Annotated in this window: 35 protein-coding genes (1 of these 35 only partly in view); 17 read left to right on the forward strand and 18 right to left on the reverse strand. The window is 45.2% G+C overall.

Annotation, left to right across the window (positions count from 1 at the left end; all coding sequences use genetic code 11):
• Positions 1 to 1,133: the 5' portion of a M14 family metallopeptidase gene (locus B0E43_RS31025; RefSeq protein ID WP_077350003.1), read on the reverse strand. 454 nt of this gene lie to the left of the window's left edge; only the first 1,133 of its 1,587 coding nucleotides appear in the window; its start codon is at positions 1,131 to 1,133; its stop codon lies off the left edge, out of view.
• A gap of 378 nt (positions 1,134 to 1,511) precedes the next feature.
• On the opposite strand from B0E43_RS31025, the gene B0E43_RS31030 reads away from it, so the two are divergent.
• From B0E43_RS31030 to B0E43_RS31045, 4 genes are all read left to right on the forward strand, one after another.
• The gene (locus B0E43_RS31030) at positions 1,512 to 2,339 is read left to right on the forward strand and encodes a universal stress protein (RefSeq protein ID WP_077350083.1); all 828 of its coding nucleotides are present in this window, start codon (positions 1,512 to 1,514) and stop codon (positions 2,337 to 2,339) included.
• 6 nt (positions 2,340 to 2,345) lie between these two features.
• Entirely contained in the window at positions 2,346 to 3,593 is a 1,248-nt protein-coding gene (locus B0E43_RS31035) for a cation:proton antiporter (RefSeq protein WP_077350005.1), read from the forward strand.
• 136 nt (positions 3,594 to 3,729) lie between these two features.
• Positions 3,730 to 4,761: a ferrochelatase gene (hemH, locus tag B0E43_RS31040; RefSeq protein ID WP_077350007.1), complete on the forward strand. Its 1,032-nt coding sequence runs from the start codon at positions 3,730 to 3,732 to the stop codon at positions 4,759 to 4,761.
• Between the two features lie 181 nt (positions 4,762 to 4,942).
• Positions 4,943 to 6,109 (forward strand): MFS transporter, encoded by a 1,167-nt coding sequence (locus B0E43_RS31045; RefSeq protein WP_077350009.1) that lies wholly within the window; start codon positions 4,943 to 4,945, stop codon positions 6,107 to 6,109.
• Positions 6,110 to 6,197: 88 nt separating this feature from the next.
• Here the strand turns inward: B0E43_RS31045 and B0E43_RS31050 are convergent, their stop codons facing one another.
• Entirely contained in the window at positions 6,198 to 10,349 is a 4,152-nt protein-coding gene (locus B0E43_RS31050) for a hypothetical protein (RefSeq protein WP_077350011.1), read from the reverse strand.
• Between the two features lie 430 nt (positions 10,350 to 10,779).
• On the opposite strand from B0E43_RS31050, the gene B0E43_RS31055 reads away from it, so the two are divergent.
• The 5 genes from B0E43_RS31055 to B0E43_RS31075 all read left to right on the forward strand — a co-directional run bounded on the left by B0E43_RS31055 (position 10,780) and on the right by B0E43_RS31075 (position 17,118).
• A complete protein-coding gene (locus tag B0E43_RS31055) occupies positions 10,780 to 11,382 on the forward strand; it encodes a DUF2179 domain-containing protein (RefSeq protein WP_077350013.1) in 603 nt (200 codons plus the stop codon).
• A complete protein-coding gene (locus tag B0E43_RS31060; protein WP_077350015.1) occupies positions 11,382 to 12,089 on the forward strand; it encodes a tRNA1(Val) (adenine(37)-N6)-methyltransferase in 708 nt (235 codons plus the stop codon). The genes B0E43_RS31055 and B0E43_RS31060 overlap by 1 nt, the downstream gene beginning before the upstream one ends.
• A 110-nt stretch (positions 12,090 to 12,199) precedes the next feature.
• Positions 12,200 to 13,657: an IPT/TIG domain-containing protein gene (locus B0E43_RS31065; RefSeq protein ID WP_077350017.1), complete on the forward strand. Its 1,458-nt coding sequence runs from the start codon at positions 12,200 to 12,202 to the stop codon at positions 13,655 to 13,657.
• Positions 13,658 to 13,667: 10 nt separating this feature from the next.
• Positions 13,668 to 16,067: a TonB-dependent receptor gene (locus B0E43_RS31070; RefSeq protein ID WP_077350019.1), complete on the forward strand. Its 2,400-nt coding sequence runs from the start codon at positions 13,668 to 13,670 to the stop codon at positions 16,065 to 16,067.
• Between the two features lie 4 nt (positions 16,068 to 16,071).
• Positions 16,072 to 17,118, forward strand: a complete 1,047-nt coding sequence (locus B0E43_RS31075; protein WP_077350085.1) for a DUF4249 domain-containing protein — start codon at positions 16,072 to 16,074, stop codon at positions 17,116 to 17,118.
• A 34-nt stretch (positions 17,119 to 17,152) separates the two neighbouring features.
• On the opposite strand, the gene B0E43_RS31080 is transcribed toward B0E43_RS31075, so the two are convergent.
• Complete coding sequence (locus tag B0E43_RS31080; RefSeq protein WP_371454686.1) at positions 17,153 to 18,487, reverse strand: saccharopine dehydrogenase C-terminal domain-containing protein; 1,335 nt, start codon at positions 18,485 to 18,487, stop codon at positions 17,153 to 17,155.
• Positions 18,488 to 18,602: 115 nt separating this feature from the next.
• Between B0E43_RS31080 and B0E43_RS31085 the strand changes: the two genes are divergently transcribed.
• The 5 genes from B0E43_RS31085 to B0E43_RS31105 all read left to right on the forward strand — a co-directional run bounded on the left by B0E43_RS31085 (position 18,603) and on the right by B0E43_RS31105 (position 22,401).
• Entirely contained in the window at positions 18,603 to 19,082 is a 480-nt protein-coding gene (locus B0E43_RS31085) for a cytidine deaminase (RefSeq protein WP_077350023.1), read from the forward strand.
• A gap of 3 nt (positions 19,083 to 19,085) precedes the next feature.
• Complete coding sequence (locus tag B0E43_RS31090; RefSeq protein WP_077350025.1) at positions 19,086 to 19,733, forward strand: alpha/beta hydrolase; 648 nt, start codon at positions 19,086 to 19,088, stop codon at positions 19,731 to 19,733.
• A 90-nt stretch (positions 19,734 to 19,823) separates the two neighbouring features.
• Positions 19,824 to 20,261 carry a UPF0158 family protein gene (locus B0E43_RS31095; RefSeq protein WP_077350027.1) on the forward strand — a complete coding sequence of 146 codons (438 nt, stop codon included), beginning with the start codon at positions 19,824 to 19,826 and terminating at the stop codon, positions 20,259 to 20,261.
• A 64-nt stretch (positions 20,262 to 20,325) separates the two neighbouring features.
• Entirely contained in the window at positions 20,326 to 20,808 is a 483-nt protein-coding gene (locus B0E43_RS31100; RefSeq protein ID WP_077350029.1) for a GNAT family N-acetyltransferase, read from the forward strand.
• 18 nt (positions 20,809 to 20,826) lie between these two features.
• The gene (locus tag B0E43_RS31105; protein ID WP_077350031.1) at positions 20,827 to 22,401 is read left to right on the forward strand and encodes a M1 family metallopeptidase; all 1,575 of its coding nucleotides are present in this window, start codon (positions 20,827 to 20,829) and stop codon (positions 22,399 to 22,401) included.
• Positions 22,402 to 22,484: 83 nt separating this feature from the next.
• Here the strand turns inward: B0E43_RS31105 and metK are convergent, their stop codons facing one another.
• The 3 genes from metK to B0E43_RS31120 all read right to left on the reverse strand — a co-directional run bounded on the left by metK (position 22,485) and on the right by B0E43_RS31120 (position 26,765).
• Complete coding sequence (gene metK, locus B0E43_RS31110) at positions 22,485 to 23,738, reverse strand: methionine adenosyltransferase (RefSeq protein ID WP_077350033.1); 1,254 nt, start codon at positions 23,736 to 23,738, stop codon at positions 22,485 to 22,487.
• Positions 23,739 to 23,872: 134 nt separating this feature from the next.
• Entirely contained in the window at positions 23,873 to 24,523 is a 651-nt protein-coding gene (locus tag B0E43_RS31115; protein WP_077350035.1) for a CPBP family intramembrane glutamic endopeptidase, read from the reverse strand.
• Positions 24,524 to 24,695: 172 nt separating this feature from the next.
• Entirely contained in the window at positions 24,696 to 26,765 is a 2,070-nt protein-coding gene (locus B0E43_RS31120) for a helix-turn-helix domain-containing protein (protein ID WP_077350037.1), read from the reverse strand.
• A gap of 445 nt (positions 26,766 to 27,210) precedes the next feature.
• On the opposite strand from B0E43_RS31120, the gene B0E43_RS31125 reads away from it, so the two are divergent.
• Complete coding sequence (locus B0E43_RS31125; RefSeq protein WP_077350039.1) at positions 27,211 to 27,768, forward strand: ankyrin repeat domain-containing protein; 558 nt, start codon at positions 27,211 to 27,213, stop codon at positions 27,766 to 27,768.
• A 69-nt stretch (positions 27,769 to 27,837) separates the two neighbouring features.
• The gene (locus B0E43_RS31130; RefSeq protein ID WP_077350041.1) at positions 27,838 to 28,953 is read left to right on the forward strand and encodes an acyltransferase family protein; all 1,116 of its coding nucleotides are present in this window, start codon (positions 27,838 to 27,840) and stop codon (positions 28,951 to 28,953) included.
• 200 nt (positions 28,954 to 29,153) lie between these two features.
• Here the strand turns inward: B0E43_RS31130 and B0E43_RS31135 are convergent, their stop codons facing one another.
• The 11 genes from B0E43_RS31135 to pheS all read right to left on the reverse strand — a co-directional run bounded on the left by B0E43_RS31135 (position 29,154) and on the right by pheS (position 41,376).
• Positions 29,154 to 30,056 carry a LamG-like jellyroll fold domain-containing protein gene (locus B0E43_RS31135; RefSeq protein WP_077350044.1) on the reverse strand — a complete coding sequence of 301 codons (903 nt, stop codon included), beginning with the start codon at positions 30,054 to 30,056 and terminating at the stop codon, positions 29,154 to 29,156.
• Positions 30,057 to 30,177: 121 nt separating this feature from the next.
• Positions 30,178 to 30,789, reverse strand: coding sequence for a bifunctional precorrin-2 dehydrogenase/sirohydrochlorin ferrochelatase (locus B0E43_RS31140; protein WP_077350046.1), 612 nt, complete (start codon positions 30,787 to 30,789; stop codon positions 30,178 to 30,180).
• 226 nt (positions 30,790 to 31,015) lie between these two features.
• Entirely contained in the window at positions 31,016 to 31,798 is a 783-nt protein-coding gene (gene cobA, locus B0E43_RS31145; protein ID WP_077350048.1) for a uroporphyrinogen-III C-methyltransferase, read from the reverse strand.
• Entirely contained in the window at positions 31,795 to 33,894 is a 2,100-nt protein-coding gene (locus tag B0E43_RS31150; protein WP_077350050.1) for a HEPN domain-containing protein, read from the reverse strand. Before B0E43_RS31150 ends, cobA begins: the two co-directional genes overlap by 4 nt.
• A 233-nt stretch (positions 33,895 to 34,127) precedes the next feature.
• Entirely contained in the window at positions 34,128 to 35,387 is a 1,260-nt protein-coding gene (locus tag B0E43_RS31155; protein WP_077350087.1) for a sulfate adenylyltransferase subunit 1, read from the reverse strand.
• A gap of 70 nt (positions 35,388 to 35,457) precedes the next feature.
• Entirely contained in the window at positions 35,458 to 36,357 is a 900-nt protein-coding gene (gene cysD, locus B0E43_RS31160; RefSeq protein ID WP_077350052.1) for a sulfate adenylyltransferase subunit CysD, read from the reverse strand.
• Positions 36,358 to 36,512: 155 nt separating this feature from the next.
• Entirely contained in the window at positions 36,513 to 37,217 is a 705-nt protein-coding gene (locus B0E43_RS31165; protein WP_254423420.1) for a phosphoadenylyl-sulfate reductase, read from the reverse strand.
• On the reverse strand, positions 37,186 to 37,464 hold the full coding sequence (locus tag B0E43_RS31170) for a DUF2061 domain-containing protein (RefSeq protein ID WP_077350056.1): 279 nt from the start codon (positions 37,462 to 37,464) through the stop codon (positions 37,186 to 37,188). The genes B0E43_RS31165 and B0E43_RS31170 overlap by 32 nt, the downstream gene beginning before the upstream one ends.
• 74 nt (positions 37,465 to 37,538) lie before the next feature.
• The gene (locus tag B0E43_RS31175) at positions 37,539 to 37,955 is read right to left on the reverse strand and encodes an Rrf2 family transcriptional regulator (protein ID WP_077350058.1); all 417 of its coding nucleotides are present in this window, start codon (positions 37,953 to 37,955) and stop codon (positions 37,539 to 37,541) included.
• A 163-nt stretch (positions 37,956 to 38,118) separates the two neighbouring features.
• Entirely contained in the window at positions 38,119 to 40,005 is a 1,887-nt protein-coding gene (htpG, locus tag B0E43_RS31180; RefSeq protein ID WP_077350060.1) for a molecular chaperone HtpG, read from the reverse strand.
• 342 nt (positions 40,006 to 40,347) lie between these two features.
• Positions 40,348 to 41,376 carry a phenylalanine--tRNA ligase subunit alpha gene (pheS, locus tag B0E43_RS31185; RefSeq protein ID WP_077350062.1) on the reverse strand — a complete coding sequence of 343 codons (1,029 nt, stop codon included), beginning with the start codon at positions 41,374 to 41,376 and terminating at the stop codon, positions 40,348 to 40,350.
• A 177-nt stretch (positions 41,377 to 41,553) separates the two neighbouring features.
• Between pheS and B0E43_RS31190 the strand changes: the two genes are divergently transcribed.
• Positions 41,554 to 42,114: a fasciclin domain-containing protein gene (locus B0E43_RS31190; RefSeq protein ID WP_174567131.1), complete on the forward strand. Its 561-nt coding sequence runs from the start codon at positions 41,554 to 41,556 to the stop codon at positions 42,112 to 42,114.
• Positions 42,115 to 42,207: 93 nt separating this feature from the next.
• Here the strand turns inward: B0E43_RS31190 and B0E43_RS31195 are convergent.
• Positions 42,208 to 44,137 (reverse strand): outer membrane beta-barrel protein (locus tag B0E43_RS31195; protein WP_077350064.1); only part of this gene is annotated, 1,930 nt, incomplete at its 5' end.

The following is a 44,137-nucleotide window of genomic DNA, read 5'->3' on the forward strand; positions in this document are numbered from 1 at the left end:
TTCACCTCAGTCCAAGGGACGAAAGAATCCCAGCCCAAGGAATCTGCCCAAGCGAGGTAATTGGCTTCAGCATTGGTTTTTTCTTTGAATTCAGGAGTCCAATAGCCTGGAGTGGAGAAGCTCAGTCTCGCAAAATGGAAATAGGCCCACTGGAAGAAATCCCCGTCAGTTCCCTGATTGGTTTGCTGGAAAGCTTTCTGAGTAATTGTCTCATTGTAAATTCCCGAAACCATGGCATTAATGGCCTGATCTTTTTCCAAAATGGATGTCACCACGCGCTTTTTGGCATCTCCCGCATTGTATTTCAATGGACTGGAGAGATTATTGGAAGGGGAAAAAGTCACGAACGCGAAAATATTCCATTGCTCAAACAGGTAATCGAGCAATGCCCTGCTTTCCTTTTGTGAAACTGCAATATCTCCTGCCAAGGGCTCAAAAACCGGGAATTTGTAAGTCAGGGATTTATTGAAAGCAATGCCTTCCTGCAGGTCCTCGGCAAATTTTCCGTCCTTGTCATCGTCTTTGCTTTCCTTGTAGAGGCTGTATTTTCCGGCTTCCCCTTTTGATCTGTCAGCTTTCACCAAGACTCTGTCGTCTTCTTTGGAAAGCATCCATTCGCCCATGGAGTCCTCCACCCGCATCCAGGTGATCAGACCGTCTCCGTTGAGATCGGAATAACCGCTTTCGCCGGCTTTTCCGTCACGGTCATGGTCCATGGGTACAGCATTGCCTCTGCGCTCATATTTCAGAGCAGCATGGTATTGTTCATAGGCATCCGGAGATAGGTTTGGAAAAATGTAAAAGGTGGTTTTTTCAAGCGCTGAGTCATTTTCAGTCACCAGTTTTTCAGCAAACTGCAAAGCCAGCTCGACGCTCAGGACATGGAATCCCTCTACGCCTCCGACTATGGCGATGGCAGGTTTTTCATCTTTGGCTCCGGTGCCAATTTTGAGGACATAGATGTCTTTTCCGCCATCTGTTTTGGTGAGGGATTTCAGCTCCACGGAGGCGTTACCTCCAAGTTTTTGGAGCCGTTGGGTAACCTGGCTGAGCGTCGGATAATCTGATTGGGCAAAAACATTGCTGCAAATCAGACTCCCAAGCATCAGCCCGGTGAGTAAGAATTTTTTCATAGGGTAATGGTTTCGGGTTTTTTCTGATGAAAAGGATTAAACCTGGAATACACATTAGAAAATCTACTACGCCCAAAAAATGCTTTAAAATCAGCCGTTACACTTCACTTTTCGATCTCACCGTAGCGGTGCTACGCCTCGATCTCCAAAGTGACTGATTTTCTTGCATTTTTTAGTCTCGCTACGAATTCTAATGCCTAATCCAGGTTAAAAATTCAAGGGAAGTTTAGGAAAAAAAGGCAAGATTCTAAGACTGGATTTTTTTTGGAAAAGAAATCAGCCTCAAGTGGATATGGCACAGGATAAGTGGCGGGCAATCAGATTGGGGTTTGTCCTTTGGCAAAAAATGCCGTATTTCAGAAAAATAAGCAGGTTCCCATGTACCAAAAAATTGCACTAGCCATCGCTTTTTCTCCAAGGATGGAGGCTTTGATAGCTGAAGCCAAAAGATTGACCGAAATTTTTGAATCCGACCTTGTTTTGATCCATGTTGGATTAAAAACCACCGAACTGGAAGATAAACTTGCTGAAATTTTATTGAAGCAAGGCCTGGAAATCAATTCTGTCAACACAATTTGGAAAGAAGGAAAGCCTACAAAGATGATCCTTCAAGCCTGTGAGGAAGAAAAAGTAGACCTGTTGATGCTGGGTGCTTTGAAAAAAGAAGGCATTCTAACCTATTATCTCGGGTCAGTGGCAAGAAAAGTGATCCGGAAATCCAAATGTTCGGTTCTTACTTTGATCGACCCAATGATCCCACCTACAAAATTTTCAAAAGTGGTCATCAATGGGACTCAGTTGGAAGTGACTCCAAAAGTAATTGCTCAAGGATTGAAGTTTTGTCAGGCAGAAGGAGCTGCCCAAGTCCACATTCTAAATGAAATCAAGCTTTACGGACTTCAGATGGCCACGGCTGGTGAAGGCTCAGAGGACGAGGTTTCCAGTACACGTAGAAAATTGGTTCAGGAAGAAATCCGATATGTCCAGGAGATTCTCGATGGATTGGACCAAACGGGATTGAAAATAAATATCAAGGTTACTGCCGGTAAATGGGCGGTGGAATTGGTAAGATACTGTGAGACTATTAGTGCTGATCTTTTGATCATGGGTGACGAACACGGATACACTTTTATCGACCGATTATTCCCACATGACTTGGAGGAGATCCTTTCGGAGCTTCCTTGCAATCTTTTAATTATCAAATAAAAACAGATGGAAAAACTAGCACATGGCGAAGTAGTCAATCTGTTGATTCAGCTTGCAGTTATGCTAATTGCAGCGAGGGTTTTTGCAGAAGTAGCTCAAAAATTTAAACAACCCGCAGTTGTAGGTGAGATTTTGGCGGGGATTTTATTAGGCCCCACAATTTTGGGAGGAGTTTTTCCTGATCTTTTTGATTCCCTCTTCAAGTCCAATGCGATGACAAATATTGCATTGGATGGATATATTCAAATTTCGGTGGTTTTGCTTTTATTCATTGCGGGCTTGGAAGTCGATCTTAATCTGGTTCTTTCTCAAGGCAAAAAAGCACTCAACATCAGCTTCTTTGGTCTGGTAATTCCATTTGCCTTCGGTTTTACTGCGCCTTTTTTCTTTGCTGAGTTTTTTGGTTTTGCAGAAGGAAGCAAGCTTTTATTTTCGCTCTTTATGGGCACTGCGATGGCAATCAGTGCCTTGCCGGTAATCGTTCGGACCTTGATGGATTTGAACTTGTTCAAAAGTCGGATGGGAATGATGATCGTATCCGCGGCCATGGTGGATGACATCATTGGATGGATGATTTTTTCGATTATCCTGAGCTTCATGGGAAAGGAAGCAAATTCGATGGGATTGGGGTATACCATTCTGCTTACTGTGGGTTTTGCAGGTTTCATGGTTACACTCGGCAAATCCCTGATCAATAGAATTCTACCCTGGATCAACAAGAGGCTGGCCTGGCCGGGTGGTTTGATGTCCTTGTCTCTGGCAGCGTGCTTTTTGGCAGCGGCTTTCACCGAGTACATCGGAATCCATGCCATTTTCGGAGCCTTCATATTGGGAGTTGCCATTGGAGACTCTGACCATATGCCTGAGCGAGCTAAGGAGATTATTCACCAATTCGTCAACAATATTTTTGCTCCCGTTTTCTTTGTGTCAATTGGACTGAAGGTAAATTTCTTTACCAATTTTGACCCATTGCTAGTTATAGTCGTCATCCTGGTGGCCTATGCGGGCAAAGTAATCGGTTGTGGTTTTGGATCTATGCGGGGCGGATTGGGAAAATGGGAATCTGTCGCCATTGGATTTGGAATGAATGCCCGAGGAGCTATGGAAATCATTCTGGGACTAATTGCACTTGAGAATGGGCTAATCAATGAAAAGCTCTTTGTTGCATTGGTGGTGATGGCTTTGGTCACTTCCATGACATCGGGACCGCTGATGAAATGGGCTATGAAAAAGAAAGCCGCCAGTTCCGAATAAAGTCAAAATCCCGGTCTGTCCGGGATTTTTGTTTAACCCAAATTCCATTGCCTATTCCACTTAGAAAACTTCAATCGGAAGAATTAGAACAAAGCGGCTATTTTTGGGCTTTCCAAAGGAAATCTGAATTCAATCCATGGCTAATATTAAAGCAAAAACCGGCGTTCTGCTGGTCAATTTGGGCACTCCAGACAGTACGAATACCGGAGATGTGAGAAAATACCTCAGGGAGTTCCTGATGGATCCCCGGGTTATCGACATTCCTTTTCTGTCCAGATGGATGCTGATCAACTTCATCATTGCGCCTTTTCGGGCTCCAAAGTCTGCCCATGAATACCGCAAACTTTGGACGGATCGGGGTTCCCCATTGCTTTTTCATACAGTCGACCTGCAGGAAAAATTGATTCAAAAGCTCGATCCCAAAAAGTATGTCGTCAGCATCGGGATGCGCTACCAAAGCCCCTCGATTGAATCGGGCTTGGAAGAATTGCGAAAAGAAAAAGTCAGTAAAATCATTGTTTTGCCGCTTTTCCCCCAATATGCCTCGGCATCCACAGGTTCGGTGATCGACAAAGTGATGGAAATCGCACAGGGATGGCAAATCATACCTGAGTTTTCTTTTGTCAGCAATTTTCTGGATCATCCAAAGTTTATTGAAGCCTGGGCTGAGCGGGGAAATGCACTCATCAATGAGAAGGATTACGACAAAATCCTCTTTTCCTACCATGGCCTTCCCGAAAGGCAAATTCTCAAAGGCTCTGTTGGTGGCTATTGTCAGCTTGGCGCTTGCTGCAACAAATACGGCCCTTCCAATACCTATTGCTACCGAGCGCAGTGCTTCCAAACTACCCGGTTGATTGCTGAGAAAATGGGTATCCCAGAAGAAAAAACCGTCAATTGCTTCCAATCCAGACTGGGCAAAGACCCTTGGGTAAAGCCCTATACGGATGAAGTCATCACAGAATTGGCGGCTCAGGGCGTCAAAAAGGTGCTGGCATTTTCCCCTGCATTTGTGGCAGATTGTCTGGAAACCACGGTAGAGGTGGCTGGTGAATACCGGGACAAATTTCTGGAAGCAGGAGGAGAAGAATGGGATTTGGTGCCAAGCTTGAACTCCGAAGATACCTGGGTGGAATGTGTGAAGGATCTGGTGGAAAGCAGGAGTTGAGATTCGAAATTTGGGGTTTGAGATTTGAAATTTTCCGTTTCCGTTATCCTGCTTTTCCGAAAGCAGGATTGTTTGTATTTAATTAAATCAATGCAGCTTCTGGAGAAGCAGCATAACCCAATAGAAGCAGCATAACCCAAACCCCTTGAGGACGCCGTAAATCGTAAATCAAAATTCGTAAATGTCCAAGTCCTCTAGCCAAACCCTTCTCATTTTAGGTATCATCCTGATTTCAATCAATCTCAGGACATCGATTGCTTCAGTAGGACCGCTGATCCCTTTTATCCGAGAAGATTTGGATATCTCCAATGGCTTGGCAGGTTTTCTTACCACCCTTTCTCTGTTGACTTTTGCGGTGTTTTCACTTTTTGCTCCTTCTATAGGAAAAAGGCTGGGACATGGAAAAGCCATTTTTTTGGGAATTCTACTTTTGGCAATTGGCGTAATAATCCGAGTCCTGGGTGGAATTGAACTTCTTTACTTTGGGACGGCACTGACGGGAATTGGAATTGTAATCGCCAATGTGTTGATGATCCCCTTTTTCAAGGCGAGGATTCCCGAAAAAATCGGACTGATGACCGCCATTCTTTCTACCGGAATGTCCCTTTTCGCGGCAATAGCATCTGGATTCAGTGTTCCACTTGCTGTGGATTTGGGACTGGGATGGAGAGGCTCTCTTGCTTCTTGGTTTATCCTGATGATTCTGGCTTTGGTGGTTTGGATCCCTCAGTTGAAAACCCACCAAACCGGTCGTCAGGGAGAATTGCTTCAGGCCAAGAACGTCTGGAAATCCCGATTGGCCTGGCAGGTTACCCTTTTTATGGGGGCCCAGTCAGTCATGTATTTTACCATGATCACCTGGCTGCCGGATATGCTGATCGCTCGGGGAATGAGTCCTGTAAAAGCAGGAATCGCACTATCTTATATGCAGCTGATCTCCCTGATCGGCACATTCTTCGTTCCAAATCTCCTGATGCGGCTCAAGGAACAGTCAAATGTGATTCTGACCGTAGGAATCAGCTATCTAGTCGGCTACGGGGCACTTTTCATCCAAAATGAGGGGGTTACTTTTGCGGCTTTGACCATAATCGGGATTGGCAGCGGTGCGAGCTTGAGTATTGCCTACACTTTGATTTCACTTCGCTCAGCCGAGGATCTGACCACAGCCAAACTTTCCGGAATGGTGCAATCAGCGGGATATATTTTAGCCGCATTAGGGCCATTGGTTTTTGGGATTTCCCTGGATCTTTTCGACAACTGGAACATCCTGATTTGGTTCCTGCTGATCATGACGATACAGTTTATCGGATTTGGATTGCCTGCAGGAAGGGATAAAAAAATTCAATAACAGCTTTTACAATCCCCCTTCTCTTTCAAAAAAGGGCAAAAAAAGACTGTCCCTATATGGAAACAGTCTTTCATAATTATAATTCAAATTAGAAATCCAGCGTCGAAAGATTCATTTGAGCATTGTTCCAATTGGCAACTGTCACAATTAAATCATGATTCGAAGGAAGCTGAATCGAAGAGCTTGTTGTAATCGGGTTGTTGGTTACACGATCCACTGAGAAGGCTTTTACCTGCACATTTTTAAGTGTGGACCTGTTGCCCAATCGAAGGATACTCAGATCAGGACTGACGGTGATGTCAGTTTCCGCAGCAGGACCTCCGCCGATTCCGCTGAAAGAAAGTGATCTGACCTGATTGTCAACCAATCTGGAGAAAGTCATGGTGAACTGTTTTTCAATCTGCGGGGTAAACCGGATCAAGCTCGCATCTGAATTGACAATCAGTGTATCAACCTGCCCAGCTCCTGTATCTACATCTTCGACTCGAATCGTAGTGCCATCAGGCATAATACTGTTGAAAGTGTATTTTCCGGCACCATTTCCAACGATTCTTCTGGTATAGTTTCTATTGACAGGAAGTAGGTAGGCTCCTTTCACCAAATAGCAGGGATGGGAATCCGGTATTTCACTGAAGATTTTGTCATTGAATTTACCCACCCGCAATCCATTTTCATCTGTAATTTCAAGATCTGCAGGACTAAGAAGGAAATCAATAATAAAACTTGTCAAGCCAAAAGGTCCCCCAAACGGCAGATCATGATCGGCGAGTAGATAGTCTCCATTGGTCATAATTCCAAGGGAAACATTGTCCTCGCTGCGGAATTGGGCGGTATCATCTCCGTTGAAATAATCGTAGTGAAGCATGCTACCAATCTGCTTAAATCTCAACCTACAGTTTGGATTATCCGCTCTATTACAATCCCAGCAGTAAAGCTCCACGCCGTCCAAACTTGAGATCGTAGTCGTGCCGAGTGGATTCAATTGTGGGCCTGAATGGCCTGCCGGATAAACAAATCTGTAAGGCATCAAGCAATGCGAAGAGCTAAGTCCATCCATATACCCTGCATCCCAAATCGCCCCCGAAGGAATGAAAAAGAGAAGTGGTGCATTGTGTCGGTCACAGCCTGTCATGAAAGTCCGCTCAATGGCTCTGGCTGTTTTTTCAACTCTTGGAATTCCTTCCCGGCTTTGGTCATGAAAATGAATAAGACTTTCTCGGCTTAGGAGTTTCCCATGGACAGCGGTCAGCATTTGATGAATGCTGGCTTTGGAGGTAGTGATCGCATTGGTTTCCCCTTTCCAAAGTTTATCAGCAACCACACTTGCCAAAGAAGTGCAAAACCCGGTAGCGAGACCGCCATTATCTTGACCTTTCAGAAAATGCTCATAAAAGATATAGAAAGCTCCTGTCAGTATCGGGTGACCAAATACCGGATCCAGCAACTCATGCCAAACCTCTGCTGTCCCAAATGTGTCTTCAAAAGTTCCCCAGGAAGGAATCCCATCGGTAAAATTGTTGAATGGCAGATTATGAACGCCATAGGTAAAGGGAATCTCGAGAATTCTCGGTTTCGTAGCGGTTCTTGAATTGCTCACCATACCATCGGGATTTCTCACCTGAATGGATACGCTTCCTCCGGTGGAACCCGATCCGTTAGTCCCCGGCATTACAAAACTGATCTTCGTCTGGGAAATAAAAGTCCCAGGAGCCGCCATTCCATCCACTATTGCAGAGGCACCGTTGAGAAATGCTTTCCCGGTAATTTCCACAGTTGCTGTGGGAGGAAGAACTGCCGGTAGATTATCCAGCTGGGGCTTTACCCGGATCAGAAGTCTATTGCTTTCGGTATTGTCAAAAGCCCTTCGGACAAAAATGGATTTTTGACCACCCGAAATGTTGTTGGGAATGGTTACGGAGATGCTTTCGTCGGCGTTAATGGTTGGTACAAGCGTGATTCCCCCTTCAATTATTACCCTATCGTTGTTTGCAAATCTGTTCCCTCGGATGGTAATAGAATTTCCGGGAAAAACCTCCACTGGGTTGAGTTCGGTGATAAATGGACGTGTCAGTAAATCATTCCAAGCATCTTCGCTAAACTGAAAAAACTCATTCAGTGCGTCGATACCGCCTCGTGTACCGTCAGAACCTACGGCACCCGGCTGGCCCTGTGCGCCATTGGACCCGTTTCTCGCATCGTGACAAACCTCCCCATTTCCGCTTCTCCCTCCCTGGCCACCGAATCCGCCATTTCCACCGGGCCCACCTTTTCCGGCTCGACCCCCTGCATTTTTTAATTGAAATGCATTGGCAGTGACCGTTTGTGCCAGAGTTCCGTCCAAAACCCCAATTGTGATACTCCCTCCATTTCCACCATTTCCGCCTTTTCCTCCGTTTCCTCCCCTTCCACCATTGCCACCGTCACCGCCGTCGCCTGGGTCAGAAACACAATGCTTCCCAAAAAACCAGGCCCATTTTCCTCCTTCTCCATTAGCACCATTTCCTCCTCTGCCTCCATTTTGGCCTTTTCCACCTATAATTCCATCCTCTCCCGTAAGTTCGATTTTCGGAATGTTAGTCAGGTTTTTCACCCAGATTTCCAACTGAGGGGAATTCAGTCCATTTGCCCCGCCTATTCCCCCGGAACCGGATCTTGCATCGTCCCCGTCAAGTCCATGCCTATTGTTGCCATTAGTCTGGATCCCTGACCACCCTCTACCATCCAAAGCCGGATCATTAAGACGTGCCGGAGTGGAACCGCCGGGTCTTTTCCAGACAATTTCTGCATTGGGGCCACAGATAATCTGCTCAGCGATGATGATCAGCTTTTCCACATTTGCCTCTATGCTCAGTCTGATATTGGTAAGATCAAGCACTCCTGCGATGATGACCGATTGATTTACGGGCAATGTTGTCAGAGACATTACCTGGGCCTGGTCCGACAATGTGGGCCAACTTTGAGGCTTATTGCTCATCATTCGATTTGCAATCTCGGGATCCTTCACCACAAGCTTTTTGGAATCCAGCAGTATCGAAGCACTGATTGGCTGAGAAACACGTGCTGCCGCCACAGTAGGACTTGAAGCAATAACTTCTCTGGGAATCCTGACTCCAGTTCTTAAATCAGGGGTTAGAGTATCCACCCTTGTCCCCAAAGGTCTTGTCAGGAGGATGCTGCCTGTTGGTCTTGGTATCGCCAAAGTTGGGATAGGAGTTACTGAAGTTGCAGTTGTTACAAGAGTTGGAGATGTGCCAGCTGTTGCACCGGTAGCAGCTGTCGTTGCAGTTGCTGTTTGAATTGTGGAAATAATCAGCTGGCTGCTGTTTCTGTTTGGAAGAAATTTTGCCAGTTGGACTTTTTTTTCAGCCCCATTCATAGTGACAAAATCTTTGGCTACCACACCCCAATTCACACCTAGATTGTCAATTTTTCTCGAAGCCACCATCACCTTTCCTCTGGTGATATTGGTTGGAGTTGAGATTTTTAACTGGGATAAGTCATTTAGTTTTTCTACCCCAACCGCATTCATGATGTCTTTGATTGGGAGTAGTCTTGCATGGCTTTCATCCATACTTGGAACGACTCTTACCTTTACTTTGACTCCGACTTTTGACTGAATCGCTTTTTGGAGAGTGATTGCATCTTTAGCCCTTTTTTGGATTTCCTTGCCCAAAATTGAACCGGTTTTGATTTGGATCTCTGAAATTTTCCCTTCGAACTGGAACGCCTTTCCATCCATTCCAGTGGCAGCTTTGAAACCCAAATTTCCAACAGAAACCAATGGGCCAGGAATCATCTTAGAGGCCACTTCTTTGTTATCAATTTCGAGCGTGTTTGTCCCGTTTGAGGAGCGGGAAAATCTCACCTGAACTGCCTTATCCTGAGGCAAGGGATTTGTAGAAGTGATGGTTTGCCATCCGCTGGAGGTATGGACGCTTCCATTTAATTTTCCGAGGTTATCCAGGAAAACCGCGACAGGAGGCGATTGGGATTCCAGGATATTTTGTCTGGTTCCGATTACCTTAACTGGCTGAACGACGGCTTCCAACGTGAAAGAATCCGATTTATCGAGGACTGGAATTTTCCCGATATCAATAAATCCCTTCTTAACCTGAAACTCGTTTTCATTGGAAGTTTGTTGAATACTTCCCAATAGCTTGACTGGATTTCCAGTCTCCGCTCCATCAAACAATTCGTTGTTTTCAGAACGTAAATAGAAAACTGTTTTGGACTTTAACATGGTATTTTGGTTTAAATGGGTAAAAAATCAATTGATACTGAAAACCGAAATCCGGAGAATCTCCTGAAATTGAATGGATTGTATCTTAGAATAAATTCTTAAGCAATAAATTAAAAGAGGATATTTTGTTTTTGACCAAGCACTCAGCCGAAATATGAAAAACCTACCCTACACATTTTTAATAGCCAACTACAGGGAATAAAAAGTCAAAAAACATACTACCTACCGAAAACATCTAGAATATAGATATATTATTTTATGAAATCAAATAAAACCAAAATCAATAATTATCAATTGGAATAATTATATTTTTTAATACTTAAAATATATTTTTTCAAATCCTTTCGGTGGAATCTTCCTATTGGATTGCCCATTTTCGCCCCCTATACCGAAGAAAAGCAGTACTTTTGCGCAAGCTTTTTACAACCTTATGCAAGACCTGTTTAACTCCCTGGGAATCTCCGACAACCTCCTGAATTACGTGCTGATGCCCCTGCTGATCTTTGTTGCCCGGATCGGCGACGTGTCAATCAATACGCTTCGGATCATGTTTATGATGAACGGAAAGAAGAGCATTGTTCCGGTTTTGGGATTTTTTGAGGCGCTGATTTGGCTCCTCGCGATCGGGCAAATTTTTCAGAATGTAGACAATCCCATTTCTTACCTCGCCTATGCCGGCGGATTTGCCACTGGAACTTTTGTAGGGATGACATTAGAAGAAAAACTAGCCATCGGCCGGGTTTTGGTGAGGGTAATTACTCCTGAGCCACATCCAGAATTGCTTGAATTTATGAAAGACAAGAATTACCGATTTACCAATGTCGGCGGCGAAGGCAGATTTGGTAAAGTGAATTTGCTTTTTACAGTCATGAAGCGTGATACGCTTCCGGAGTTTATCTCCAAGGTGAAAGAAGTGGATGAAAAGGCCTTCTACACCATCGAAAGCGTGAAAAGAGTGTCTGAAGACGATCTGAACACGATGGAAGACCGATCCGGCTTTAGAAGCAAATTCTTCAGCAAGGCCCGAAATTAATGGGCAATTCCTGGTTTCAGTTTCAGCAGTTCCGCATCCATCAGGACCGCTGTGCGATGAAAATCAGCACCGATGCTGTGCTTTTAGGTTCTCTGGCAAACGCTGAAAACCCAAATCAGATTCTGGATATTGGAACCGGCACAGGAGTGATTGCATTGATGCTGGCGCAAAGATTTCCGGAATCGAAGGTGACGGCTGTTGAAATTGATCCTGATGCTGCGGAACAAGCTAAGGAGAATTTTCAGGAAAGTAAGTTTTCCCAAAGGCTCGAGATCTTCCATGGTAGAATTCAGGATTTACCTGAAAAGGAAAAATTTGACCTGATTGTCAGTAATCCGCCCTTTTTCCCCGAACATCTCAAATCCAAGGACTCCAAGCGGAATAAAGCGCTTCATACTGATGAATTATCTTTTGAAGAACTGATCAACAAGACGATTCAGTTACTGTCCTCAACAGGCGTTTTTTGGGTTATCCTTCCTCCAAGGCAGATGCAGGATCTGGAATTGTTAGCTCAAAAATCCGGGCTGTATCTTTTTCAAAAAGTCAGGGTAAAAGATCAAGAAGATAAGCCTGTCCACCGGGAGATCGGTGGATTCGAATTTCAGGTGAGGGATAAAAAAGAGGAAATTCTTATCCTAAAAGATCAAAAATTAGCCTACTCCAGTTCCTATTCAAGCTTACTTTCGGGTTTTTTGTTGGGTTATTGAAAAAATCGGTTTTTTCGAATTTGACATTTGTGAAAAAAAGCCTCCCCATTTTTAAGATAAGTTGACTTAAGTCTCCTTTTTTATATTTTTGGTTTCAACAACTCCCCTTCATGCGTAAATTTTACTTTCTGGGTATTTTTTTAATGGTATTGTTAGCTAGTTCCTGTACCCGGGAGGATGAATCCACTACAGTAGTGGAGACGGAGGAGGTAATCTATGTAAGTGGAGAGAAAATCCGGGTTTTGGGCAGATTGATTACCAATCAACCAATCACGGCTTTGGATCACGGTTTTCAATTGTCGACAAGCGAAAGTTTTTCCAATCCTATATTGATCTCTTTGGGTGAAAAAAATGGACCGGGACGATTTATCGGAGAAACCTCAGGCCTGCAAATAAACCAGAAATACTTTGTAAGAGCTTTTATTAATGCTGACGGTGCCGACTTTTTTGGAGAGGCACTGGAGGTGAAAACCCTCCTGCCTGCCATTGAGTCTTTCAGCCCGTCTTTTTCATTTCCGGGAGAAGAAATGATGATCGTGGGGCGAAATTTCACCCCTGATACTCGTGTATTTTTCGGAGAGCAGGAGGCAACTGTCTTAGAAATTGCTTTCGACTCTAGGCTGAAAGTTCGGATCCCGGAACCGGCTGGTAAGGCTAAAGTTCCTCTGATCGTCCAGTCTCAGGACGAAAAGTTGGAAGCCAGCCAACCGTTTGAATATCGAACTGGAAAATATACGTTGGTAGGTCTTTTCCCAGGAAACGAGCGGATCTACGACAATGTCTTTTTTCAACATCAAAATGGCTTATTTGCTGGCCTCGGCACGGACAAATTTGGCTCTTACCTCGGGAGCCTTCAGCGCTTTGATCTGCAATCCACAACCTGGAGCAAGGTAGATTTTCCCGGGGAAACAAGAAGAGGTGCTTTTGCCACCGCAGGCTATATCGGAGGTGGAGCGAGAGTTGATAGGGATAATTATTATTACAAAAGAGACTTATGGAAGATCAGCGGAGAGCACTTCGAGCGCCTTCCTGATTTGCCGGTCGACAGCTATCATTCTCCCGCATTTGAGCTAAACGGACAGTTGCATGTCGTCGGCGGAACTGGCTCTGGACTGCGGACTCTATTGAGGTATAACCCTGCAACAAAAATCTGGAGTAGCCTGTCATCAGCCCCCTTTGATCTTGCTTCCACGCAGGTTTCGTTTGTCTACCAAAACAAAGCCTATCTCCTAGCCACTGACAACAGGATCTGGGAATATGAACCCACCGCTGATTCCTGGAAGATCTTCACCAAATTCCCGGTTTCAAGCGAAGGCGGACTAGGCATAGCACAGGTTATAGGAGACAGGGTCTACATTGGATTCTTCTTTCGTTCGATGCAACTGATGGAATTGGATCTGCAAACATTGATCTGGAAATCAAAGACCCCAATTCCCGGAAATCCGGAAAGTTTGAATGCTGGACATTTCACCTACAACGATCAGCTTTACCTCCTTCGCTGCCCTGACAGAACTATTCCCGGAGCTCTTCCAATGGAACTTTACCGATTTGACCCTAATGGAATTTAATCCCTAGCTGATGAAAAAAATTCTACTCCTTTTTATCTTTTTGTTAGGACATGGAGCCTGGGCTCAAACCACCACTCCCTCTAAAAGGGAAGTGATTGGCAGAGACATCGGTCAGCTCAAAGGGATAAAAATCTCCGGACGGATCATTGACGAAATTACCGGAGAAGCACTTGTGGGGGCCACAGTAAGTGTACCGGAACTGGATCTCACCAGAATCACTGATAACAACGGGGCCTTTGAACTATCCCTTGACCGGTCAGAATACAACCTTCAATTTCGGTATGTGGGTTATGAAACAATCGACTATCCCATCACTGCAGTAGGTGACGGAAGAATGTCCATCCGGATGATTCAGGAAGATTTCCAGTTGGACGATGTGGTGATTTTTGGCAGGGATCCGGAAAAAAATATCCGATCCACCGACATGGGTGCCATCACACTCAGCATGAATACCATGCGGGAATTGCCTCCCTTTATGGGCGAAATCGACATTGTGAGATCTCTGGCAACCTTGCCAGGAGTGAGCCAAGTCGGCGAAGCATCCTCAGGACTAAACGTCCGTGGTGGTGGAGTAGACCAAAACCTGATCCAGTTTGGCGGAGCTCCGATCTATAACCCTTCGCATATGTTTGGCTTGTTCACGGCTTTCAATGCCGATGTGGTCAATGATGTGACACTTTACAAAGCGGTCGTTCCTGCCAAATATGGAGGAAGGAGCTCAGCAATCCTCGACATTTTACCCAAAACCGGAGGCGTAAGCAAATGGGGAGGCGACCTGATGGTCAGTAACTATTCTGGAAAACTTTCCCTGAACGGACCACTCATCAAGGACAAAGTTTCGATTTTGGGAGGATTCAGGATTTCCTATATCAATTGGTTCCTCCAGACACTCAGCAATCCAACTGTCAAAAATTCCAATGCCAATTTTTACGACGGAAATCTGATCATCAGTGCACCGCTCTCTGATAAAAACGAGTTTACCTACAGCTACTATACCAGCTACGATGATTTTGCTTTTGCATCTGATACCACTATTTCATGGAAAAATACCGCCCATTCGCTTCAATGGAAAAGTAAGCTCAGTTCCAAACTGAGTCTTGAAGCTTTGGGATACTATTCACTCTATGATTATGGCATTTTCAACCTAAGCGGAATCAATGACTTTGAAATCAAATCTGATATTGCGGATTTGGGAGGGAAAGTATTCCTGGGCTACCAGTTGAGCAGCACAGGTAAAGTTGTTTTTGGAGGAGAATTTAAGCAGGTAAATATCCAACCGGGGGAGCTCATTCCCTCGGGGACAGAGGATATTTTACCCAAAAAAGTCCAGGATGAAGCCGGAAGAGAAGCTGCCGTTCACTTTCAGCATGAGTTTGAAGTTGGAGAAAAATTCGGCTTTTCTTATGGTTTGAGGTATGACACCTACCAATACCTGGGCCCTAGGGTGGTTAGGCAATACGAAGAAAACGAACCGGTCTCTGACGGAAGTGCAATCGGCGAAACCAACTATGAAGACGGTGAGGTAATCCAGACCTACGGCGGACTCGGGCCGAGAGCTTCGATTCGTTATTCCCTGAGCAAAGCAAGCTCCATCAAACTTGGGTACAACAAAATGTACCAGTTTATCCACCTGATATCCAACACCGCTACCATCGCTCCCTCTGATGTATGGAAGCTGAGCGATACCTTTATCGAACCTCAAATCGCGGATCAATATTCCCTGGGTTTTTACAACAACTTCAAAGGCAACATCTTCGAGACCTCTATCGAGGTGTATTACAAAGACCTCCAAAATGTAGTGGAATACAAGGACGGCGCAACTTTGATCATGCAAAACCACATCGAGACAGAGCTGATACCAGCTGAAGGACAAGCTTATGGTGTGGAACTGTATGTCAAAAAGAATTTGGGAAGACTAACGGGATGGGTTTCTTATACCTACTCCAGGTCGCTCCGAAGAGTGATCACTGCCTATGAGGAAGAAAACATCAACGACGGAGAGTGGTATGCGTCCAACTTTGACAAGCCTCATGACCTGACCTTGATTGGAAATTACAAAGTGAGCACCAACACCTCTATTTCGGCCACTTTCGCTTACAGCACCGGACGACCAGTAACTTTCCCGGAAGCCAAATTCGAATACTCAGGAAATAATCTCGCCTACTTTGACTCCAGAAATCAACAAAGATTACCTGATTTCCACCGATTGGACTTTGCCGTTAATTTCAAATTCAAGGGTGAGGGAAGGTTTTTTGACGGCAACTGGACCTTTTCACTGCTGAATGTGTACGGCCGAAAAAATCCTTTCTCCATTTATTTTGACGATGCAGCAGGAGCCCCGCCACAGGCATTGCGATTGGCAATTTTAGGAGTGCCACTTCCAAGTTTGAGCTATGCCATTAAATTTTAAACCGATGCTGAGACGACTGATCCATATTCTGCTTCTGATCCCTATCGCCTGCATCGATCCTTATGAAGTCGAAGTGCCGGAAGGGAAAGAGCTGCTCTCGGTGGATGGCCTTATCCACACAGGACAGGGGCCTCATGCGATTACCATCTCACGTAGCACCACCTATGGAAGTCAATTTGAAGGATTGATCCGACCCGTCTCAGGAGCAACAGTGGTCGTGAGGGACAATGAAGGCATGGTGACTTTTTTGGAAGAGGGCCAGGAGGCTAGAGGAAGCTACTTTACTCCGACTGGCTTCAGGGCACAAGTTGGCAAATCTTATACGCTGCAGATCCAAACAACAGAAGGGAGGGTTTACACTTCGCTGCCAGAGAGAGTAAATGCCGTTCCTGAAATCGAGGCAATTACCATGAAAACAGTCACTGTCCCTGTCGAAGGTGAGACCAACCCACGGTCAGGTATCCAATTAATCAGTGAAATCAATGATCCCGCAGATCAAAACAACTTCTACTTTTGGAGAAGTGGTCGGGCAACCTATTTGCAGGAAACCTACCCTGAATTATATATCATCCGCCCCGCAAAAATCCCGGCTCCAAAGGCATGCTGTAACTTTTGCTATATCACCGAACCCGGATCGAACCAGAGTTTATTTATCGCCCAGGATGACAGTTTCAACGGCTTGAGTACCCGAATTCCCGCAGCATTTATAAAGGATGATGGCAGACGATTTATCTTTAAATATCGGATGGAACTCAGGCAATATTCAATTTCCCAAGAGGCCTATCGATTCCTAAGATTGATCAAACAGCAGGCAGAGATTAGCGGTTCGATCTTTGACCCTCCTCCCGCCACTATCCGAGGCAATATAATCAGCCTTGACAATCCCGACGAGGAGGTTCTGGGCTATTTTATAGCCGCCGGGGAGACCACCAAGGAGATATACATTGACAGAGCCGAGCTTTCCTTTCGGCAAAACAAAGTGACCATTCCAGATGATTGCCTGACCTTACCAGGGGCTAGTCTGATTCCTCCTGTAGATTGGAAACCTTGATCTGGCCGATCGCCCTTCGGGCGAAGTCTTTCAGTTACTCTGCATTGAAAGTCTCCTCAAACCGAATCCCGAACTTTTCGAGCTCCTCCAAAATCGGTTCGTAAATCTCCGGCAAAACCGGAAGGTGAAGTCCTCTCATTTGGATTTTCGCATCCAAAAACAGATCTACCGCAATCGCCAAAGGAAGACCGACGGTTTTGGCCATAGCTGTATACACCGAATCTTCACCAAAGCTGACCAAACTTGAGCTTACATTCTTTACACCATCTTTGGTTTTGATTTCAAAAAGATGCTTCATCACGATCATGTCCCTATCCTCAGGCTGGAGCTCCCAGTCAATTTCCAGGATAGATTGAAGAATCTGGGCAGGCGTTCCTTTGGTTTTTGGCAAAAGCCGTTTTTCAAAAAATCCCAGCCATTGGAGCTTTTCGAAGGTTGGAAAATCCAGATCTGGGATGGCCTCTGCCAGCTTTTCCTCCACAGTCAAAAGCTCTTGGGATGGGAGAAAAGCATTCAAAAACTGCTTCAGGGTAGTTTCTTGTGGCAATTCCATCTGAAAAGAATCATCAGTCATTCCCAATTGCACAAAAACATCCCAGGCTTTGCAAAATCCTGCCCGACGTAAAGTACCTCTGAGCATCGTTGGGATATTCTCCAATCCATAAACCTGACGATAGCTCAATGAATCCCGGTTGGGATATCCGTCAAAATCACCCAATCCTTGAAAACTGATCCTCTCCAGTCGCTTGAAAAGCTGGTGGTAAGGCACATATTTCAAATCACCTTTTTCGATGTAGCGGGAAGTCCCCTGCCCGGCCAAAATCACATTTCGGGGATTCCAGGTGAATTTGTATGCCCAGGGATTATCTTCGCTCTCCGGAGCTAAAAGCCCTCCACAATACGATTTGAATGATAGAATCTCCTCCCCTTTGGCTTTTGCTTCATGGATTATTTTCATGGCCGACATGTGGTCAATTCCCGGATCCAAACCGCATTCATTGAGGAAAAAAAGGCCTTTTTCTTCAATTTCAGGCTTCATTTCCCGAAATGTATCTGATTCATAAGATGCGGAAAAGAAGTGTTTGCACAGCTCCAGACAATCGGCAGCGATCACAGGATGCATCGATGCCGGAAGTATGGAAATGACCACATCTGCACTTTTTATTAGATTTCTTCTTTTGATTCCATCCTCCGAATCCAGCTGTTCAGCCTTTGTTCCCGGTCGGTTTTTGAGTTTGGCTTTGGCTCCATTTAAGTCAAGGTCTGCAAGGATCAAGGTCCTGCCTTTCTTTTCACAATTTTCCGCCAAATAATCAATCAAAAAAGCAGAAGATTTGCCCGCACCAAGGATCAAAATTGTATTCATCATTCAGGATTTACCCGACTAAATTGGGAATAATTTTGGCTGAAAAAGCCAGTCTGGCAGTATTTAAAGAACAATTCATTACTTTGATCGTTAGGTTTTGCCCAAACCGATTTTAAACGTGAAAAAAATAAATCTGAATTCAGAACTAGAGGAATTAAGTCCTGAGGAATTGGACTACATCGAGCAGGCGCTACTTTCCAGAGCACAGACGATCGCAAAAATCGCCTATGCTCCCTATTCAGGTTTCCTGGTCGGGGCGGCAGTTTTGTTGGAAAACGGTGAAGTCCTCCAATCCTCCAATCAGGAAAATGTCAGCTACCCAGTTGGTACCTGCGCAGAAAGACTTGTCTTGGGCTATGCCGGAGCCAATTATCCAACTTCAGCCCCGGTGATGATGGCCATCGTAGCACAGCGGGCTGGTGAAGAAGGCTGGGCTGAAGTCTCGCCCTGCGGCATGTGCCGGCAAGCAATCAACGAATCCGAAAACAGATTTGGAAAACCTATTACGCTGCTCATCCTCCGAGCCAATGGAAATGTCCTTCGAATCAAAGGAATTTCGGAACTTTTGCCGTTGAAGTTTGACAAGTTGACCAACTAAGCAGTGAAGCATTCCATCCGGTTTGAGTACGAATCCCATTATTTCCTATCCCATGAAGCCACTTTCGAGGAAAAGGAAATCTGGCTGGTCATGCACGGATACGGGCAACTGGCGGAGTTTTTTGTCCGAAAATTCAAGTCTTTTTTCTCCCCGGAGGTACTCTTTATCGCTCCTGAAGGCACTAATTACAATTACCTTGAGGGATTTCAGGGTAGAGTCGGGGCCAATTGGATGACCAAACACGAGAGGGAAACGGCCATTGCCAACAATCACAGACTTTTGGACAAACTGGTCGGGACCTATCTGGAAAAATACCCTGTAAAACCAAAAATCCATGTTTTGGGATTTTCTCAAGGAGCGGCAACTGCCACACGCTGGGCCAGCCAATGGGACAGGAAAATAGACAGTTTGGTCCTTTGGGCTGGTGGATTTGCTTTAGACCTGGATTTGGAGCAAGCAAGGGGTAAATTCGCTGACACTGAGCTGATTTTAGCATTGGGAGATCGGGATGAAATGATCACTTCGGAACACATCCAAAAGCAAGAAGAGTTGATTTCCTGCCTTCGAAAGGATGTGCTGCGGTACACTTATCCCGGTGGACATGATTTGGATCCCGAACTTTTGGAAAAAATCATAAATCAGAACTATTGAGGCTATTTTTTGGCCTTGAGATTGCTAACATTCAAACAAATTGTTGAAATTTCAACTCTCATAATTTTTGAAAATTCTTGAACACCATCCATGCTTTCGCTTACTGAAAAAGAGGTAGACCATATTGCTACCCAGTTACTTAAAGGAATGATCTGCTTCTACCGAATCGACAAGAAGAAGATCCACCAAATGCCAGATGATGAGGACTACTTCAACTACGACCTAACTCAGGAAGAAGAGGACATTCTGGACGAAATCGATGAAGATCCGGACAATTTTGCCGAGTTCACCAAAATGGAAGCACCTCAGGAGCATCAGATGATGCAGGACTTCATCGATCGACATGTAAAAGAAAAAAATCTAGCCGAGGATCTGGTCAACGCGCTGAGCAAACCAAAGGCTGCTACCGGTTTTAAGTTTCTGATCGATGGCTCAAAGTATAAAAACGACTGGGTCGAATATCGCAAAGGAAAATACATGGATTGGGTGAAGGAGCAGGTTGACTCTTTCAACTACGCCGAAGATTAATCACTGGCCGCTTGGGACATACTCAGGCGGCTTTTCCTTTCCTACCTTTTGCCTAGTTTTCAATATGGCAACTTTTTCCATCAGAAACTCACTGCTTCCCGGTGACCTTGGCCAAGTGGCATCCCTTCACGGGAAAATCTACTTTGAGGAACATGGGTTTGGTCTCGGCTTCGAAACCTATGTCATGGAAAGCCTACTGGAATTTTACAGGCAATATGATCTTGAACTGGACAAAGTCTGGGTGATAGAAGCCCAGGGGAAAATGGTGGGCTTTCTACTCCTGATGCACCGACCCGATAATCAGGCGCTATTGAGGTATTTTATCCTGGAAAAGGAATTTCGCGGAAGCGGACTGGGAAGAATGTTGATGAAAGAGTGGATGGATTTTTACCGGGAAAAAGGGTATTCCGGCGCTTATCTTTATACCACCTCCCGCCTTGATCCTGCTGTCCATTTTTATGAAAGTTTTGGTTTTCGTAAAGTATCTGAAAAACACTCTGAAGAATTTGGTGTGCCGCTGAAAGAAATCCTGTTCCGCTTACCTTGATCTAAATTTCCATTTCCCATGAAAAAATCGGCTCTGATTTTATTTTTTGCGCTTTGCTCCCATTTCACTTTTGGTCAAAACTGGGACTGGGGCGGGCCGGTCGATCCACTTCAGCGGAAATTCAAAGTCCGGCATTACAGGTTGGAATTGGAGCTTTTGCCCGAAAGTCAGTCCATTCAGGGATCAAATACGGTTACATTTTCAGCTGACGAAAAACTCGATACCCTTCGCCTCAATCTGATCGATGAATATCAGGTCGGGAAGGTTCTGATGGATGGAAAAGAAGTAAAATTCACCCACCAAAACGATATCCTGGACATTATTCCGATCGATTGCACCTGTGATCAAGTGCAGGTGTTTTATGGAGGAAAAACCCCGATTGCCGAGAATCCCCCCTGGCAGGGAGGATTTACCTGGGAAAAAGATCAGCTAGGCAATCATTGGATGGGATTGTCCTCCCAGGGTGAAGGTTCACAGATTTTTATGCCGGCTTTGGATCATCCTTCCAGCGAACCCAGCGAAGGTACTGATGTTATTATCACGGCTCCAAGTCCCTACTTTGTCGCTTCCAATGGAAGACTGATCGGGACTGAAGCAAAAGGAGACAAAATCACTTACCATTGGACCTCGACTTACCCAATCAATGTGTACAACATCAACTTTACGATGGGGATTTTTCAGGAAGAAAAGCTGGATTTCAAGTCTGTCTCCGGAAAAACCGTCCCAATGCATGTTTGGGTTTTGCAGGAAAACCGGGCAAAAGCCAAAGAGCTGCTGGATATCTTGAAAGAAAGCGCTGAAACCCAGGAAAAGTATTTTGGAGCATTTCCTTTCCCAGAAGATAAAATTGCCGTGGTGGAGACTCCCTATCTCGGCATGGAACATCAGACGATCAATGCCTATGGCAACAATTTCCAATTTGTCCCTATGGGAAAAACTCAATACGACTGGCTGCTTCATCACGAACTGGGACATGAATGGTTCGGGAATAAGGTGTCAGTTGCCGACTTCGCGGACATGTGGATTCACGAAGGATTGACGGCCTATGGAGATTGGTTGTTCTATTGGGAGCATGGAGGTCCGGATGCCTATTTTGCCAAGGCAAAAGCAGAAGCCAAAAATTTACCTCATGCCCTGCCTGTGGTCAGTCCACCAAATTCGACGGAAGAAGAAGCCTATCATGGGGAAATTTATTCCAAAGGAGCGATGGTCATACATTCGCTTCGGGGAGTTTTGGGAGATGAAATCTTTTTTCCAATGATCAAAGCCTTCGCTTCGGATGAGCGATTCACTTACCAAAATCAGGTAAGTACCAAAGATTTCACGGATTTTGTCCAAACCTATTCAGGAAAAGACCTTCAGGGTTTCTTTGATTTATACCTGTACACTACCGATTTGCCCGAATTAAAGGTTAGCAAAAAAGGAAAGTCGGGATATGCTATTTCTCTCCAAGGAATTGATTTTGAAATACCGGTTGAAGTGCAGACCTCAGAGGGGCTTAAGAAAATTATGCTAGGTGCTAAAGCAGTATCGGTGCAAAGTTCCACTCTCCCTTTGGTGGATCCGAATGGGTGGTTGATGCTAGTAAGATGAATGGAGAAAAAGACCTTCCAGGTTTCAAAAACCTGGAAGGTCTGGTCAAAAAAAAGCCCCGAATCACTTCGGGGCTTAAGTTTTTATAGTCCAAAGGCGGCTTTCACCTTGTCCACATAGTCCAGTTTTTCCCAGGTGAAAAGCTCAACTTCTTTCACGATAGCTTCGCGATAAGGAGAATAGAAGGTCTTTTTCACCAGTTCATTCTTTCTGCCCATGTGACCGTAAGCTGCAGTTTCCTCATAGATCGGGTTTCTCAGCTTCAGTCTTTGCTCGATGGCATAAGGGCGCATATCGAAGATGGCCTCCACTTTCTTCGCGATTTCTCCATCACTTAATCCAACTTTGGCGGTACCGTTGGTATTCACATAGATTCCCATTGGCTTGGCAACACCGATTGCATAGGATACCTGCACCAGGATTTCGTCAGCAACACCTGCAGCCACCATGTTTTTGGCAATGTGACGGGTGGCATAAGCTGCCGAACGGTCTACTTTCGAAGGATCTTTACCTGAGAAAGCTCCTCCACCGTGTGCACCTTTTCCACCGTAGGTATCTACGATGATTTTTCTTCCGGTCAATCCGGTATCTCCGTGAGGACCACCGATTACAAATTTGCCGGTTGGGTTGATGTGATATACGATCTCATCAGTGAACAGCTTCTGAAGCTCTGGCTTCAACTGAGCTTTCACTCTTGGGATCAGGATAGAAATAATATCAGATTTGATTTTGGCCAGCATGGCCTCTTCTGCATCGAAGTCATCGTGCTGGGTAGAAACCACAATGGCATCGATCCGCTGAGGCACATTGTCGTCACTGTATTCGATGGTCACCTGAGACTTGGAATCCGGTCTGAGGTAAGTAATATCCTTATTTTCTCTGCGAAGAGCCGCAAGTTCCTTCAGGATCATGTGAGAAAGATCCAGCGCAAGCGGCATGTAGTTTTCGGTTTCGTTGGTAGCATATCCGAACATCATGCCCTGATCACCGGCACCCTGCTCTTCGGGATTTTTGCGTTCCACACCCTGGTTGATGTCAGCAGATTGCTCGTGAATCGCAGAAAGTACCCCACAGGAATTGCCCTCAAACATGTACTCGCTCTTGGTATAACCAATGCGGTTGATCACGTCACGGGCAATTTTCTGGACATCCAGATAAATGTCGGACTTCACCTCACCTGCCAGAAAAACCTGTCCGGTGGTCACGAGGGTTTCACAAGCTACTTTGGATTTGGGATCGAAGGCTAAAAAGTTATCTATCAGCGCGTCGGAGATTTGGTCAGCGATTTTGTCAGGATGACCCTCAGACACTGACTCTGAGGTAAATAAATATGCCATAACTCTAGATAATTGATGCGTTTTTCAAGAAAGCCCAAAAATACGGGAACTGGGGGAAATAAAAAATTAATGAGGGAGGATAGATGTTTGGAGAGGTACTGCTTCTGGAGAAGCAGCACAACGAACAACGGGTTTCAAGACTCGTAGAATAAAACAGTGGGTATAAGCAAGATTGCATTGTATACTGCATGAAACAAAATAGCACTCCAAATGCCATGAGTGAGTCGAATATAGCTGAGAATCAACCCTATTAAAAACTGTGCTGCTACAAGAAATGGTATCCAATAAAAGTGTTTGGTTATTTCAAAATTGGAGAAGTTTCCCAAATGGATTAAAGCAAATAAAATTGAGGAAACGTAGACAACGAACTTGAAATTCAAGGACTGCTGCCGCATTACTCTGATAAGTAGGAAAACAAGATAAAATACAAAAACTGCTGTAACATACCATTGCTGACCTATCATTAGAAAAGACATACCCAATCCCATGCAAATCGATTTTATTTTCAAATCAAGATGAAGTCTAAAAATCGGTTCCTCTAATAATGGCGCTAAGAAAATCCCAGCAAAAACCACCAACCATTTGCTCTTAGCCAGCAATTCCTCCATGATTGAATCAAATTGATCCACGCCCAACCACTTCAACAAAACAGAAATTGGAATTACCAAAGCCAATGCAAAACCCAGCATACCAAAAAAACTTCTTGCCGACATTTTAGTAAAAGATTCAGCTTCGCTTGGACTCTTTAAAAAAGTGAGAAAGTCTTGAATAATAGGTTGAATCATTCGGGAGAATTTCAGTGTGTGAAAAGTCAATTTAATAAATTCAAAACGTCAAACAGGAATCTTGATCTTTTGGAGGGATTCAGCTTCTGGAGAAGCAGGACAACGGGACGATAAACGGGGGTACTGCTTCTGGAGAAGCAGCACAACGGAAGTACAAAGGCCGACTGGAAATCTACCAAACCCCTTCTTCCTCCAGCTGTTCCCGGATCTTGCGATTGTTGTCCCAGAATTTCTTCTCCACCCCAGCCCAGATCTTCTGGAATTCAGGATTTTTTTTGAATTCATCCATTGCCGGGTCATCGATGAGAAACAAGATCACCCAAAACTGGATATTGTCTTCTTTGGCAAAAAGCCTCAAATGCTCCAAGGCCCTGTCAAAATCACCATGATGGGCATTGTAAACCGCCAAACCTAGATTTTTGTAAACCGTCTGATCTCCATCCAAGTAGTCCCGATAGCTTTGGATAAACTTTTTGCCTTGCTCGGCTTTCCCAACTTTTTCATAGACCTCCCCGATGATCATATTTTCATGGACGTAGACATCTAGCTTTTGCTCTTCACGAATCCGATTGAACCGCTCATAATACAGATAGGCCGAATCATACTCCCGGAGGTAAAAACTGACTTTTCCCAGATCTTGGAGAATATCGAACCGGGAAGAATCTCTGGCATATTCGGCTTTCAAAAGACTCCGGGTCAGTCTCAGATCTTTGGTTTGGGCATAACTGACGAAGGCCTTGACGTAGCGGGAGTAGGCATTTCCTGAAAAATATTCCAAAGACTTGTTGATATAGTCCATTGATTCGTCAACGAAGCCCGTTTGGATCAGCGCATTTCCCAGTCGCAGGTAGAAATAGCTTGTGGCCACCGAATCCGCCGGACCGGCATCCAGCTGCATGCCTTTCAGGGCATACTCCAGATATTTTCCGGTATTTGGGAGGAAGTTTGCATAGAAGTCTGCCAGCAAACCGATGATCTCTGAGGAATTGGGGTTGTATTCCAGCCCTTTTTCCAAGTAAGGCAAAGCTTGGGCGTATTCCTGTTTCAAGATGTAATACATGCCTTTTAATCTGAGGCTTTCTGCTGACGTCGGATCGTATAGCATGGCTTTGTCGGAATATTCGCCAATTTGGTCGAGATGCACTTTTTCAGCTCTGAAAAAATCATAGTAATAAAAGGCAAATCCGGCACAGGCATAGGCCATTGCAAAGCGCCCGTCTTCCTGAATTGCCTCATCAAAGTAGGTGACGGATTGCAGCAGATTTTCGTCTCCACCTTTATTCAGCAGATCCAGTCCTTTCAGAAAAGAGTCATAGGCTTTCGGATTTTCAGTGAGTACTTTCTCTATCCGCGACTGTTCCTCAGGCGTGATTACCGCTTGGATTTCATTGGCAATATCCTGTGAAATCTCCTGCTGCAACATGAAGATGTCACTGACTTCCCGTCTGTACTGCTTGCTCCAAAGGTGCCGATCTGTAGCTCCTTCGATCAATTGAATATTCAGCACAATCCGGTCGCCCATCTTCTGACCGCTTCCTTCGACGAGGTAGCTGACGTTCAGCTCCTCCGCCATTTCCGGGATGGATTTGTCACTGTTGCGGTACTTTTCGGCAGAAGTACGGCTAAGTACCCGCAAATCTTTGATCTTTTGGAGGTTGTTGAGCGTCGCCTCCATGAGTCCGTTGATAAGATAGACATTGGTCGAATCGGCACTGTCATTTTTAAATGGCAGGACAATGATGGATTTTTCGGGTGTGAGTTTCTCCTTCATGATTTCCCCCGCAAACAGAAACCACCCCAATGCCAAGAGAAAAATGCCCATCACGCTTCCGATAATCCAACTCCTTTTTTTGAAATTGGGAGCACCGGAAATGGGCGAACCTGCCTCGGTCAAAGCGACTTCAGGATGTTTTCCGGCTTCTCCCGGAGGATAGCCATAATGCTCCCGAAAACATTTGATAAAGTAAGAAGGACTGTTGAATCCCACCTGATGTGAAACCTCCGACACATTGGCCGTACCAGTGCGGAGCAAATCCATCGCCCGCTCCAAGCGAACCTGATTGATGAGCTGACTGACAGAGAGATTGGAAACCTTCTTCACCTTGCGCAGCAGATTGGATCGGCTCATGTGCATGGCATCCGCCAGCTCAGCGACGCCAAACTCTTCTTCAGCGATATGCAATTCGATCTTCGCAATCAGCTGATCCAAAAATTCCTTTTCTTGAGGTGAAACGACGGTCATTAGGTAAAACTAGAAGAAAAAAGTGAAAAGTGGGATGAGGGAAGTGGGATGTGGGATGCTGGATGCTTCGATATTCAGAGTTCAGTATTCGATGTTCTTTATTGAAAAACTGGAAAATTGGATTGGAAAGTTGTAAGGTGGTAAAGTTGTAAAGTCTCCCAGAGTCCAAAGCCTAAACTCTCTTCGGCCGCCCGTACTTTGTACTTCTAAAACTTGTGCTGAGCGTAGTCGAAGCATCGTATTCGAATAAGTTGAGAGTCCGGGATTAATATCCGAAATCTCATATCCGAAATCCGAAATTCCGCAGTTTGCGTGATTTTTTATATCCCTGCGTCATAGTTTATATCGATTAGAGCAAGGCTTATGCTTTTGTGCGCAGGACTGTTTAGTGTGGCGCAAGCCGTTGATCTTACTTTGTCAGCATCAACTCTAAACAAAATCTATCATGAAAACTCCTGTTTTTAACTTCAGAATCCTTGCCTTTTCGCTGATGATCTCCATGGTCACGCTGGCCTCTTGCAACTCCTCTGCCCAGAAAAAGGCCGGCGCTCCCGAGATTGATCTCCATACGGCAATCCTCACTGACAACCTGGAAGCGGTCAAACAACATATCGCAGTGGGAAGTGATCTGAATGAAAAAGACCCCTTTGGCGGATCAAGTCCTCTCATTACCGCGGCGCTTTTTGACAAAAGAGAATCTGTGAAGCTGCTGCTCGACGCAGGAGCTGACATCAATTTTCAGAACAACGACGGTTCGACAGCCCTGATTTCTGCAGCCTTCTTTGGCCGTCCGGAAGTCGTACAGATGCTGTTGGCAAAGGGAGCCGACAAATCGATCAAAAACAAGTATAGCACCACCGCACTGGACAATGTCTCTGCTCCTTTTGCCGAAGTAAAAGAAGTCTATGATGTGATGGGCAATATGCTTGCCCCGATGGGACTGAAACTGGACTATGCTTACTTGGAGAAAGTCCGTCCGGAAATCGCAGAAATGCTAAAGTGACCGAAGACCGAAGACCGGAGACCGAAGAAGACGCGAATAACACATTGTATAATGCCACGAACTAAAACCATGGAAAATCTAGAAAAAACCGCAAGGCGGTACGACATCGACTGGCTGCGGGTGATTGCCATCGGCTTGTTGCTGATCTATCACGTCGCGATTGGGTTCCAGCCTTGGGGCCGAATGGTTGGTTTCATTACTTCGGAAGAACCTTGGGGCGCGCTTTGGTTGCCCATGGCTTTACTGAATGTGTGGCGAATTCCGCTCCTGTTCTTTGTCTCCGGAATGGGTGTCTATTTTGCCATGCGGGCGCGTAGTTGGAAACAATTGATCGGAGAGCGTGCGCGCCGAATTCTCCTTCCCTTTGTGTTTGGGATGATTGTCATCGTGCCAATTCACCTGGTGGTTTGGAGGTCATTTTACGGCATGGATCAATCGTATACCTGGTCGCCTGGACATCTCTGGTTTTTGGGCAATATCTTTTGCTATGTACTGCTGCTTTCTCCACTCCTTTTCTATCTCAAGAAAAAAGAGTCGGGCAAGGTCGTTTCCTGGATCAAAAAGACCTTAAGCCAACCTTGGAGTTTACTTTTGGTTCTTGCCGCATTTATCGCTGAGGTCCTGCTGATCAATCCGACCCCGTTTGAAATGTACGCGATGACTTGGCACGGCTTCGTACTCGGATTGTTGGCCTTCTTTTTTGGGTTTTGCTTTGTCCTGAGCGGAGAAGGGTTCTGGGAAATGATCAGGAGATGGCGATGGGCATTCCTCGTACTTGGCATCACGCTGTATATTTTCCGGATCGTACAGCTCGGTACTTTGATCCCGGGCTACTTGCTTGCTACGGAATCGTTGTGCTGGATTTTGGCAGTCTTTGCCTTTGGTAGCAAATATTTGAACCGATCGGGGCCGATCCTTTCCTATCTCAGCGAGGCTGCCTATCCGGTGTACATCCTGCACATGATCTTTCTATATCTGGGATCAGTTTGGATATTTCCTTTGCCTATTCCCGTTCAGTTGCAATTTGTCGGAGTATTGGGGATCACCTTGGGGGGTAGCTTTGGCACTTTCGAAGTCATCAGAAGGGTGGGGTTTCTCAGGCCGCTGTTTGGGTTGAAAGCAAAACAAGTAAAAACCGTGGTTCAGGTTCCGATCATGAAACCGCTTGGACAAACTCAAATCTGAGTTGGAATCAGGCTAATGCTACTCTAGGCGTATCGGATATTGTAGATCTCCGGTACGTCTATTTTTATCTTTAGTGAAAAATTAATCAGGATAGCCTTGTAGAATCTTTGGCGAACCACTCAGAAAACCAATTCCTTGTTTTCACTTTGAATTCAAAGTTTCTTTTAAGAGTCTCAGAGGAATCCTACATCTCAGTCTGTTCAGTCCAAGTCCGCCAGTTTTTTCAGCTCATTTTCATCCAAGGCTCGCTCAAATACAGCTAGTCCGCCGATTTGTCCTTTGAAGAAATTTCCCATCCCGCGCTTCAGCAACACAGCTCCTACTGTAAAGTCCGAACCATTATTTCCCATACCATTAGGATAGTAATACGGATTTTTGCTTTGGGTCAATCCATCGGGATAGCCTTCGAATCCTATTGTATTCTTGATTAACTCAGGTTCTCGGGCTTCAAATTCGCCATCGACATAGGAACGGATGAATTCTCCATCATAGGTAAAGGCGATGCAGGTCCAAATTTCCCTTGGGACAACTTGTTTGCTTGCAGAATAGTCAATGGAATAAGGAAAGGGTGGCGTGGGTTTTCCAGTTTGGGAAATATGACCGCAGACCTGATCACCGCCATTGTAATGAGGAAGAGAGACAAAAAGCCCATATTGTCGTTTTCCTCCATCGGCGTATTCATTCCACATTCCTCCGACAAATCCTGTTTGCTCACCGCTCCATTTGACCCACGCAATTACAGTTACTTCTTTTCCTTTCCCGTGGATGTTGAGTTCTTGAGTTTGGTCATTTGGGAGATTCAGGAAATTTGATCCATCAAGTTTGATCGAATAGCCAGAAACCGGTCCCTCGGAAATCCGGGGTACCGGCCCATTAACTTCTTTCAGCGGGAATTTATCATTACCAATGGCCTTCCTTTCGTTACCTGCTTCCTCATTCAACTGCCAAAGAGCGATAAACCCTGACGTTGATTCAATAGCCTGAATCAAGAGATTATTTTGCTTTCCTGGATGGATTTGCGCCCTAATTGGGTGAGTCTGCAAAATCAGAAAACCGAACAGAAAGATCGAAAGGATTAAAAGTCGATTTGGAATTTGGGTCATGTGTGAAGATAGCCTGATGCTCTGCAAATTGCTGGACTCTAATCCAGAATCTTCCGGATGACTTAAAAAATTTTGTCAGAGAAATATTCTCAAATTGTCATTCTACAAAGAAACCAGAAACTTAACTCTTAAGTCTTGTCTCTTGGATCTCGCTTCTTGTCTCTTTCTTCACCAATCCTTCAGTAATCTCGTTCATCGCCTTAACCTTGAATTCAAAGTCTCCTTTCAAGGTATCGCGGTAGGCATTGAGATTTTCGAGTAGGTCGTCGATTTCCTCGGGAAGAACTTCTTCCAAAAGCTGTCTAAGGCGCTTGGCTGTAGTGGGTGATTTGCCATTGGTGGAAATGGCGATTTTCAGGTTTCCTTTGGTGACTATTCCCCCCAAATAAAAATCACACAATTCCGGTGTATCTGCGATATTGACCAATAGAAAGCGCTCTTTTGCCTCATCTCGAATCTGGCGGTTGACTGCCTTGTTATCTGTGGCACCGATGACAAGATGCTTTCCCCCCAGATACTTTTCATGGTAAAGATCCTCAATCAAAGTAACCGTGTCGCTCTTTGACGCCACTTGTAAAAACTCGGGTCTAAACTCCCGGGAAACCGCAGTGACCTGAGCCTGTGGACTGGATTTGAGCAGAAACTCCAACTTCTCTGTGGCAACAAAACCTCCTCCGACTAGCAAGACGTTAAGCTCGTGGACTTTGAGGAAAATGGGGTAGAGGTGGTTCATTTTTTAGAGGCAAGACGTTAGAAACAAGAAGCAAGAATCAAGATTTAAGTATGAAGAGTAAAGTTGTAAAGTTAGCTCCAATCCAAAGGCAACTGCAAACTGTTGATTGCCTACTGATAATGGCTTCGACTCCTCCCGATAGCAATCGGGACTGACACGACTGCCTATTAATCCCTGCTCACTGAGCCCTACCTACTGCGACTGTAAACTGAGCATTAAAAACTGGTCACTGCGATTGCAAACTGATCACTGAAACCGCCTCCCTGTAAACTTCCGCCAGCTTTTGGCTTTCCTTCACCACTTCTCCGATGATAATTATCGCAGGAGCTTCGGCTTTAGCTTCTTTCACCCGCTGCTCGATGTCAGAGATATAACCTGCCACGATCTTTTCCTCACTGGTTGTTCCGCTTTGGATGATTGCAATCGGCAAATCAGGTTTTCCAGAATCCTGATAAACTCTGACAATATCTCTCAACTTTCTGGTTCCCATCAGAACCACAACAGTGGCTGTAGACTGCGCTGCCAAGGATAAATCTCGGGAAAGTTCGCCGGAAGAAGTGGTTCCGGTCACCACCCAAAAACTCTCCGAAACACCTCTTTTGGTCACCGGAATTCCAGCCGATGCCGGAACGGCAATTGCCGAAGTAATCCCAGGAATCAATTCGGTAGCAATCCCAAAGGATTCAATGTATTCGATTTCTTCAGCACCACGTCCAAAGACAAAAGGATCACCGCCTTTTAGTCGTACGACATGGCCGTGCTTTTTTGCCAAGTTTACGCAAAGCTGATTGGTGTCTTCCTGGGGTGTAGAGTGCTTTCCAACACGTTTTCCAACAAAAATTTTCAACGCAGTTGCTGGCGCATGCTTCAATAAAACAGGGTCTATCAATGCATCATAGAGTACTACATCGGCTTTGTTCAAGGCAAACACCGCCTTCAGGGTGATCAGTTCGGGATCGCCCGGCCCTGCACCGACTAGGGTAACCTTTGGAAAGATATCCGTTCTCATGCTTCCACTTCCGCCTCGCGGTATGACTTCAACAGATTGTAAACCTCCATGGCTTGGGTAGCATAGGCATTTGCAAACTTCTCAGTTGGCTCATGCTGATTGATCTGATAGACTTTTTCAGCAAAAGTACCTCCGAGATTGATCTTCCCTGTCTCTACATATTTCTCATCAAAGAGGGAAATGATGTTTGCATAGCTGTTGGTGCTGGTATTGTCGCTGAGCAAAAGGGCTTTTGCTGCGTTGATCAAGCCAGCATAGTGATGGTATATACTGTCAGACCATCGGCCCTGTTCCAAAGCCTCTTTTCCAAGTTCGAGTTTTTCCAAGGCCTCCAAAAGCAGGGTAGCCACCAAGTCAATGACCACACCGGCACATTCACCCACACCTACCGCCACTTCATAGGATTCATTATGACCCCAATCCACGGAATCCGCCTGAGTTACCGTAGAAGCATCACTCAATTCTTTCAGCAAATCATAGAAATACATCTGTCCCTGCTGATCGTAATAGCCAAGAAAGTCTTTTCCTCCGGCATTTTTTTCAAAATCTTCCAGCAATACGCGCAAAGCCTGAGGGCCCCGTCGGCTGGGGACTTTGGTCACCTTGTCGGCAAATCTTCCATTGCCATCACCCAAATTTCCCCCGCCTAAAAGGACCTGCAGGGCCGGAATGACCATTTTACCCGCTTTCATGGACATCCCCTGAAATCCGATATGCGCCATGTTGTGTTGGCCACATGCGTTCATACAACCGGAAATCTTGATTACCAAATCTCTGTTTTGCAAATATTGAGGATACTCGTCAAGGATCACTTTTTCAAGTTCGACCGCAATCCCGGTGGAGCTGGCGATACCCAGATTACAGGTATCGGTACCTGGACAGGCCGTGATATCTCCGAGTGTATTGTAGCCACGGTCGGCCAATCTTATCTTTTTCAGTTCTTGATAAAAGAAAGGAACCAAGTCCTCCCGCACATCGCGGATCAGGATATTCTGTCTTAAAGTCAATCTTACCTCTCCCGCTGCATAGGTCTCTACCAAGTCCGCCAAAGGTCTAGCCTGATCTAGGTAAAAATCTCCCAAAGAAACTTTGACCCCGATGGACACATAGCCAGCCTGTTTTTGTGGCAAAACATTGGTCTGCTTCCAGAGCTCGAAATCCAATCCCAATTCCCCGTCAAGTATAGGACTCGCCGGATTTGGTAGAGTTTTCCCGGCCTCATAAGATTCGAAATCGATTGGAAAAATTTGGGTTTTCAGGGCTTTTTTCTCTTTTTCCACCAGATCCAAAAACACATCTACTCCGAGATCTTTTACGAGAAATTTCATCCTCGCTTTATTTCTTCTGGCTCTTTCCCCATGTCGGTCAAAAACCCGAAGTACCGCTTCGGTGAAAGGGATGATTTGATCATTCGCGACAAAATCGGAGATCATATCGGCATGGCGTGGCTGGGAACCCAAGCCCCCGCCCAACATCACTTTGAAGCCTCTGACCTGTTTTCCGTCGATTTCTTTGACCTTGGCAATAAAACCCAAATCGTGCAGATAGCTCAGTGCGTTGTCTTCATCGGATGAGGAAAAGGACATTTTAAACTTTCGTCCCATCTCTCCGCAAATTGGATTTCTCAAAAAGTAGCGGAACGTTGCATCCGCGTAAGGAGTCACATCAAAGGGCTCATTGGGATCAATCCCGGCCGTTTCGGAGGCAGTGACATTCCGCACCGTGTTTCCGCAAGCCTCGCGCAAGGTCACATCGTCCTTCTCAAGTTCTGCCCAAAGCTCCGGTGTCCGGTCCAAGCTGACGAAGTGAATCTGGATATCCTGGCGCGTAGTGATGTGAAGACGTCCGATGGAGTATTCCTCCGATACCTTGCAAATCCTGCGAAGCTGTGCGGAAGTCACTCGCCCATAAGGCAGTTTGATGCGGACCATCTGGACGCCCTGTTGGCGCTGACCGTAAACTCCACGGGCAAGGCGAAGACTCCGGAATTTTTCCTCGTCGATTTTCCCGTCCCGGAAAAGGGCGATTTTTCGCTCCAATTCAAGAATATCCTTCTCTACAATCGGGTTTTCAAGTTCAGTTCGAAAGCTTTGCATGGCTATAATAGGTTTTCCCTTTCGGGGATAGTGCTTTGATTAATTTGAGTTGAAAGGTGGTAAAGTTGGAAAGTGGAAAGGTTTGATCCACGAATTCTTCAACTTGTCACCTTCACTACTTCTTTATTCGACATTGAACATTCGAAATTCATTATTACCAATATCGAATGTCGAACATCGAATGATGAATTTTGAAGTCTTATATCTTGCGTCTTGAATCTTAATTCTTGGTTCTATTCAATAAACCCCACACTCACCGTGTCATAACTCCCCTCATCGATCAGGATAAAAGCCCCGTTGGACTTGCTGGTGTGATAGGAGTCGAAATGGATCGGCTTGCTGAGTCGGAAATGAACCCGACCGATATCGTTGAGTTTCAACTGATCGGCTTCTTCAGTTCCGGTGAAATCGGTATGAATTCTGGATTCGATCTGATCGACTTTGGCCAAAACCCGGTTGATCCCGTGTTGCAGGATATACTTTCCTCCCACTTTCAGCGCCTTGTTGTTCACCTGGCAGATGGTGGCAGAGATGCTCTTTTCGCTTTTTGGCAACTGGTCACTTTTTACGATCATATCGCCTCGGCTACAATCCACCTCTGTAGCCAGCGTGATAACTATGGAAGATTCAGTTGCCGCTTCCTGCACTTCCTGGTCAAAGAAATGGATGCTTTTAATGGTGGATTCATTTCCCGAAGGCAATACGGTCACCGCATCACCGACTTTCAAGCTGCCCCCGTAGAGCATTCCTGAAAATCCCCGGAAATCATGGTAAGCTTCTGTCTTTGGACGGATAACATATTGAACCGGAAATCTCGGAACGGAGCTTTCAAGCAAATCTGCAGGCTCCAAAACTTCCAAATGGTCCAAAAGCGTATTTCCAACATACCAAGGCATGTGATCGGATTTCCGGGTGACATTTTCACCTTTCAAAGCAGACACGGGAATGAAAGTAATCTGCTCTTCTTTGAAGTTGCTTTTTGCCACTAAGGCATCGAAATCATGCTTGATTTTCAGATAAACATCCTCGCTGTATCCTACCAAATCCATCTTGTTGATGGCTACGACTACGTGGGAAATGCGGAGCAAATTGCTGATGAAAAAGTGGCGATAGGTCTGCTCGATCACTCCTTTGCGGGCATCGATCAGGATGATGGCCACATTGGAAGTGGAGGCACCCGTCACCATGTTACGCGTATATTCCACGTGACCAGGCGTATCCGCTACAATGAAATTGGTCTTATCCGTATTGAAATAAATATGCGCCACATCGATGGTGATTCCCTGCTCACGCTCAGCTACCAATCCGTCTGTTGCGAGTGAAAAGTCCAGGTAATCATATCCACGCTGCTTGGAGCTTCGCTCGATTGCCTCAATCTTGTCTGTCGTTAGGGAATTGGTGTCGTAAAGCAATCTCCCGATCAACGTACTTTTACCATCATCAACGGAGCCAGCTGTGGCGATTTTGATGAGTTTTCTGCCTTGTATGTCCATTATTTTTTGAGTCAATAGTTTATAGACGATAGTCTATGGGAAATGAAAAGCTACTTGGTACTTTGTACTTCTAAAAATATCCGACCTTCTTCCTGGTCTCCATCGCTGCTTCGGATCGCTTGTCGTCGATGCGTGCCCCACGCTCGGAGATGGTGGAGAGTCTTATTTCCGCGACTACATCATCAAGCGTGACTGCTTCTGAAAGGACTGCAGCAGTACAAGTCATGTCGCCTACAGTTCTAAATCGGACCATTTTTTCTTCCACCAATTCGGATTGCTCTCTGTACACGTGTTCGTTCGCAGTCCAAATCATTCCGTCGCGGAAGAATACCTCGCGTTTGTGGGCGAAGTAAATGCTCGGGATTGCAATATTTTCAGTGCGGATATATTCCCAGACATCGAGTTCAGTCCAGTTGGAAATCGGGAAACAACGTACGTTTTGTCCCACATGGATCTTGCCGTTGAGCATGTCAAAGAGCTCAGGACGCTGGTTTTTCTCATCCCACTGTCCAAAGTCATCACGAACGGAAAACACGCGCTCTTTTGCTCTGGCTTTTTCTTCGTCTCTTCTCGCCCCGCCGATGCAAGCATCAAACTTGAATTCTTCGATGGCATCCAAAAGGGTGGTCGTCTGCAGGGTATTTCTACTGGCATAGCGACCGCGCTCTTCCCGCACTTTTCCCTGATCGATGGAGTCCTGAACATTTCGAACGATCAGTTCCAGGCCTAGCTCTTTAACCAACTGATCGCGAAACTCAATCGTCTCCGGGAAGTTGTGACCGGTGTCTACATGAAGGAGTGGAAAAGGAATTTTCGCAGGAAAAAATGCCTTCTGAGCCAGTCTGACCAAAGTAATGGAATCTTTTCCTCCGGAAAAAAGCAAAACCGGACGCTCAAACTGCGCCGCCACTTCCCTCAGGATGTGGATCGATTCTGCTTCTTTGGGATTGGGTATGAATAGGTTTGACATAATGAGGTACGATTTACGAGGTACGATTTACGAGCTTGTCCTAAGCATCTAAACCTTATTTCAAATGGTTACTGTTTTTAATTTTTCAATATCGAATTTCGAACATCGAATGATGAATAGCGAAGTCTTGGGTCTTGCATCTAGCTTCTTGAGTCTTACTTAGCATGCAACCCGCACTCCTTCTTTGAATCCTCCCACCACCAGCGTCCGGCTCGGGCGTCCTCTCCGGGAAAGATTGCCCGGGTACAAGGGGCACAGCCAATGCTGACAAAACCCTGATCGTGAAGGGGATTGTATGGAATTTTGTGCTCATGGATATAAGCAATCATCTGGTCAAAGGTCCAATCCAGCAATGGATTGTACTTAATGATCTGATTGGCTTCGTCCCACTCGACACGCTTCATCCCGCCGCGATTGGCACTTTGCTCGGCACGCAGGCCGGTGATCCAGATTTCATTTCCAGCTAAGGCTCTTTTTAGTGGTTCCACTTTTCGGACAAAGCAGCAGGATTTTCGGTTTTCCACGGATTCGTAAAAACCGTTGATTCCAATGTCATTCACCAACTTTTCAACTGAAGCTGTTTCCGGGTAATATACTTTGATCCGGGTCTTGTACCGGGATTCCGAGCGGCCCAAAAGCTCCAAAGTCTCTGGGAACAACCGTCCGGTATCTAGGGAAAATATTTGAATCGGCAGATTTTGCGAAGCGATCAATTGAGTGATCACTTGGTCTTCCTGACCCAAAGAAGTTGAAAAGACCACTTTCTCCGGAAAAAGGGAAGCCATCAATGCCAGTCCTTCTCCCGCCGAAAGCGAGTTCAGTTGGGTTTCAAGATCTGACAAGTTCTGCTTCAGGCTCATTGGATTTTTCTTTTGTTGCATTTTCCCAAACCCGCTCATGAAGGTAGTAGAGGATAATCTTGGAGAAAACCTCCACAGTACCGATCGATACCGCCATCACCAACTGCCCCGTGATAAGATAGGAAATCACAATCGTGTCGATCGTACCCACTATCCTCCAGGAAATTGCTTTTAGCAAGCTCTTGGCATTGCTGTCTTTTCCCGGCTTGGAGGAAAAAAGCTTTTTAGCAAATTGGTCTAAAATCATGTTGGTTCTTACGGCTAGGAACAACAAAAGTATATAAACCCTATAAAAATTATAGACTAAATGAGAAAAAAATTTTATTCTCCCTGCAAAATATCTTCCAATGTCTTGTTTTCCAGTATTTTAAGCGTCTCATCACGAACCTGAGCCATGACTTTGTTGATCCCGCAATGGGCCTGGTCTTTACACTCCGCACAGGGTTCGTAGTAATTTAGACTGACACACGGAAGGAGTGCGATTGGTCCGTCCAAAAGTCGGATCACCCGCGAAAGAGGAATGTCTTTAGGTTCTTTGATCAGGTAGTAGCCTCCGCCTTTGCCTTTTTTGCTGCCGAGATAGCCTGCTTTTCGCAACTCAAGCAGGATGTTTTCGAGAAACTTGTGGGAGATACCGTGTTCTTCGGCAATGTCCTGGATCAACACAGTTTTGTTTTCACGGTGCTTGCCCAGATAGGTCAGGGCATGCAGGGCGTACTTGGTCTTTTTGGAAAGCATGATCAAAAATAAAAGAAAAATCGAAATACCCTAGTACGGAGGTGGGGAATTAAAAATCCCCGACCAAGGCCGGGGATTAGTACCCTTTGAGGTTTTAGAAACCTCGAAGGTTTGAATTCTTAGAGACCTTCGGGGTTTTTTGAAACCTCAAAGGTCAATTGGACTAAATCATCTCCACACTTCTTTTCACAAAGGCAGTCAGATCTTTGCCAGTCAAAAGCCCTTGAGAAAGCAAAGCCAAGTCAAAAGCCTGTTTCGCCAATCTTTCTTTCTCTGCTTCAGATTCGGCTTTCAGCACTTTGTCCACAAGGGGATGATTGCCGTTGATGGCGACTTTGTAGCTGTCAGGAAGGCTGCCGTAGAAGCTCATCGGTCCGCCACCGGTCTGTGCCATGTCCTTCATACGACGCATCCACTCTTCCATGGTGATGGTGACAGGCATCTCTTCTGGACTTAATCCATCGATCTCTACTGTGTAGTTTTTGTTGTTGATCGCCTTTTCGAAGAGTTCCTTCACCGATTTACTTTGATCCTCAGTCAGGAGATTAGCATAGCCAGAATCAGTTTGGATCAGTTTTTCCACCACATCAGCATCCACACGCTTCAGTTGGGTTTTCTCCAATTTAGTTTCGATATGCTGAATAAAGTGGCTGTCAATCGGCGAATCCAATACCAAGACATCATAATCCTTTTTATTAGCCGAGTCAATAAAGCTATCCTGCTTATTGAGATCGGTTGCGTAAAGGAAGATGGTCTGATCGTTCTTATCCGTTTGGATGGCTTTTACCTTTTCGCGGTATTCATCCAGAGTATAATACCCGTTTTTGGTGTTTTTGAGCAAAGTAAACTCCTTGCCTTTTTCGTAGAATTTCTCTTCGGAGATCATGCCGTACTTCACAAAAAGTCCGATGTCACCCCATTTCTCTTCGTAAGCTTTTCTGTCTTTCTTATAAAGCTCAGAAAGCTTATCCGCTACCTTTTTAGTGATGTAATTGTTGATCTTTTTCACATTTCCATCTGCCTGCAAGAAGCTTCGGGACACGTTAAGCGGAATATCCGGAGAGTCAATCACCCCATGAAGCAGCATCAAAAACTCAGGAACGATGTCCTTCACCTCGTCGGTGATAAAGACCTGACGGCTGAACAACTTGATCTTGTTGCGCTGAAGCTCGAATTCGTTCTTCACTTTAGGAAAATATAGCACCCCGGTGAGGTTGAAGGGATAGTCCACATTCAGGTGAATCCAGAAAAGCGGATCCTCTCCCATCGGATAAAGACTCTTGTAGAAAGCCAAGTAATCCTCGTCTTTTAGATCGCTAGGTGATTTTGTCCAGATTGGTGAAGTGGTGTTGATGATGTTGTCCACTTCCACGGACTTCCACTTTTTATCCCCTTTGTCATCCACTCCATCCTCTACAGATTCGGACTTGGTGCCAAACTTGATCGGAACGGGAAGGAATTTGCAGTATTTGTCCAGGATTCCCTGAAGCTTCCACTTGTCAAGGAATTCTTCCGAATCCTCGTTGACGTGGAGAATGATATCGGTTCCCCGGGTTTTCTTTTTGCCCTTTTTGATTTCAAACTCAGTGCTGCCATCGCAAGTCCAGATCGCCGGAACAGCTCCTTCCTGATAAGAAAGTGTGTGGATTTCCACGTTTTTGGCCACCATGAATGCGGAGTAGAACCCAAGTCCAAACTTACCGATGATCTCATTTGCATCTTTGGCGTCCTTGAATTTCTCCACAAACTCGGTTGCGCCGGAAAATGCAATTTGATTGATGTACTTTTTGATCTCCTCGGAGGTCATTCCAAGGCCTTTGTCGGAGATGGTGATTGTTTTCTTTTTCTCATCAAAAGCCACCTCGATGGTGACATCCCCCAATTCGCCAGTATACTGACCTAATGTCGCAAGGCGCTTCATTTTTTGGGTCGCATCAACGGCGTTGGAGACGAGTTCCCGAAGGAAAATCTCATGATCAGAATAGAGGAATTTCTTGATAATAGGGAAAATGTTCTCGGTATGGATCGAGATCGAACCTTTTTCCTGCATGGTATAATTCGGTTTAGTTGAACACAAAATTTGACAAGGGAGACTTATCAATGCCTGTTCCAAGTGTGAAAAAGTGACAAGATGGCATTTTGGTTTGCCACAAAGTCGTGATGTCAAAAGAAATATGGTGCTGGAAATACAGTTGAGAAAGGCTACGCGAAATAAACTGGAAATTGGCTCCCTGCTGTCCCAATACAGCCAGGCACAAGCGTACATTCCTTGGAACCTCAAGTTTGATGATCAAAAAAAAGACAGTAAGGAATAACCCTGCCTTCTTCTTTACTTCAGTCCTAAATCCTCGATCTTTTGTCTTAAGTCTTACCTCTTGCTTCTTTTCTTGCCCTAAAGCATTGGCCTAAACTGCCTCAGGAACCGCACGTCATTTTCAGTGAACAGTCGCAGATCCTTGATCTGGTATTTCAGCATAGCAATTCGCTCGATCCCCATCCCAAATGCGAATCCGGTATATTTCTTCGAATCGATTCCACAGTTTTCCAGCACATTGGGATCCACCATTCCGCTGCCGCCGATTTCTACCCAACCGCTTCCTTTGCAAACATTACAGCCTTTTCCTCCACAGATCAGGCAGGAAATATCAATCTCTGCGCTTGGTTCAGTAAAAGGAAAAAAGGATGGACGGAATCTCACTTTGGTCTCCTTGCCAAACATCTCTTTGGCAAAGTGATACAGTGTGTTTTTCAAATCCGCGAAACCTACATTCTCATCCACATAGAGTCCCTCGACCTGGTGAAAGATGCAATGTGCACGGGCTGAAATGGCTTCGTTTCTGTAAACTCTTCCAGGAGAAAGCGTACGAATCGGGGGCTTTTGATTTTCCATCACACGCACCTGCACCGATGACGTGTGGGTACGGAGCGCGATATCCGGATTTTTTTCAATGAAAAAAGTGTCCTGCATTTCACGTGCAGGGTGATTTTCAGGGAAATTCAGGGCAGTAAAGTTGTGCCAATCGTCCTCGATTTCTGGCCCTTCGGAAAGGTTGAAACCGATCCGCTCAAAGATCTCAATGATGCGCTGACGGGTAGCGGTAAGTGGATGGATTCCTCCCAAGGGATAATTCGAAGGAGGCAAAGTCAGGTCAATATCGGCAGTTTTTGATTTTTTGTTGGCTGCGTTTACCTTTTCGATCAGTGCCTGAAATTTTTCTTCCGCCAACTGCTTGACGCTGTTTACCACTTGTCCGTAAACTCGCTTTTCCTCATTTGGAATCTGTCCCATGGCTGCAAAAAGTTCGCCTACCACACTTTTTTTGGAGATAAACTCCATTCGATAAGCTTCCAGCTGATCTGGGGTATTGGCATCTGCCGCTTCAATTGCAGCTTTTATCGCTTCGATTTTCTCCTGGTACATGGGATGAAATTTAATCAGGCCACAAAGCTATCATTTTTGAGCTTTTTTGGGAAGAAGTCATTCAGGAACTGCCGGACTCAGGAGGGAATCTTGAATATTTTTTTGACTCTATTCAATCCAGCTTCAAATCCCCCCTCGTAAGTGCATCCATATCAGAAAAACCAAAACAATAAAAACATGAACAACTTATTCAAAATGGCTTTCGCAGCCTTCGTATTCCTTTCAGCTAATGCAGCTTTCGGTCAAATGGAAAAAACAGTGGAAGTAGGCGGTGCTCCGATGTATCCATCCAAAAACATCGTGGAAAATGCAGTCAACTCTGCGGATCACACAACACTGGTTGCAGCTGTGAAAGCAGCTGGTTTGGTCCAGACACTTCAGGGCGCGGGTCCATTCACCGTTTTTGCTCCGGATAATGCAGCTTTCGCAAAACTTCCGGCAGGGACTGTAGAAACGCTTTTAAAGCCTGAAAACAAAGGTCAATTGACCGCAGTCTTGACTTACCACGTAATAGCTGGTAAAATGGGCTCCAAAGAAATCGCCGCTGCAATCAAAAAAGGAAATGGAAAAGCGATTCTCACCACAGTCCAAGGAGGTAAACTCACCGCTTGGATGAAGGGCAAAGACCTGTACATCACTGACGAAAACGGAGGACAGTCTAAAGTAACGATCGCAGACGTATTCCAATCAAATGGTGTGATTCACTCCGTGGATTCAGTAGTGCTTCCTAAGATGTAACTAACAAAAGACTCTGCAATAGCAATAAAAAAAGCCGTCCAATTTAAATCTGGACGGCTTTTTTGTTTCAAATCTCGATTCTCAAATCTTTTATTACCAAGTCCTTCCTCCCGGAGGTCTCCCCATTTGCCAAGGCTGCTGTGGCTGTGCTTCCGGCTGCTTGAAATTCCCGATAATGTAGGTAAAGGTCAGCATGCCATATCGGGTCAACACATTGGTAAAGACGTCGGTCACGGCCACATCGGAGATGGTTCTGCTGATACTGTTGTTTTGGTTCAACAAATCAAAGATCACGACTTTCAATTCAGCCTTGTTGTTTTTCGCGAAGCGGTATCCTCCTTCGATATTCCACAACCAGAAGTTCTGGTCAAAACCTTCAGACAATCCGCTGTAAAGTGTGTGAGCAACATTGTTTCCCACAAACACTTTCCCGTTTTGAGAGGAAAAATAAAGCCTGATGTTGGATTCTTGCTGATAATAGTTGTTGTCCAAATCCTGTTGAAGACTGGAATTGACAATATTATAAGTCCCGGTGGATTGGATTGAGAAATCCACGTTTTTGCTGATGTTGGAGCTGAAAGTCAAGCCTTGGCTGAGCGCAAGGTTGTCATTTATGTTGTTGTCACCATTGATCATCCCCGGAATCCGGTTGAAACTTACCCGGCTGTTGGTGTTGAATTGGGTCTTGATTTTTTTGATCGGAGCACCATAAGTCAGGAAAAAGCTGGATCTCCAGTTTCCGTCCAAATTCACCGGTTGGGTGATTTGTCCTCCCGGACGGAGTAGGATTTCCCCATTGATCAACGTATCCTGGGCAGTAATGAAGGTATTGCTTCCGATGTAATTATTGGTTGCTGAATAGTTCAGGAACATAAACAGCGTCCGGGACTTCTCCAGATTTACTTTGCTGATGTTCGCGAAAATATTGTGGTTGAAACTTTGAGCAAGGCTGGGATTTCCCACACTTAGATTCAGTGGATTTTGGTTGTTGACCACATTCTGGAGCTGGTTTACCCTAGGCTCTTCGGTATCGGTTCGGTATCGGAATCTCCAGCTGAAGCCGGTTTCTCGATTTCTGAAATTGACATTGGCGCTTGGAAGGATGTTGCTAAAATCCCTTTTGAAAACTCCTTCTGTCGGGAAAAATGATTCATTATCCAAAGTGGCAAACTGGTAATCCAAGTTTAAATTAATGCTATAGCCGCCGGTATTGTACGCATAGCCTGAGCGTATTCTTTGCGTGATAAACTTGTTGTCAAATTCATTGGACAAGGCCGTATCCAACACAGGTCTGCGCTCATCATCGAGGATATAAGTTTTCTGATCAGCCACAGTTTTGTTATTTCCTACTTGGTATCCCAAAGTACCAATCGATTTTTCACTTAATGGCTCGGTTAAAGTCGCGTTGATCCGGTAATTGAATCCGTCATTCAAGGCATCTGTCTCCTGAAGGGTAGTGTCTACCAGATTTCTCCCAAAATCTCTGCTGGCAGCGAGAAGGTCAGACATTTGATCACGATTATTCCAAGCGGTAAAGATGTCAGTAGAAAACGTTCTACCTTTTTTCTCAAATTTATATCGGTAGGTCAGGTTGTTTGAAATATTGAAGGCCTGCGTTTCTGCATCTGTAATTGACCTCAATGCGGAAAGTGAATCTCCTGTACTTGCCAAGGTCAATGCATCCCTGTCGCTGAAAGTATTGTTGGTCTGAAAGGACAGGTTTGGAGTCAGGATGATGGAATTTTTCTCATTCAAGTCCGCCTCAATCCTCGCATTTGCCCGGTGGTTGTAATTATCCACCGTATTGATCAGGTTCTCTTGATAATACTGTCGCAGGTTTTCATTTACTACTGTTTCCCTATTAGTGATTTGCTGAAGCGTACTCGTGGAATTATTAAAGAAATAGCTCCCGGTGAAATTGACTTTTGATCCCCATTTGTCTGAATAATTCAAACCCAAGGCATTGGTTGCAACAATTCCGCCAGTATTCCCAACGAAGAAATTGTTGTTTCCTCCACCACCC

The sequence above is a fragment of the Algoriphagus sp. A40 genome (assembly GCF_002002735.1).
In the GTDB taxonomy this organism is placed as follows: Bacteria; Bacteroidota; Bacteroidia; order Cytophagales; family Cyclobacteriaceae; genus Algoriphagus.

What these genes read in the sequence shown, in the direction of transcription:
- B0E43_RS31030 (WP_077350083.1), top strand. Translation starts at nt 1,512, where the DNA reads ATGTACCAAAAAATTGCACTAGCCATCGCTTTTTCTCCAAGGATGGAG.
- B0E43_RS31035 (WP_077350005.1), top strand. Translation starts at nt 2,346, where the DNA reads ATGGAAAAACTAGCACATGGCGAAGTAGTCAATCTGTTGATTCAGCTT.
- hemH (WP_077350007.1), top strand. Translation starts at nt 3,730, where the DNA reads ATGGCTAATATTAAAGCAAAAACCGGCGTTCTGCTGGTCAATTTGGGC.
- B0E43_RS31045 (WP_077350009.1), top strand. Translation starts at nt 4,943, where the DNA reads ATGTCCAAGTCCTCTAGCCAAACCCTTCTCATTTTAGGTATCATCCTG.
- B0E43_RS31050 (WP_077350011.1), bottom strand. Translation starts at nt 10,349, where the DNA reads ATGTTAAAGTCCAAAACAGTTTTCTATTTACGTTCTGAAAACAACGAA.
- B0E43_RS31055 (WP_077350013.1), top strand. Translation starts at nt 10,780, where the DNA reads ATGCAAGACCTGTTTAACTCCCTGGGAATCTCCGACAACCTCCTGAAT.
- B0E43_RS31060 (WP_077350015.1), top strand. Translation starts at nt 11,382, where the DNA reads ATGGGCAATTCCTGGTTTCAGTTTCAGCAGTTCCGCATCCATCAGGAC.
- B0E43_RS31065 (WP_077350017.1), top strand. Translation starts at nt 12,200, where the DNA reads ATGCGTAAATTTTACTTTCTGGGTATTTTTTTAATGGTATTGTTAGCT.
- B0E43_RS31070 (WP_077350019.1), top strand. Translation starts at nt 13,668, where the DNA reads ATGAAAAAAATTCTACTCCTTTTTATCTTTTTGTTAGGACATGGAGCC.
- B0E43_RS31075 (WP_077350085.1), top strand. Translation starts at nt 16,072, where the DNA reads ATGCTGAGACGACTGATCCATATTCTGCTTCTGATCCCTATCGCCTGC.
- B0E43_RS31080 (WP_371454686.1), bottom strand. Translation starts at nt 18,487, where the DNA reads ATGATGAATACAATTTTGATCCTTGGTGCGGGCAAATCTTCTGCTTTT.
- B0E43_RS31095 (WP_077350027.1), top strand. Translation starts at nt 19,824, where the DNA reads ATGCTTTCGCTTACTGAAAAAGAGGTAGACCATATTGCTACCCAGTTA.
- B0E43_RS31100 (WP_077350029.1), top strand. Translation starts at nt 20,326, where the DNA reads ATGGCAACTTTTTCCATCAGAAACTCACTGCTTCCCGGTGACCTTGGC.
- B0E43_RS31105 (WP_077350031.1), top strand. Translation starts at nt 20,827, where the DNA reads ATGAAAAAATCGGCTCTGATTTTATTTTTTGCGCTTTGCTCCCATTTC.
- metK (WP_077350033.1), bottom strand. Translation starts at nt 23,738, where the DNA reads ATGGCATATTTATTTACCTCAGAGTCAGTGTCTGAGGGTCATCCTGAC.
- B0E43_RS31115 (WP_077350035.1), bottom strand. Translation starts at nt 24,523, where the DNA reads ATGATTCAACCTATTATTCAAGACTTTCTCACTTTTTTAAAGAGTCCA.
- B0E43_RS31120 (WP_077350037.1), bottom strand. Translation starts at nt 26,765, where the DNA reads ATGACCGTCGTTTCACCTCAAGAAAAGGAATTTTTGGATCAGCTGATT.
- B0E43_RS31125 (WP_077350039.1), top strand. Translation starts at nt 27,211, where the DNA reads ATGAAAACTCCTGTTTTTAACTTCAGAATCCTTGCCTTTTCGCTGATG.
- B0E43_RS31130 (WP_077350041.1), top strand. Translation starts at nt 27,838, where the DNA reads ATGGAAAATCTAGAAAAAACCGCAAGGCGGTACGACATCGACTGGCTG.
- B0E43_RS31135 (WP_077350044.1), bottom strand. Translation starts at nt 30,056, where the DNA reads ATGACCCAAATTCCAAATCGACTTTTAATCCTTTCGATCTTTCTGTTC.
- B0E43_RS31140 (WP_077350046.1), bottom strand. Translation starts at nt 30,789, where the DNA reads ATGAACCACCTCTACCCCATTTTCCTCAAAGTCCACGAGCTTAACGTC.
- cobA (WP_077350048.1), bottom strand. Translation starts at nt 31,798, where the DNA reads ATGAGAACGGATATCTTTCCAAAGGTTACCCTAGTCGGTGCAGGGCCG.
- B0E43_RS31150 (WP_077350050.1), bottom strand. Translation starts at nt 33,894, where the DNA reads ATGCAAAGCTTTCGAACTGAACTTGAAAACCCGATTGTAGAGAAGGAT.
- B0E43_RS31155 (WP_077350087.1), bottom strand. Translation starts at nt 35,387, where the DNA reads ATGGACATACAAGGCAGAAAACTCATCAAAATCGCCACAGCTGGCTCC.
- cysD (WP_077350052.1), bottom strand. Translation starts at nt 36,357, where the DNA reads ATGTCAAACCTATTCATACCCAATCCCAAAGAAGCAGAATCGATCCAC.
- B0E43_RS31165 (WP_254423420.1), bottom strand. Translation starts at nt 37,217, where the DNA reads ATGAGCCTGAAGCAGAACTTGTCAGATCTTGAAACCCAACTGAACTCG.
- B0E43_RS31170 (WP_077350056.1), bottom strand. Translation starts at nt 37,464, where the DNA reads ATGATTTTAGACCAATTTGCTAAAAAGCTTTTTTCCTCCAAGCCGGGA.
- B0E43_RS31175 (WP_077350058.1), bottom strand. Translation starts at nt 37,955, where the DNA reads ATGCTTTCCAAAAAGACCAAGTACGCCCTGCATGCCCTGACCTATCTG.
- htpG (WP_077350060.1), bottom strand. Translation starts at nt 40,005, where the DNA reads ATGCAGGAAAAAGGTTCGATCTCGATCCATACCGAGAACATTTTCCCT.
- pheS (WP_077350062.1), bottom strand. Translation starts at nt 41,376, where the DNA reads ATGTACCAGGAGAAAATCGAAGCGATAAAAGCTGCAATTGAAGCGGCA.
- B0E43_RS31190 (WP_174567131.1), top strand. Translation starts at nt 41,554, where the DNA reads ATGAACAACTTATTCAAAATGGCTTTCGCAGCCTTCGTATTCCTTTCA.